Below are 55,567 nucleotides of genomic sequence, written 5' to 3'. Positions count from 1 at the left end.
TACTGAACAAATTATCTAGAATCTGTAAGATTTGCCCCTTTTCCACCCTTCGCGACAACTTGGATTTTGCCGTTTTCCTGAGCACAACCTCGATGTTGTGCCGCTGACATTTTGAAGAATGAAACTCAACAAGCATCTCAGCAATAGAATAGATATCATGATCAGCCTTTCTCTGGCGGCCTGGTATACTTAGCTCATCGAGAATGCGCACTCGTTTTTCCAGTGTTTTGAGCTGTGCCTCAACAACATCCAAAGAAACTTTTCCAGATGACACGCTGCGCAAAGTATCTTGAGTAACGCGAGTTAACTCATGAGCAATGAATTCAATCATCAACCCTACACCAGCGAGATGCATGAACTGATCAAGTTCCTCTTCAAAGCTGGTAATTCTGACCTTTGCTCTTTCCCAAGCCTCACTGACTTCCTCCAAGTGATGCATCACCACCTCAAGGCTCTTGGCTTCCTGAGGAACTCGCCCCTTAATTTCCTTTAGGCTTGCAATGGCTTTCTGCTTTGAGCCGGTAATCTTTTCTTCGACAGCAGCTACGACTTCTTCTACCGGAGGATTACTCTCTCGCTCGACGAGCTCCAAAAAAGGTCGACAAACACAAAGAATCACATAACGCAGCAAGCGAATCAGAGCTTCTTTATCGTAGGAATCACGAAAACCCTCACGATTCGTTTGATCATAAAGCTTTGGATTATCAATTGAAGAAATCCGTAAATAACCGACCATCTGCGCCCGATTAAGCTTGTAGGCAGAGGCAGCAAGAGCGTTACGATCTAAATCCAACCAGTCATCAGAACGCTCGCCATAGGGATAGACTCGATAGCCATCCCGATAAACAAGAAATCCGCCACCCCACTGCTTCAAAAAAGGCTTGATGGAACGATTATATAGATCGTTATGGTCGCGCATTATCTTGCCACGGTTAAACCAATGGAATTCCATCTCCCATGGCCCCAGATCCCTCAAAGCCTTAGCAACGACCTCTCCATCGATCAATTGCAACTTCTTCTTCTTGGTTGTGGCCTCTTCCCTGACCGTAGCTCGTAGATGATCTCCCGAAATATGATCAGTACGTTCCCGAGCATATCTCTTATAATTCACATTGACTAAAAGCTGTGGATTACCTTTTTCATCATAATCAAATCTTGCTCTACAAATTGCGTCAGCTACCGACAGCGGCTCCTGATCGAGATGAGGAATTTTTCGAGGCTTACCTTGAAACCTAAGAGCAATGAATTTATTTGCCAAAACTGACTTAAAGGGATCCGCAAGTTTTGCAAGATCGTTATTTATGATTCCATCTACTTTTTCAGAAGACCAATCACTTTGAAGGTCGCTAATAAAAATAGAAGTGCCACTCTCACCCTCTTCTTCTTCTGAGCACCACTGCTGATAAGGCTCAAAATCTAATTCAGCTGCATCTAAGTTAGGATCTAGGAACGCAGGGCGCCAATCTAGCTGCAACCAGTTCCAAGATTTCTCCCCACTGACTTTAGACTTAACGTTGATCAAATGACCGAGACGCATCGCAGACAGACGCCCAATTCCCTTCTCCCCCAAGGGGATCTTTGGGGGCTGCTTCTGGCCACCTTTGAGATCGGCTTGATCCACTTGCTGAATCAATGCATTCTTCTCTAGTAACCTCCCCGGGGTTCCTACTGTGAGGTAACAAGAATTAAGTGCCTTCAGAGACATTCCTGCCCCCTGATCGCGAATAACGATAGTACCGCCTTCGCAAAAGGCTGCTCTCAGGTTATGCAAAGCTTCCACAGCGCTTGACGGCACTCCGTATGCACAAATAAAACGAGACTTTACTTCCTCACAAGCATCGTTTTCAATACAGCTCTCTACGAGAGTGTTAAACTTACCCACATCAAAACCACTATCATTTTCCTCATTATTAATGAGGTAACTCAAGGATTCCTCTAATTGGCTATATGCGGAGTACTGCAGGGCTATATTAATGTCGATTTCGACACGCTTCGAGCCCGCGTCTAAAGCGTTCTTCACCAACTCGTAAATAGCAACCGCATCAGAACTGATTAGCTCGGCTCCAAGCTCCAGCAGAACTCTAGCTTTAAAATTGATAGCCATATCAAATCCCTAAACATGAGGCTCGGTATAACTCACAGCTGGCAGACCAAGCATCCTTGATCATCGTCGTCATCCAGTACTTCCGTCCCTTCATGCTCCGAAAATACAGCAATCAACGTTGAGTTATCTTTCCGCTGCGCTTGCCTTTCAACTCTCAATGCATGATCACGTTTGATTTGCGCCATGCGCTCGGGGCGCTCGAGCTCTGCTAGGCTTTCCCCCTGACTCCAGGTGAAGAAATTACCGGTCTTCTCAAACGGTACCTCGTACTCCTTGGCCTTCTCATAGAGATCAGGATGTGTCTCCTTCAAACGCACCCACTCAATTTTTTGCTGATAGAAGCAAAAAAAGCAGCCTGAGCGCGTACGCCCCCACTTGGTATAGGGGGGCATCCCTACACCGGATGTCCGGAGAATTTCTTCAATATCTCGCAGAATCAGGCCGTCCTCTTGAAAGGGATAGACAGCCTTGATGTTGGTCTTGTGGCTGATATAGCCCGAGCGATTCTCGTCTGCACGTAGACCTACGTAGTTCACCACCGGCTGATCACCGCAATAATCCTCAAACGGCTTCAGCTTCAGCATCTTGGTACACCAACGACGGTGGTTTGAAGGAATCATTCCTCCGTACATGGTGTACCAATGATCGAATCCCAGATCCGCATTGAGGCGATGCAGAGGCTTGCCGAGGTAATTTTCCAAGCGCTGCAGATAATCATAGGTTTCCGGCAACTCTTTACCCGTATCGCTGAAGATGTACTCCATCTCGGGCACACGATCACGCATGTAAATAGCCAATGCAGCACTGTCCTTTCCTCCCGAGAGGCTGAGGATGTGCCTAACCTGCGGTTCGTTGCTCATTAGTAAGCTCTTTCTCGTCGTTCGCATTAGAGCCTTGCTGCACTTGCAACAGAGCTTGGGCAAGGGCGGATGCCACTTTATCCAGATTGCCACCTGCCTGTTTGGTCAGGTCACGGAGCAGATCATCTGCTACTTGCTTCGTCTCTTGATCGGAAGTCAGCAGCATTGCAGCCTCTTCGCCACTTGGTAGCGTCAGGGTAACGCCCACAAAACGCTGCGCTTGGCGCTCAAAATCGCCTCGGGACATCGCCACACGCAGCCAACGTTTGTAGCGTCCACAGAGGTCTTGCACTCTGTTCGCAAATTGGGGGGCCTGAGCGTCTGTCCAGATATCCAAGGGCCGCTGCGCGACCACACTTGCGATCGAGTCCAACCACTTGTCATCGGTAAGCGTGATATCAGCACAGCGCATGATGAACGCTTTCAGATCCGCATCTGCTAGGGAGCGGGCCGCATCGGCACACTCTTCCTGCAATTGCGTACGCAAGGTTTTGAGAGGCCCAGTAATAGCAAATGCCTGGGCCATGGAAAGGCTGACCTCATCTTGGAGGCGTCTAAATGCCAAGCCTAGCTCGGTCAGCGACTCTGTCAGAGAGGTGACAAAATCAACTCCCTCCTTACCTTTCCCACCGGTTATCACACGCGGAATATCTTGAGCGAGCAGAGCGACTGGATCAGTGGCCCGCTTAATCACATCCCTGAGCGCCTTGGTCCTACTCGACAGGCGTAGCGTTTCCTGCGAGTACTGGGGCAACTGCATGTACCAGCGAATTAGCCCCCGGGTCACGTCAAGATACGAAGCGTCCAGGGCGACTTGCACACCCACAGCGCCGAGTGCTGTTGAGTAGTCTTGGATCAGCGCCTTGCGCTCGACTGCAGCAAATCGCCTGAATGTGAACGTTTGAGGGCTTCGGAACATCCGCTGCATGTGATCAGAGGTCAGCTCCAAAACCAGACTGCCGCGTTCAAAGATCGCGCAGAACTCTCTGTTTAGCAGCAGATAGACCACACACCATATAGATGCAGGACCGTTGCGTACGCCTAAGGGCGGCTGAGCAAGCCTACTGATTACCTCAGCAAAGCTGACAGGCTTGTCCGTTTTGAGCAGGGCATCAAGCTCTAGCCAAACCTTTCTAACCCCAGCGTCAGAATCCTCGTCAGGAGCGGCTAAAGACCAACGGGCACCTGTCTTCCTATGCAGTCTTGTGGACTGCAAGAGCGAGACATACAGCAGGCGCTCAGGCGGGAAGTCAGTAATCCCAAGCAGCTCCTCGCTGCCGTTTTTATCAAGCAATTCAAACAAACGCTGTCGAGCGGCCGTGATTGCCGACGAGGGTTTGTCCTTATTGATCAGCTCGTTGTTGATCGTGGGAGCTGCCTTGAACACGGTATCGAAAAGCCAAGACGCGGCTTGACTGAGGTTCATCGACTCACTGCCCTGGATTTCTTTCCCCAGATACCAGTAAGTCATCGCCGAAGCGTCCTTCGCTTGGCGGTTCAGCAGAGCAAGAACGAGGCGAGAAACCTCCTCTCTCGATTTGGCTAACTGCGTTTCCACATGACGTTCAGTCCAAGGATCAAGGAAGCGACTCTTCACCTGGTCATGCACCATGACCCAGCGCGAGTATTCCACCAGCGCACTGCGCTCTCGAGCCCCCACGTGCACTATTGCCGTAAGAGTCAAAATGTCCGCTGCCGCACCAACGACCGTGCTTGCCGATGCGATCTGATCAGAAGATGCTGAATCCACAAACATCAACCCGATGCAACCATCGTGCTGACCATAGTTACCGATGGCCTGGTTGACCGTGTCTGGGGTACCAGCTATTACCCTCACTGAACGGAGAGTACCGGTCTGCTGATAGTGGCGACTTGCGATAACACTACGCTCAGCCAACGCGTAAGATATCCCGCTGAACATCAGCTCATCATCGGATCGCTTCTTAGTCTCTTGGTAAAGCGCTTCGATATTGATCGCCTGACTCACGGCAAAGACATAGTCTTTGGTGGCCTGCCTGCTTTGCAGAATGGTTCTGCGCTCAAGGTCGGCCAAGGCGTCGGCTATCTGCTCGAATTCCGTGCCCTCCTTCATCAGTGCAAAGCCCAAGGTTTCAGGCGACGCAACGATATGTAGAGATGGAGCAACCAGTTCGATAACTGCGATCGTCTTGAGCAGCTCAATCTGAAGAACCGTCAAATCCGCATCACTGCGCTCGATTACCGAGCGGGCATACTCCCAACGGCGCTCGGCCTCCAGATCTCGGAAACGTAACCCGATGCCTGTAGTGAGGTAGTCAAATAGCTCCTGAAGCCCATACCAAGCGCCGGCGTGGATCGGCGAACGTCCTGCATAATCACGCAGGGCACCTATTTCGTGCCCACGCATGAATGCATGGAAAGAACGCTCGCTCTGGCCAAAGCCTTTGGATATTACGGCCAAGGCCGCCAAGGCCGCCGGGTGCAGAGGATAAAGAGCCTCTGCCCGAGCGAACAAATCAATTTCCGCTGATTGACGGAAAAACTTAAAGCCAACGCTGAGTTGATAGATCTCTCGAGCCTTTTGTTGAATCCCAACAGACTCTGTAATGGTTGGAGCAGCACCAAGCGCATGCATTGCGAAATGAGCGTAACGCTCAACCGGCTCATCGAAAGGCACATCGTCAAAGCGAGCTGATACCTTGTGCCACTCGTCCGAGAGACTCCTGCCAACACCTTTTGCATAAGCATCAAAATGCTGATGCAGCATGGTCAGAACCAGCAAGCCATCATCGGTAGGATGAGAGGCCGCCTCTGCGATCTGCTGAAGCGACATCAAATCGCCTGCTTCGGGGTGTAGTGCTGCATGCTCGACGAACTTTCCAAGCTCGTCGATCAGTAGCAACACCCCACTGTGGCCAGCGGATCGAGTTACCGCAATGAAATCACTCAACAGGCTGCCTGCTGCGGCATTGAGCGGGAGATCGCGATAAGTTTGGCTTTTCAGATCCAGCTGGCGCTTCAGCTCTTTCGCGGGCCGGCTGCTCGGTAGGTATTCCAGCGCATCAATCACCGATTGAGCCAGGGCGTCGCCAAGCGAAGAGCGCGAGCCCGTAATGGCCAGCGCAAAGCGGTTCTGTTCTTGTGGGAACAAACCCGCTGCCTCAAGAGAAGCCGACTCGAGCTGCTTATAAATGGCCCTTGAGCTTTCCTTGCCCTCCAGTAAACGAGCCAGCAGCAAGCCCAACGCAGACTTACCGCTGCCGTACGGACCGATCACCTTCCAGGCGCGCTGTGCACTCCCAGCCCTCAGTGCTCCACCAATCTGTCGAAGCACGGTCAGCACAGCCGGAGTAATGAGATAGCTGTCCAAAGACTCAGGGGAACGCAGGTCTCGCCCAAGGGAGATCGAGCGCAGGAACTTCGAGTCTAACTCGAGGTGATTTATCAAAAACTCAGACATTCAATTCTTCCCCAGCTACCCACAAGCATCCAGCCCACTCGGGCACTAGCGCAGGCTCAAGAACCACTTGCTGAGTATCAGCAGTGTCAACAAAACGCAGAACGTTAGGAAATTCCTGCTCCGCCCCTTCCAGGAGCGCACGCACCTGAAATTCATCTAGGCGAAACACAACACCTGGACTGAATTCTCCGTAAGTAAGATCGGTCAGGTTGCGGGTAATGGCGCGATGACGAGCATAGAAATCCACGACTGCAAACAGGAAAATTCGAGGCGATAGGCCTAAAGGAGCATTCCTGCCAACCAAATACACGGTCTTCCCGTCGTCGGCAGTCATCTGCTCGAAGAGATCTAGATCCTGCAGCGGGCACCAGGATGTATCGTCTGAAGCGGACTCTTCGCGCTTATAAGAATGCAGGAAAATGCTGGCATGCTGCTCCAGCGTCGTGGCTGCGAGCTTTTTGCCGAGCCTATCTGCACGATCAACCAAGCCCGCAATAAGCGCCCTACGATCAAAGCGCGAGTAGGTGCTCTGGCCGAAGACTAGGTTCCAAACGGCAACGTCGGCATGCGTCGTGATCCACCAATGCAGGAGCCAAAGCGATTCGGGTTGTTCAAGGAAGTGATCCCATCCGCCATCGTTGGAAAGCAGGAGCTGCCCCAAAGGGCCAGATTGCGAGCCTCCCCCCTCCCGGGCCTCGATGATTCCGAAAGCCTCTCCCCAAAATTGCGCCGACTTCACCATGTTACGGCCGATGCCCAAGGTGATGGTTGCTTGGGCATCGTCCTTTAGCGCAAACGGATCACTAGCTACGGCATTGTGCAGCTTAGGTAGCCAGCCGTAGCGACACACGAAAGACTCGTGCCCCGAAAAACGCTCCTCTCGGCGCTGTACTGCAGCCATCACTCATTCCTCCCTGATACAAGCTTGCCTTGACCAGAGGAAACACCCCTCTGGACGGCTGGCTCGATGATGATACGTTTGGTTGCAGCATCGAAGTAGATATCGACTTGGTCACCCTCGCCAAGCCCGGCATTCCTAAGCAACTGCTCGCTGAGGGCTACCCGCCCAAGCTTCTGAATTCTGCGAGTATCAAACAAGACCTTCATCCGACGTTCTCCAAGCCTAGGTTTAGGCCCCAGTGATACTTATAGGATACTTGACCTGCCAAGACATAGCAGCACCTGCGCCACCTCTGGACCAAGCCCTACACACCGCGCACCAACAGCAAAGCTGAACGCTTCATCCAGACCAGCCTGCGAGAGTGGTCGTACGCACACAGCTACGAAAGCTCCGAGCAACGCGCCGCTCACCTACTGCCGTGGCTTCATCACTACAACTGGCACAGATCGCACGCCAGCCTTGGCTACAACCCACCCATCAGCCGCGCACCACTTCCACTGAACAACGTACTGGGTTTACACAAGCCGACCACTGGGAATATTTCGATACGGCCTCCGCTGATTTAAACGCCAAAGATGACTGAGAGATGCCCTATAAAGGCCAACCTCTGTCTCGCCGAGACGCCGGACCGCTCGCAAGGGGCTCCGCAGCAACCTACTTATCACACGTAAGATCAGGACACGGGTTTAAGCTCAAGTGGCTTCAGCAAATCGCCCGTCAGGATTTCGTAGATGCAGAACGCTTCTGGATCCCGAGAGGTGTCCGCCTTAATCTCCGCCAGCTTTTTCACAATGTTCGCCGCCTGTACCTCACCGACCTCCAGGTCCTCGATGAGGGCATATTCGAGCGCCACCTCCCCATCAAATTCACAGGCAAGCTGGACAGCGATTTCAAAAAGCATCATATGTGGCTGCAGCGTGATTTCCTCACTGACAGCCTCCCACGGCCAATCATCAAGCGACCTTATAAGGTGGCTATAGATATCCGCCAACTCACCAAGCAACGCAATCGATTGAGGATAGCTAGCGCTATACCAAGGTCTGTGGGCCTCTAGGAAATAGGTTATTCCGTTGCAGGTGATCTGGAGCGGGTCCTTTAGGTGCAGGCCTGAGTTGTGCACCGTGTTCCTGCAGGCGCCTAGAAACCTGATGATGTCCTTATCGTGGTTGATGTCACGCCCGTACCTCTGCTTGTCGACCATTTTGTAGAGCGCATTGATCTTGTCCGGGAAGGAGCGGTAAGGGCCGCGCACATTCAGGATTCCGTTCAAACGCTTAGACCTCTCCTCGTCCGACTTCGCCTCGCCATAGCGCTCAAGCAGCTTGACGACCTTGTCCCTTCGGCCCTGTTCATACGCGGCTTCCAACTTTTCGGCGTAGCCGTCGTACAGCTTCGTTATCCAGTGTTCGAAGCAGGAAAACGCCGAGACCGTGAAATCCAGCATCAGGCTCCCAACCATCCCATTGATACGATCCGAGAAAAGCGCTCTGATATCGGACAGCGTCGCTTCGAAATCCTCATGCACCAGGGCGACAGGCTTGCCATCGACCTGTACGCCAGGGGTCAGATGCCTTTCCTCAAGCATCTCTACCAGCAGCTCGCCACAAAGGTGCCTCGCTGCGGTATTGGACAACTCCTCATTCATCATGAAGACAATCGGCAGGTCACACACATCCCTGAGGTTCGCATAATAATTACGTAGCTCAATGAACGGCAGGCGGTTCTTGTTGATCTGGTAAATCCCGCGCAGTGTGTGCTTTTCCAAGAGAATGGCCTTGTTCTTCAAGGCCATGAAAGCAGCGATTATCTTTTTATGATTTTCATCGAAGGTGCTCATCCGAACTCCCTGTTCTGAGTTGTTTATCGTTGAAGCGCTGCGCTGACCAGTCGCCCAGTGAGCAGACAAGCATTGTGACATCACTGTAAGCGTACGCCCAACTCACCTTGCGTGACTCAGACTGGCACCCCACGAAGTGCCATTATTTGGGACGAGGCAAGGTGCCTGCACCTCCACGATGGAACATCGCTCCGCGAGTTTTCACCCTACGCCGGGTGTTCCGGGCACCTACGCAGAGCATGAAAGACTTGTCCACGGCAAGCCTTCTTCATTGGCGTTGCCATAATGTAGGCGGCGCAGCAGTGGCGCGGGCATTGATCAGCCTGCCACTGGCTGCGCCAATGATTCGGACATCCCCGCGCGGCCATCCCATGACCGAAACGATCCTGCCAGAACAGGACTGCGACCAGAGTGAATATGTCGACCTTTCCATAGGGTGGGCCGCTGTCAGAAGAGGCGCGGTCGTCGCCTTTATCCCCATGCGCAACTTCCAGGACGTGCAAACAAAAAGGGGACAGATTTTATTTAAATACCCCCTTTACCCGCCTCTAAAACCTTCACACACGCAAACGCGCTGGAAGCCGGGCGGCCGATAGCTTTATCACCGGAGCTGCGCATTTTGACATGGAGGTTTGGGCCACCCGTTCTGCGTGCTGCGCGCGGTTTACAGGTTCAGCAGCGGCGCCGGAATATCCAGGGCCTTTGCGATCCGCTCGCGCGTCGCCTTGCGCGGGCGCTCGGCGGTTTCCTGCTGCGCGTAGGCGGACTGCGAGATACCGAGGCGCTCGGCCACCTCGACCTGGGTCAGCCCCAGATGCCGGCGCCAGGCGGCGATGGCGGTCATGCCGTCCTTGACCATGTAGCCCACGACCTCGTTGGGTACCAGATCCTCGACAGGGTGGCTGGCGATGTACTCGGCGTAAGGCACCACGACAAAGGCGGGACGGCCGTCCGCTCCATGGATGATCTGCACGTTAGTCGGTGTGTTCATCGCGCTTCCTGACCTCTTCGATGCTGACGATTTTCACGCCGCCGTCCCAGTCAAACAGGATGCGGTAGTTGCCTACCCGGAGCCTGTAGCCGTACTGGTGATGGGCGAGCGCCTTGACGTTGGGCATGTGAGCGAGGGCTTAGTGCGGGCATGGCCCCGCCTCCCAAACAGCGCGCATCCCCGAAGCAAGGCGCCTGCACCTCCACGGTGGAAATCGCTTCGTGAGTTTTCCACCCTACGCCGGGTGATGTTCCGGATCGCGGCCTTGTCTACCGGACGGGCTGGCCGGCAGCGCTTCTTTTCAGATCTTCACGCAGGCAAACAGTGCATTCCCGGAGCGTTGGTCCCACGGCACGATCTTTTCGTAATCGTGCTCCAGCACATGCACCTCGAAGTACGGCTGCAGCAGCGCCTGCAGTTCGGCGAAGTTCACCGCGACCATCGGGTGTTCGTCGTGCCAGACCTGGGTTTCTTCCGCGACCGTCCGGGCGATGCGCAGCTTGAGTGACTGCCGCTCGCCCGCGCCGCCGTAGTGCCAGCCGGAGCTGAAGTGGAACTGGCCGTCCGCGTGCTCGGCGCTGTGCGAGACGAACAGTGCGTTGTCGATGCGGTCCTTGTCGACGGCGTTGAAGCAGAACACCCCGCCCTCTTCCAGCGCGGCGTGCGCGCTGGCGATGCAGGCCTGGAGCCGCTCGATGCCCCCGCTGTAGTGGATGGAATAGAGGAAGCAGGTGATCAGGTCGACCGGCTCGCTCACCGTGAAGCCGCACATGTCCTGCAGGGAGAACTGCGCTTCCGGGCAGCGCTCGGTCGCGCGGTCCAGCATGGGCTGGTTGATGTCGAGGCCGCTGCTGCGGTAGCCGGCATCGAGGAAATGCCGCACATGCGGGCCGGTGCCGCAGGCCAGGTCCAGGTGCCGGTTGCCCGCATTGCCGAACAAGTGCTGTAGCCGGTGCACGCCGTGGCTCTGCGCCTGATAGTCGATATCGGCGCACATGAGGTCGTAGTAACCGGACAGGTCGGTGTAGAGGGCGTTGCCGGGCATGGTGGGGCTGCTCGCCAAAAATGGCCGGGCATCATACCGGCCTGAGCCCTCGCGCGCCTCAAGCGGGGCGTGCCGAACAGCCGAAACAGCAGGCTGAGCCACTGGACCTTCCCGTGATCGACCTGTGCGAGCCCGTCCACCGGGCGCCCCCTAGCGATGCCGAAAGAGGAAGGCTTCTACCAGGGATTCACCAGGCAGTAACGGATCAACACCTGTTCGACGCTTTGCGTTTGCCGCAAAACCAGCTCGACTGCGATGGCCTTGTCCGCTGCGAAGACTTCGTAGAAGACCCGATAGCCGTGAGTGTTGAATTCACGATACTGAAGTATGCCCAGCTCGCTGGCCTGCTGGCTGGACGGGTAGGCCAAAGGCGCATCCGCCAGGCCTGGAGGTGATGGTGTCGACCAGCGCGACGATCTGATTGAGAGCGGCTTCTGTGCCCAAGTACACGGCCAGGTGGTGAACCTGATCTTCGATGCTTTGCGATGCGGTTTCGGTGAAGCGAACGCTGAATGTGCTCACTCGTTCGCGTCGCCATCCTGGACGAATCGGCCCGCCAGACGAGCCTTCAGTTCCTCTGCGGAAGAGTGCTTGCCCTGGGCATATTCGCGGGAACCCATAGCCAGCAATTTCACCAACGCGACCGTCTCGTCACGACGATTTCGCTCGGCATAGGACTCCACCACGTACGCCGGCACGCCATTGCGGGTGACCACCATCGGCTCGTCGAGCTGCAGGTCGGCCGCGTGTTTCTTCAGGTAGCTGATCGTTTCAACGCGCATTAAAGAACTCCTCTTTGCACTACCACCCCATGTCAGCGGGTAGCCAGCGATGCGTTGCGCAGCACTTAGGCCAATTTCAGACCAAATTTAGTTCGCCGTAATGGGTGTCCACCTAGTCCGCTTCCTTACGGCGCGCCAAACAGCGCCGTCCAGTAGATCCCCGCATCGCTCTTGTCGTCCCGCGCATAGGCCGCGCCCATTTCGCGGAACTGTGGGTTCATCAGGTTGGCGCAGTGTTCGGGGCTGGCCAGCCAGCCGTCGAGCACCTGCTGGGCGCTGATGTGCGCGGCGGCGAGGTTTTCGCCAATCAGGCTGGCGCTGTAGCCGGCCAGTTCGGCGCGGTCGCCGGGGATGCGGCCTTCCTTGTCGCGGTGGGCGAAGAAGTTGCCGCTGGCCATGGCGCGGCTGTGGGTTTCGGAAGCATTGGCCAGGGCGTCGTTCCAGCTCAGCGGTTCGGTGGCCGGCTGGGCCTGTTTGCCGCACATGCGCGCCTGTCCACGCGCGGCGTTGATCAGTTCCAGCAGGCGCCGGCCTTCCTGTTGCCAGTCGCCGAGTTGGGCCTGCTGTTGCGGTCGCGCCAGCACGATGCGCCACTGCTGCTGGTGCTGACTGACGCCGATGTCCAGGTACTGCGGATCGAGCAGCACGCGGCAGAAGCTTTCCCGCAGCGCCTTCATCGCCGCCTTGGCGTCCGGCGGTCCACTGAGGCGGATGGCTTCGGCGCTTTGCAGCGGGTAGGCGTTGCGCTCCACTGAGGCCTCCCAATCCTCGTCGGGACTGACCAGCCGCGCATCGGCCCTGAGCGGGGGCAGCGCCGTGGCGGGGGCGTCGGCGCAGCCGTTCACCTCGCCACGGTAATCATTGATGGCCTGGAGCAGTTGCTGCGTTTCATCGGCCGCCACGTTGGCGGCGAACAGCAGGGCCAGCAGCGGAGCAAAGGCAAGCATCGGGGCGCGGGCGGGCATGGCAATCTCCTTTTGCGGATGCAGTTGTGATCCGGCAAAGGGCGCGGGGTTTCCGGTGGAGTTGGTTGCCCCGCCAACCGCTCGGGCGATCCGGCTTGCCTTTTGTGATTTATAAATCACTATTAGCGCATGCTTGAGATCCAACAAACGGAAACGTACAGGGCGTGGGAACGCCGACTCAGGGACAGCCGGGCACGAGCCGCCATCGCGGCACGGATCTTCCGCCTAGCCAACGGCCTTGCGGGTGACGTTTCGCCTGTTGGCGGTGGCGTCAGCGAGCTTCGGATTCACTACGGCCCCGGGTATCGGATCTATTTCCAGCAGCGCGGCAACGAGCTGGTAATCCTGTTATGCGGAGGCGACAAAGCCTCCCAGCAACACGACATCGAGACAGCGAAGCGCCTTGCACTGGCGTGGAGAACGCAGCCATGACCGAACAACTGTATGCCTACGATCCTGCCGAAGCGCTGGACAGCCCCGAAGCCATCGCGATTTTCGTCGCGGATGCGATGGAAACGGGGGACGCCGCCTATATCGCCAAGGCGCTGGGCATCGTCGCCAAGGCGCGCGGGATGAGCGAACTGGCCAAGGAAACGGGGCTGGCCCGCGAGCAGCTTTACAAGTCACTCAGCGAGGGCGGCAACCCGACGCTCAAAACCTTTCTCGCGGTTGTGCGCGCGCTCGGGCTTGAGCCAACCGTGAGGCTTCGGTAGCACGCCAGTGGCCAGCCTCCTTCACAGGAATCTGTCTTGCAGGCCGGAGCCTACACGCAGTTGCCGGCACAGCCCCCACGCGCGCAGGCCGGCGCTTCGGGATTCTTCAGCACGCGGCTGTTGACCACCCCGGCAGCGCTCATCAGTTTGGTGACCGGGGCGTTGTCGGGGATCGCGGCGTCGTCGGGCAGCGAGCAGCAGGCGGCGCGCAGGTCGCCCCAGGTCTTCGGGCTGAGCGCCATCGGGTGGTGGACTTCGTAGACCTGGCCGTTGGCTTCGCAGCGGTAGTCGTAGGTGGGCATGGAGGCTCTCCGGTGTTGCGGGTGGCGCTACTTTAGCGCTCCGGCTGGCGTTGCACAGCTCCCCCCGGAGGTAGCTACGTAAAGCGCCAATCTCGCGGACAAGTCGACCGTGGGAGCGAATTCATTCGCGAGCTTCTGGTGGCCCGCACCGAGCCGACATCCCCCCACGCCTCCGCGCATCCCTGGCGGGATCGGTACAATGGCGCGCCGCGTCAGCCCGGAGCCTTCGCATGTTCACCCTCGCCCACCTGGACACCCCGCCGCCCGAGTCCCTGAAAGCCCAGGTGCTGCAGATGGTGGTGGATTACCTGAGCGACATCAGCCCGGTGTCGCTGACGCCGAGCAATCCGCTGTATCAGCTCTATCAGTACGTGGTGGGCTTCGAGGTGCATCGCTATCTGGAGCGCATGGACGGCGCGCAGCCGGGCCAGCCGAAACTGATGCTGGCGCTGGACGACGAGGACCCGGCGCGGGTGCTGGGTTTTGCGCTGTACCTGCCCTACGTGGACGATCCGCAGGCCTGCGCGCTGCTGTATCTGGCGGTGCTGGCCAGTCATCGCCAGCACGGCATCGGCAGTGCGCTGGTCGCGGAGATGATCGCCCGTTATCCCCACGCCCAGGTGGCGTGCGTGGCCGGCAAGGCGCCGTTTTTCGAGGCGCTGGGTTTCCAGGCGATTGCCGCCCACGGCCCGCAGGTGGTGCTGAACACCCGCCGCGAAGCCAGTCACGGCACGCTGGCGGTGCAGGATCTGGAGCCGATCTTCCAGTCCACCGAGGTACGGCAGATCTACAGCTACCTGCTCAAGCAGCATGGCCGCGACGCCATGGGCGACGCCGAACGCAAACGCGACCGCCTGCTGGATCAGCTGGCGCGCCAGGCGCAGGCGCATGTGGAGGAACGGCGGGCAACACGCTTGCATTGATGCCCGCCGCGCGGCGTGGGTGGGGCGGACAGCGCCTGGCTGACCGCCGCCGGTGCACGCCTATCGAACCCCGCTTAGAAGCGGTAGTTCAGTCCCAGGTTGTAGCCGGAGACGTCTTCATGCATCCGCTGGTATTCGACGGTCAGCGCCAGCGAATCACCCAGCCTCAGCTCGCCACCGGCACCCAGCGTGGTTCCGGTTTCTTCGGCCGAGCCGCTGAGCGTGTACAGCGGCCAGCCCAAGCTCTGCCCGTGGAAGTCGACTGACAGGCTGTTCACACCGGCCATGCCGTAGAACGAGAAGGCGTCGGTGACCGGCACCCGGCCCTTGAGCACGACGGCCCAATAACTCTTGACTTCGTACGTCACCAGCACGCCCGAGTCGTACTGCTCGTCATCCCCGGCGTTGATGCCGTAGCGGCCTTCGACGCTCAGGTTGGGCGCGATCTCGACCCCCGCGTGGAAGGTCGTGATGGGCAGCGTGTAGTCGGCCGTGCCCCCGTCCAGCGTCATGTGCGAGTAGCCCACGCCTACATACACGCGCGGCGTTTCATCGGCTTGGGCAATGCCACAGGCCAGCACAAATGCACCGGCAGTCATTAAGCCCAAGGTCTTGATTGCGTTCATCATTTCTCCATAACAGGCAAGTACTTCCTCAGTGATGGCATTGTGACTTCATGGCTGTTTTGTGCTCAATGCCGGCCTGCCGTCCGGGCCCAGCGCTGTGACACAGTTCACGGGAAATGGCGCAACTGCCTGCAACGGTGTGTGATGCGAAAGCCTGCGGCCCGGCGGGCGTATACTCGCCGCCTCATTTCAAGCCGGGGGTCGGTATGGCGGTCGATCTGGCACGTACCTTTCTGGAGATCGTGCGCTGCGGCAGTTTCGTGGGCGCGGCGGAACGTCTGCACCTGACCCAGGCGGCGGTGACGGCGCGCGTGCAGACGCTGGAAAGCCAGCTCGACTGCAGCCTGTTCGTGCGCAATCGTTCCGGTGCGCGGCTGACGCCCGATGGCGAGGCCTTCGTGGAGTTCGCCAGCCGCATGGTGCAGGCCTGGGACGAGGCGCAGCAGGTGTTGCCGCTGCCGGCCGAACGCGCCGAAACGCTGCACCTGGGCGGCGAGCCGAGCCTGTGCGCTCCGTTGATGCTCAAGTGGGTCTGCGCGCTGCGCCAGGCGCTGCCGGGGCTGGAGGTGCATAGCCGCAGTGGCGCCGGAGCGAGCCTGGTGCGCGAGCTGGAGGACGGCAGGCTGGATGCCGTCCTGGTCTACCAGCCGCTGTACGGGCCGGGCCTGCAGAGCGAATTGCTGATGGAGGAAAAGCTCATCCAGGTACGCAACCCGCGACAACCGGCGCCCTACGTGTATGTGGACTGGGGCGATGAGTTCCGTCGCCGGCACGACGCGGCCCTGCATGACCTCGCGCATCCGTCGCTGAGCTTCGACCTCGGCCCGCTGGCCCTGCAGTTCCTGCTGGAAGCCGGCGGCAGCGGCTATTTTCGCAGCCGCGTGGTGCAGGGCTACCTGGAGAGCGGCGTGCTCGAACGGGTTCCGCTGGCGCCGGAGTTCACCTACCCGGTCTACCTGATCTACGCCCGCGAGCGCTGCTCGGTAACCGTTGCCCGCGCCATCGACTGCGTGCGGGACGTTGTCGGCGAGTCGGGCGACTGGTCGCCGCTGCTCTGAACAAAAACGCGCCGCATGCGGCGCGAAGGGGAGCGTCCGTCCCTGGACGCGGAGGAAACTCAGGCCTCCAGATGGAAAGGTCGCGGGTCTTCGAACGGCACCTCGACCACGCGCTCGCAGCGCAAGCCGGTTTCCTGTTCCAGTTGTCGCGCCGCCGGCGGATCGTCGGCGAAGGGCTGCAGGGCGGCCTGGCGCAGGTCGGCGTCGGGGGTGCGCAGCACGGCCAGGCACAGCCCGCCGACCAGCACGGAAAGAAGCACGAAGATCATCAGGCACGAGCCTCCAGGGCAAGGGGTAACGGGTTCACCTGACCGGCGCGCACGGTGCGCCAGCTGTTCCAGACCATCAGCAACATGCCGCTGGCGAAGATGGCGCCGCCGAACAGGCGGATCATCAGGCCGGGGTGGCTGGCTTCCAGCGCCTCGACAAACGAATAGGTCAGCGTGCCGTCCTGGTTCACCGCGCGCCACATCAGACCCTGGGTGATGCCGTTCACCCACATCGAGGCGATGTACAGCACGGTGCCAATGGTCGCCAGCCAGAAGTGCGCGCTGATCAGCCGGCTGCTGTACATGCGCTCGCGCCCCCACAGGCGGGGAATCATGTGGTAGAGCGTGCCGATGCTGATCATCGCGACCCAGCCGAGGGCGCCGGCGTGCACGTGGCCGACGGTCCAGTCGGTGTAGTGGGAGAGCGAGTTGACCGTCTTCACCGCCATCATCGGGCCTTCGAAGGTGGACATGCCGTAGAACGCCAGCGATACCACCAGGAAGCGCAGGATCGGGTCGTCGCGCAGTTTATGCCAGGCCCCGGAGAGGGTCATCATGCCGTTGATCATGCCGCCCCAGCTGGGTGCCAGCAGAATCACCGACATCACCATGCCGAGGGTCTGCGCCCAATCGGGCAGCGCGGTGTAGTGCAGGTGATGCGGACCGGCCCAGATGTAAAGCGAAATGATCGCCCAGAAGTGCACGATGGACAGCCGGTAGGAGTAGATCGGCCGCTCGGCCTGCTTGGGCACGAAGTAATACATCATGCCGAGGAAGCCCACCGAGAGGATGAAGCCGACCACACTGTGGCCGTACCACCACTGGATCATTGCGTCGGTAGCGCCGGAATACACCGGGTAGGACTTCAGCCAGCTCACCGGGGTGGCGATGTGGTTGACGATGTGCACCATGGCGGTCACCACGATGAAGGCGCCGTAGAACCAGTTGCCCACGTAGATGTGACTGACGGTGCGCCGGGCGATGGTGCCGAAGAACAGATAGGCGTAGGCGATCCACACCAGCGTGATCCACAGGGCGATCGGCCATTCCATCTCGGCGTATTCCTTGGAGGTGGTGTAGCCGAGCGGATAGCTGATCAGCATGGCCACAATGGCCGCCTGCCAGCCCCAGAACACGAAGCGGGCCAGGCCGTCCGAGACCAGCCGCGCCCGGCTGGTACGTTGCACCACGTAGAAGGAGGTGGCGAACAACGCGCCGCCGCCGAAGGCAAAGATCACCAGGTTGGTGTGGATGGGCCGGATGCGTCCGAAGCTGGTCCAGGGCAGGCCGAGGTTAAGCTCCGGCCAGACCAGCTGGGCCGCGATGACCACGCCCATGGCCATGCCCACCACCCCCCAGAACAGGGTCATCAGGGTGAATTGACGTACGACGGCGTAGTTGTAGGAAGGGGAAGGAAAGGAATCGTCTGCGGGGATCATTACCGGGAGTCCTATGCACGCTGGGAAGCCTGTCAGCACGACTCGTCGGGCCGGCTCTGCGGCCGGTACCCCTGGTCAGACACGCCCATGCGGCAGCGCAGGCCTTCTGACTGACAGGCCTGGCTAGTGTGTCGATCCGGTTAAATCAAAACAAACTAATAATATTTGAATATCAATTTACTAATTTCTATTTATAACCCAGACACCGCCATCCTAGCCGCTCGCGGCGGCTGCGCCCCATGATCAGAATCAAGCACCGCGACCTCAGCGAGCCAGCCTTCCCTGCGTCACCGGCCGGCCGGTACTAAGCGCAGCGGCCTCATTCCATCAGCATGTCGACCATGATCGCGTTGGTGTACACCAGGCTGCCGTCGCTGGCGCGGTGGCCGACCAGGTGGAACTGGCCGCGCTGGTCGTCCTCGCGCAGGTAGACACGCAGGCGGCAGTCCGACAACGGCCCGCATTCGGGGGGCGTGACCAACTGGAAGGACGCCATGTCCACGTCCACCCAGGCTTCCGGTTCGCCGCTGTTCTGCAGGCGCTCTTCGGCCTGCTCCAGGTTGAGGTGGTCGTTCTCGCTGATATGGAAACTCATCTGCCCCATCGGCTCGGACTTGTCGGTGGGACTCTTCTTGCACCAGCTTTCGATGTCGAACCTGCTCATGGCCAGTTTCCCCTCCGGGAGTACGGTTCTCTTGAACATAGCCCGGCTTGCGCTCAGCGCTCGCTACCCCTGCTAGGGTTTCAGCATTCCCGCACCGGAGATCCGCCATGAAGACCGCCTTGTTGCCGCTCTTGTTCGTCTCCTCCATCGGTCTGGCCCACGCCGAGGTCAAGGTTGAACGCATCGACTACCAGATCGACGGCCAGCCCTATCAGGGCCTGCTGGTCTACGACGATTCGGTGACCACCCCACGCCCCGGGCTGCTGATGGTGCCCAACTGGCTGGGCGCCACCGAGCGCGCCGCCGAGAAGGCCGCGCGCGCCGCCAGCGACAAGTACGTGGTGTTCGTCGCCGATCTCTATGGCAAGGAGGTGCGCCCCAGTGGCCCGGAGGAGGCGGGCAAGGTGGCCGGCGCGCTGCGTGGCGATCGCCCGCTGATGCGCAAGCGGGCCCAGGCTTCGCTGGACGCGCTGCTCAAGCACACCGACAAGGTGAATACGCAACAGGTGGGCGCCATCGGCTTCTGCTTCGGCGGTGGAGCGATCCTCGAGCTGGCGCGCAGCGGCGCGCCGCTCAAGGCCTTCGTGTCCTTCCATGGCAACCTCGACACGCCCAATCCCGCCGACAACGGCAACATCCAGGGCAGCGTGCTGGTGTTGCACGGCGCCGACGACCCGGCGGTGCCCAAGCAGCAGGTGGATGAGTTCGTCGCGTCCATGCAGAAGACCGACGTGGACTGGCAACTGGTCAGCTACGGCAATGCCGTGCACTCCTTCACCGACCCCTACGCCAACGTGCCGGGGCGCAACGAGTACCACCCGCTGGTGGCCGAGCGGGCGTTCCAGGCCATGAACAACCTGCTGGATGAGGCGTTTGCCCGGTAGCCTCGTAGCCCCGCCGTGAGGGTGCAACCCCGAAAGCTCGCGAATGAATTCACTCCCACGGGCTCGGGGTGGCGCCGCCCCTACAGGTTCTGTGCCGGAGTATCGGGCAGCGTCCGCCCCGTGACCATTTGCCGCTACAATGGCGCCCCTTTCGTTTTCGCCCCCGAAGCCTGATCGCCATGTCCCTGCCCAAGCACCACCTCGAATTGCTCAGCCCCGCCCGCGACGTGAACATCGCCCGCGAGGCGATCCTGCACGGGGCGGACGCCGTGTACATCGGCGGGCCGAGCTTCGGAGCCCGGCACAATGCCGAGAACAGCGTCGAGGAGATCGCCCGGCTGGTGGAGTTCGCCCACCTGTTCCATGCGCGGGTGTTCGTCACCCTCAACACCATCCTGCACGACGACGAGCTGGAGCCGGCCCGCGCGCTGATCCACCAGCTGTACGACGCCGGCGTGGACGCGCTGATCATCCAGGACATGGGCATCATGGAGCTGGACATTCCACCGATCGAGATCCACGCCAGCACCCAGTGCGACATCCGCACCCTGGAGAAGGCGCGCTTCCTCGGCGACGCCGGTTTCAGCCAGCTGGTGCTGGCCCGAGAGCTGAACCTCACGGAAATCCGCGCCATCCACGCGGCGGTGGACACCACCCTGGAGTTCTTCATCCATGGCGCGCTGTGCGTGGCCTTCTCGGGCCAGTGCTACATCTCCCATGCGCAGACGGGCCGCAGCGCCAACCGCGGCGACTGCTCCCAGGCCTGCCGCCTGCCCTACACCCTGAAGGACGACCAGGGCCGCGTGGTGGCCTACGACAAGCACCTGCTGTCGATGAAGGACAACAACCAGAGCGCCAACCTGCGCGCGCTGGTCGAGGCCGGCGTGCGCTCCTTCAAGATCGAAGGTCGCTACAAGGACATGGGCTACGTGAAGAACATCACCGCCTATTACCGCCAGCGCCTGGACGACATCCTCCTCGAACGCCCGGACCTGGAACGCGCCTCCCGCGGCCGCACCGAGCACTTCTTCGTGCCGGACCCGGACAAGACCTTCCACCGCGGCAGCACCGACTACTTCGTCAACGACCGCAAGGAAGACATCGGCGCCTTCGACTCGCCGACCTTCACCGGCCTGCCGGTGGGCGAAGTGCTCAAGGTCGGCAAGCAGGACTTCGTGGCCGTGACCCACGAGCCGCTGTCCAACGGCGACGGGCTGAACGTGCTGGTCAAGCGCGAGGTGGTGGGTTTCCGCGCCAGCGTGGTGGAGCTGCAACAGCAGTTCGAAGAATACGGCGCGCCGCGCTGGCAGTACCGCGTGGAGCCCAACGAGCTACCGGCGGCCCTGCGCCAGCTGCGCCCCCACCATCCGCTGAGCCGCAACCTGGACCACAACTGGCAGCAGGCGCTGCAGAAGAGCTCCGCCGAGCGGCGCATCGGCCTGTCGTGGAAAGCCGAACTGGGCGAGCAGCGCCTGACGCTGACCGCCACCAGCGAGGACGGCGTGCGCGTCAGCCAGACCCTGGAAGGCCCGTTCAGCGCGGCCAACAAGCCGGAGCAGGCGCTGGAGCAGCTGCGCGACCTGCTCGGCCAGCTGGGCACCACGATCTACCACGCCGACGCCGTGGAGATCGATGCGCCCTTCGTGCCCTTCGTGCCCGCCTCGCAGCTCAAGGGCCTGCGCCGTGACACCGTGGAGGCACTGACCGCCGCGCGCGTGCTGGAGCATCCGCGCGGCTTCCGCAAGCCGGTGGCCGTGCCGCCGCCGGTGTACCCGGAATCGCACCTGACCTTCCTGGCCAACGTCTACAACGACAAGGCCCGTGCCTTCTACAAGCGTTTCGGCGTGGAGCTGATCGACGCGGCCTACGAGGCCCACGAGGAAACCGGCGAGGTGCCGGTGATGATCACCAAGCACTGCCTGCGCTTCTCCTTCAACCTGTGCCCGAAACAGGCCAAGGGCGTGACCGGCGTACGCACCAAGGTGGCGCCGATGCAGCTGGTGCACGGCGACGAGGTGCTGACCCTGAAGTTCGACTGCAAGCCGTGCGAAATGCACGTGATCGGCAAGATCAAGGGCCACATCCTCAACCTGCCGCAGCCGGGCAGCGCGGCCAGCCAGGTGGTGGCCTCCATCACGCCGGAAGACCTGCTCAAGACCATCCGCAGCAAGCCGGGACGCTGAAGCAGGGCGCCCGGCGGCGGCCCGGGGTTCCGGCGCCGTTATGGCTGCCGGTTCGGTGCGCAAACGGTGGTCAATGCTTGCGCATTGACCACCCTACGGTTATCCCGCCTGCGCCGGGGTCATGGGCGGGGCGATGCGCAGCATCGCTACCGCGCAGATGAGTAGCCCGCAGAGGGCCAGCAGGCCGCCGACCCAACCGATGCTTTCCAACCCAACCTGGCGGGTGACCAGGCTGCCCAGCAGCGCGCCGGCGCCGATGCCCACGTTGTACAGCCCGGAGAACAGCGACATGGCCACGTCGGTGGCATCCGAGGCGAATTTCAGCACGCGCGACTGCAGCGCCAGGGTGAAGCACAGGATGGCGATGCCCCAGAAGAAGCACAGCGCACCCAGCGGGCCGAAGCTCTGCGACAACGGCTCGAGCAGCAGCAGGCACAGCGCCAGGGCGCCGATGGCGCCGAGCAGAAACGGTCGCGAGTAGCGCGGACTGTAGCGGCTGAACAGCGCCGAGCCCACCAGCCCGGCGCCGCCGAACAGCAGCAGCAACAGGGTGATCTGGTTGCCGATGAAGCCGCCGACCTCGCGGGCGAACGGCTCGATATAGCTGTAGGCGGTGAACTGCGCGGTCACCACCAGCACGGTGAGCACGTACACCACCACCAGCGCCGGGCGCTGGAAGATCACCGGCAGGCTCTTCAGCGAACCGGCGTTCTGGCTCGGCAGCAGCGGCAGCGTGCGCGCCAGGATGATCGCCGTGAGCAGCGCCAGCCCGGCAATCCCCAGGAAGGTCACGCGCCAGCCCAACCACTCGCCCACCATGCGACCGAGCGGAATGCCCAACACCATGGCCAGCGTGGTGCCGGTGGCCAGCAGGCCCAGCGCCTGCGCCTCGCGGCCGGCCGGCGCCACGCGCAGGGCGAGCGACGCGGTGATCGACCAGAACAGCGCATGGGCAAAGGCAATGCCGATGCGGCTGGCCACCAGCGCCGCGTAGCTCCAGGCCACGCTCGACAGCAGGTGGCTGAGGACGAACAGCCCGAACACGCCCATCAGCAGGCGGCGCCGCTCCATATGCCGGGTCAGCAGCATCAGGGGCAACGAGGCCAGCGCCACCAGCCAGGCATAGATGGTCAGCATCAGGCCGACGCGCTCGGGCGGCAGGCCGAAACTGGCGCCGATGTCGGTGAGCAGCGCCACGGGCACGAATTCGGTGGTGTTGAAAATGAAGGCGGCCAGGGCCAGCGCGGCCACAGACAGCCAACGACCCGGCTGGGCGGTATGCGACGTTGTCATGGAGAGGAAAACCAGGCGTCGGAGGACGGAACGCCAACAGGAGCGGGAGGGAAGGCGCGCATTCTAGAACTCGGCCAGGCCGCCGCCAACCACCCCCGCCGGCGTGGACGACGCGCGGCGATGCGAGCGCCTCTCAGGCACGCATCGATATCAGCCAATGCGCCGAAATGACGCGGCGATCATTGACCTGGGTCAGTTTCCGAAAATGCGACAAACGGCTTAATCCACATTATCAACGAGGATTAGCCGTATGGACGCATCGAAGCGTCGTTTCTTTTCCGCCGGTCTTTCCGTACCCGGCGCGCGACCGCCCTGGGCCGTGGCCGAGTCGCTGTTCTCAGAGCGCTGCGACCGCTGTGACGCCTGCATCCGCGCCTGTGGCCCCGGGATACTCAAGGCGGGCAGCGGCGGGTTTCCCGTCATCGATTTTTCCACTACCGGCTGCACCCTTTGCGGCGACTGCGTTCAGGCCTGCACGCGCGGTGCGCTGGGCGACGACGCCCGCGAGCCCTTTATCTGGCGCGCTCATATCGACCCGGCCTGCCTGACCCAACGGGGGGTGGAGTGCCGGCTGTGTGCCGAACGCTGCGAGGCCGACGCGATCCGTTTCCGGCCCCGCCTGGGCGGCATTGCCCGACCCGAGCTGGACACCGACCGCTGCAACGGCTGCGGGCAGTGCATCGCGACCTGCCCGGTCGACGCCATCACCACCCAATCGAAGAAGGAGGCCGCATGAGAATCGTGAGCCTGGTGCTGCGGGTCATGCCCGAGCAGATCCCCACCGCCCGCGCCGGCCTTGAACAGATTCCCGGCGTGCAGGTGCACGCCGAGGATTTCGACGCCGGACGCATGATCGTCACGGTGGAGGACGGCGCGGACTACTCCGTCGCCGACTCGATCATCGCGGCCCACAAGGTGCCGCAAGTGCTGTCCGCAACCCTGGCTTACGAATTCAACGGGGAACACGCCGAGGCGTTCGATCCGGCGCTAACAACCCTGCAACCGGCAACGGGAGTCCAACCATGTCATTGAACAGACGCGATTTCATCAAGGCCAATGCTGTCGCCGCCGCTGCCGCAACCGCAGGGATGGCCGTGCCCACCACGGTGCTGTCCGCCGAACAGGCCGGTACGCGCAACGCCGTGCGCTGGGACAAGGCGCCCTGCCGCTTCTGCGGCACCGGCTGCTCGGTGCTGGTCGGCGTGCAGAACGACAAGGTGGTGGCCACCCAGGGCGACCCGGATGCGCCGGTCAACCGTGGCCTGAACTGCATCAAGGGCTACTTCCTGTCCAAGATCATGTACGGCGCCGACCGCGTGCAGACGCCGCTGCTGCGCAAGAAGAACGGCGTGTACGACAAGGACGGCGAGTTCACCCCGGTGAGCTGGGAGGAAGCGCTGGACACCATGGCGGCCAAGTGGAAGGCAGCCATCAAGCAGCACGGCCCGGACTCGGTGGCCATGTTCGGTTCCGGCCAGTGGACCATCTGGGAAGGCTACGCGGCCTCCAAGCTGCACAAGGCCGGCCTGCGCACCAACAACATCGACCCCAACGCCCGCCACTGCATGGCCTCAGCGGTGGTCGGCTTCATGCGCACCTTCGGCATCGACGAGCCGATGGGCTGCTATGACGACATCGAGCAGGCCGACGCCTTCGTGCTCTGGGGCTCGAACATGGCCGAGATGCACCCGGTGCTCTGGAGCCGCATCACCGACCGCCGCCTGACCCACAAGCCCTGCGAAGTGCACGTGCTCTCCACCTTCGAGCACCGCAGCTTCGAGCTGGCCGACAACGGCATGGTCTTCGAGCCGCAGACCGACCTGGCCATCCTCAACTACATCTGCAACTACATCATCCAGAACGACAAGGTGAACCAGGCGTTCGTGGCGAAGCACGTGAACTTCCGCCAGGGCGTCACCGACATCGGCTACGGCCTGCGCGCCAACGACCCGCGCGAACAGGCCGCCACCCAGAACGGCTACAACGGCAAGGGCGACCCGAACGCCCACACGCCGATCTCCTTCGAGGAGTTCGCCAAGTTCGTCGAACCCTACACCCTGGAGTACACCGCCAAGCTGTCCAAGGTGCCGGCCGACAAGCTCAAGCGCATGGCCGAGCTGTACGCCGACCCGGACAAGAAGGTCGTCTCGTTCTGGACCATGGGCTTCAACCAGCACACCCGGGGCACCTGGGTGAACAACATGATCTACAACGTGCACCTGCTGCTCGGGAAGATCTCCGAGCCGGGCAACGGGCCGTTCTCGCTCACCGGCCAGCCGTCGGCGTGCGGCACCGCCCGCGAGGTGGGCACCTTCGCCCACCGCCTGCCGGCGGACATGGTGGTCACCAACCCGGCGCACCGCGCGCTGACCGAGAAGCTGTGGGACCTGCCCGAAGGCACCATCCCGGCCAAGGTCGGCCTGCACGCCGTGGCGCAGAGCCGTGCACTCAAGGACGGCACGCTGAAGTGCTACTGGACCTCGACCACCAACAACATGCAGGCCGGTCCGAACATCAACCACGAAATCCTGCCGGGCTGGCGCAACCCGGAAGCCTTCGTGGTGGTGTCCGACCCCTACCCGACCGTGTCGGCGCTGTCCGCCGACCTGATCCTGCCCACCGCCATGTGGGTGGAGAAGGAAGGCGCCTACGGCAACGCCGAGCGCCGCACCCAGTTCTGGCGCCAGCAGGTCAAGGCGCCGGGCGAGTCGCGCTCGGACCTGTGGCAGTACCTGGAATTCGCCAAGCGCTTCAAGGTGGAGGAAGTCTGGCCTGAAGAGCTGCTGGCCAAGCAGCCGGAGCACCGGGGCAAGACCCTGTACGACATCCTGTTCGCCAACAAGATGACCACCCGCTTCGACCTCAAGGACCTCAAGCGCGTCAACGAACACGCCATCAAGGACTACATGAACGACGAGTCGAAGCACTTCGGCTTCTACGTGCAGAAGGGTCTGTTCGAGGAATACGCCCAGTTCGGTCGCGGCCATGCCCACGACCTGGCGGACTTCGACGTCTACCACCGCGCCCGCGGCCTGCGCTGGCCGGTGGTGGATGGCAAGGAAACCCTGTGGCGCTTCCGCGAAGGCTACGACGTGTACGTGCCCGCCGGCGAAGGCGTGCGCTTCTACGGCCACAAGGACGGCAAGGCGAACATCTTCGCCCTGCCCTACCAGCCGCCGCATGAATCGCCGGACGCCGAGTTCGACCTGTGGCTGTCCACCGGCCGCATCCTCGAGCACTGGCACACCGGCTCCATGACCCGCCGCGTACCCGAGCTGCACAAGGCGGCGCCCGAGGCGGTGCTCTACATCCACCCGGACGACGCCAAGGCCCGTGGCCTGCAGCGCGGCATGCAGGCACGCATCGTATCGCGGCGCGGCGAGGTGGTGGCCAGCGTGGAAACCCGTGGCCGCAACAAGCCGCCGCGCGGCCTGGTGTACATGCCGTTCTTCGATGAGGGCCGGCTGGTGAACAAGCTGCTGCTGGACGCCACCTGCCCGCTCTCGAAGGAAACGGACTTCAAGAAATGCGCCGTCAAGGTGCTCAAGGCCTGAGGTGAACGGGGCGCCACGGCGCCCCCGGACCCCGAGTCGCTGTCATGACCGACAAACCAGACATGCCCGCCAACAGCCGTCGCCGTTTCCTGCAGCAGTCCGCCGCAGCGATCGGTGGCGCCTGTGTGCTGGGGTTGGGCGTAGGACTGTACGGCAACCAGGCCAACGCCCTGGCGCCGACCGCGCTGCGTCCGCCGGGCGCGCTGGCGGAGGAGGACTTCCTCGCCGCCTGCGTGCGCTGCGGCCTGTGCGTGCGCGCCTGTCCCTACGACACGCTCAAGCTCGCCACGCTCGGCGAACCCGTGCCCACCGGCACGCCGTTCTTCACCGCCCGTGACGTGCCCTGCGAGATGTGCGAGGACATTCCCTGCGTGCCGGCCTGCCCGACGGGCGCACTGGATCATGCGCTCACCGATATCAACGAGGCGCGCATGGGCCTGGCGGTGCTGATCGATCAGGAGCAATGCCTCAACTACCTGGGGCTGCGTTGCGACGTCTGTTACCGGGTCTGCCCGGTGATCGACGAGGCCATCACCCTGGAGCGCTACCACAACCCGCGTTCGGACCGCCACGCGCTGCTGTTGCCCACCGTGCATTCGGAGCATTGCACCGGCTGCGGCAAGTGCGAGCAGGCCTGTGTGCTGCCCGACGCCTCGGCCATCAAGGTGCTGCCGCGCCCGCTGGCCCAGGCCAAGGCCGCCGACCATTACCGCAAGGGCTGGGAGGAGAAGGACAAGGCCGGCGGTTCGCTGATCGGTGACCAGATCCAGTTGCCGGTACGCGGGCTCGATACGGGAGAAGCGCCATGAGTTCGCCCAGGAGCGTAGCCGGGCGCAAGCCGACCGCCGCCGCCCGGGAAACCAAGGGCTGGCTCGGCGCCAACCGCTTCCTGCTGTTGCGCCGCGCTTCGCAGCTGGGTTTCCTGGGGTTGTTCCTGATCGGTCCGATCAGCCTGTGGCTGGCCCGCAATGGCCGTCTGGAACAGGCCTGGTGGCCGGTCAAGGGCAACCTGGCGTCGAGCGTCACGCTCGACACCCTGCCGCTGACCGATCCCTACATGCTGCTGCAAGGCCTGCTGGCCGGGCATCTGCCGGAGACGGCGGCGCTCACCGGCGCGCTGATCGTGCTGCTGTTCTACGGGCTGATCGGCGGGCGTCTGTATTGCGCCTGGTTCTGCCCGATCAACCCGGTAACCGACGCCGCCGGCTGGCTGCGTCGCACGCTGAAGATCAAGACCTCGCCAACACCGCCGGAAAGCCTGCGGCGCTGGCTGCTACTGGCCACTCTGCTGGTGTCGTTGATTACCGGCGGCATCGCCTGGGAATGGGTGAACCCCATTTCCATGCTGCACCGCGCGCTGATCTTCGGCGCCGGCGCGGCCTGGGGCGTGGTGGCCGCCGTGTTTCTCTACGACCTGCTGTTTGCCGCACGTGGCTGGTGTGGCCACGTCTGCCCGGTCGGTGCGTTCTACGGGCTGCTGGGCAAGTTCGCCCTGCTGCGCGTGGCGGCGCCCCGCCGCCGGGCCTGCGACGACTGCATGGATTGCTTCAAGGTCTGCCCCGAACCCCAGGTCATCCGTCCCGCCCTCAAGGCGGCCGGACAAGACCATCCCCTCATTCTTTCTTCCGACTGCACCACCTGCGGCCGTTGTGTCGATGTGTGCAGCCAGGATGTGTTCCGCCTGACGACGCGTTTCAACAGGAGCGAATCATGAAAACTGCCATCCAGAAAGCCGTGGGCATCGCTGCGCTCGTGCTGGCCCTCCCGTTCTCGGCCAGCGCCGAGGGCGTGAAGAGCCTGCGCGAAACCGCTGTCGGCGGCGCGGAACATCCGGCCGAGAACTACCGCGAGATCCGTGACGCCGGCGGCCTGCTGCCACGTGATTTCGTGCAGCAGCCGCCGCTGGTCCCGCATAGCGTGACCAACTACCAGGTGACCCTCAATTACAACAAGTGCATGGACTGCCACTCCTGGAGCCGCGCTCAGGCCACTGGCGCCACCAAGGTGTCTCTGACCCACTTTCGCGACCGCGAAGGCCAGGAGCTTTCGAGCGTCAGCCCACGCCGCTACTTCTGCCTGCAGTGCCACGTGCCGCAGACCGATGCCAAGCAGCTGGTGGACAACGTATTCAGCCCGGCCCCGGGCCTGTAAGGACTCGTCATGAACAAGATCAAGAAAGTGTGGGCCTGGGCGATCGGGCTGGTATTCAGCGCCGTCGGCCTGGCCTTCGTGCTGGGCATCATTTTCTGGGGTGGCTTCAACACCGCCATGGAATGGACCAACACCGAGACGTTCTGCATCTCCTGCCACGAGATGGAAGTGAACGTGTACCAGGAATACCGCAACACCATTCACTACAACAACCGCACCGGGGTGCGCGCGGTCTGCTCGGACTGCCACGTGCCCAAGGAGTGGTGGCCGAAGATGGTGCGCAAGTTCTATGCCTCCAACGAACTGCTGCACAAGATGCTGGGCAGCATCGACACCCCGGAAAAGTTCGAGGCCAAGCGCGCGGTCATGGCACAGCGTGAATGGGCGCGCATGAAGCGCAACGATTCGCAGGAATGCCGCAACTGCCACGACTTCAGCTATTTCGACTATGCCGAACAGGCCGGCCGTTCCTCGAACGCACACCAGAAGGGCTTCGCCGAGGGTCAGACCTGTATCGACTGTCACAAGGGCATTGCCCACAAGCTGCCAGCCATCGACCAGGGGTTTGGCGATACGCTTCCCGGCGCGCTGCCCGCAGACGTGCTGCACCCCGTCTCGACCCGCTGAATCCGAGTTCCGGGGCGCGTCTGCGCCCCATTTTCAGAGCATCTTTCGTAGCCGGAACCCCCTGTGGCGCAACGCCCCGCCAACGCGGCATCAACGTCGCGCTTTTTCTGAAAAGCGGGTCTTTGCGCCGATTCGGCAACCCTGTACTCTCGCTTGCTGCCACATAGCCATTACCCGTTGACGGATCAATCAGGCGCGCGTGTCGCTGCCCTTTGTCGGCCGTCCGGGCTGTGGGCGGACCCCGGCAATGCCGGGCCAGGACCGATGGCGGCCCCTTTTGCAAGGTCGACGCCTCGGATATTCAAGGATAACGACGCATGACGACCCCCGCAGACACCGTCCCGAAAACCATCATCAAGATCTTCCCCGAGACGATCGACAGCTTTTCCCGCAATCCTGCGGACCTGCCGACCCCGAGCGACTCGCCGAATGTCTACAAGCGTTTCTGGAAATGGCTGTGGTTCCCCTTGTTGCTGCTGAGCGTGCCGGCGTTTCTGCTCGGCCAGCCCGAAGCCGGCATTGCCTGTCTGGCGCTGGGGGTGCTGGCAGGGGTGCTGGCCCTGATGCCCGCCAAGCGGCGCGTCGAACCCCGCGCGGAACTCGACGCCTTCTTCGACGAGGACGGCCTGCACCTGCCCGCCGAGGTCGCCTCCCGCGTCGATAGGTTCATCCCCTATGCGGAGATGACGCGCATCCTGACCCTGGACCTGCCCGCGCAGGCCGGCAAGACCGTGGTCTGGTGGCGCCAGTACCAGATCCATACCCGTCGGCCGGTGGAGAATCCCCACGTGGAGATCAACACCCTGCGCTCGCTGGACTCGGTGGTCTCGGTGCTGAATCGCCTCAAGCGCCTGCCGGCGACCCGCCATATCGATATTCCCGCCCCCACCGAGATGGCCCCCCCGGCCGGTGCCAAGAGCGGCAAGGAAATGCGCTTGCGCTGAACAGCCCCGGGCTGCCGGGTCCTCGCCCGACAGCCCGCCAACGGTGAACTAGCCTGCCTGTAGCAACCCGCAGGTGAGGAACACGTCATGTTCACGGTCAAGCGCAGCGGTGAGAACCGCGTCGACCTGGAGATCCACGGCAAGCTCGACAGCGACGCCATGGCCCAGTTGCTCGACCATCTGCTCAATGCCTCCACCGGCCTGCACAAGGGCCGTTTGCTCTACCGCCTGGAAGCCTTCGATCTGCCGACCCTCGGCGCCTTCGCCGTCGAGCTGGCGCGCCTGCCGCAACTGTTCCGGCTGATCCAGCGCTTCGAGCGCTGCGCCGTGCTGACCGACACCGCCTGGCTGCGCCACGCCAGCGAGGTGGAGGGCGCGCTGATCCCCGGCCTGCAGGTTCGCGCCTTTCGCACCGACCAGGAACCGCAAGCCGAAGACTGGCTCAACGAAGCCTGAGCCGCGCCACCCTCTATCGATCAGCCCGCCGACCAGTGAATGCCCGCCCGAATCCGCGGTCGCATCAGAACCACCACCAGCGGAGGATCCACCCATGGGCCTGTTCGATCTGATCAAGGAAAAACTCGGCATCGGCCGCGACGCACATGCCACGGAGCGCCCGGCGGGCGCCCCGCCACCCGGGACCACCACCGCCGCGGGCGGCACCACGGTCGATTCCGGCGTGGTGCCGCCGAGCCCAACAGCAGCACCGGGCGCCACGGCGGCACCGGTCAGCCAGGTCGATGTGGCCGCCAAGCTGGAGAGCATGGCCGCCACGCATTCGGAGCAGCTGAACTGGCGCACCTCGATTGTCGACCTGCTCAAGCTGCTCGGCCTGAACAGCAGCCTGGAAGCCCGCAAGGAGCTGGCCACTGAGCTGGGTTGCCCGCCGGACAAGATGGCGGACTCGGCGCAGATGAACATGTGGCTGCACAAGGAGGTCATGAAGCGCCTGGCCGAGCACGGCGGCACCATTCCTCCGGAACTGCTGTGACCCGAACGGGGCTGCGCAGGGCAGCCCCGTTTCCGTTCAGGCCGCAGAGGCGAACAGCTCGCGGCTCTGGTCGAGATGCTGGTCGACCAGCCACTTGCCGTGGGCCAGGGATACCTGTTCGGCCTTGTCCCGGTCGGACAGGAAGGCGCGTTCGTGGGGCAGCGGGAACCGGCGACTGCTGCGCCCGTCGGGCGCGGTGATGCGGCAGCCGGCCGCCCAGGGCAACGGGCTGCCCTCGTACTCGATCACGTCGGCGACGATGGTGTGGTTGCGGTAGGTGCAATGCAGACGTTGCATGACCAGGCCCTCGCGGATACCCATTGGTGTTGAGGGAGGCTGGCCCAGCCTGCGGGTCCCTGCAAGACGTTCCGACGAAAGCGGCCAGCCCGACGCCGGGCTGGCCGCTTCATCCCTTTACAGGCGGAAGCCGGTCACCAGCTCGTTCAGGCGCACCGCCAGACGCGCCAGTTCGTGACTGGCGGCGCTGGTCTGGTTGGCGCCGGCGGAGGTCTGCATGGCCAGGTCGCGGATGTTGACCAGGTTGTGGTCCACCTCGCGAGCCACCTGGGCCTGCTCTTCCGAAGCGCTGGCGATGATCAGGTTGCGCTCGGTGATATGGCCGATCGACTCGGTGATCTGGCGCAGCGCTTCGCCGGCGGCATGGGCGATTTCCAGCGTGCTCTGCGCGCGCTGGTTGCTGGTCTGCATCGCGCTCATGGCCTGGTCGGTGCTCTGCTGCACCGCCTGGATCATCTGCTCGATTTCCTGGGTGGACTGCTGAGTACGATGCGCCAGGGCACGCACCTCATCGGCCACCACGGCAAAGCCGCGCCCCGCCTCACCGGCCCGGGCCGCTTCGATGGCGGCGTTGAGCGCCAGCAGGTTGGTCTGTTCGGCGATGGCGCGAATCACGTCCAGCACGGTACTGATGCTGCGCACCTGGCCCGCCAGGTTGTCGACTTCCTGGGCGCTGCTGCCGGCCTCGCGGGTCATCTGGTTGATGGATTCGATAGTGCGCTCCACCTGGTTGCGACCTTCCCGCGCGGTGCGGTCGGAGGCCTGGGAGGCTTCCGAGGTAGCCGTGGCGTTGCGGGCCACTTCATCCACGGCGGTGGTCATCTCGTTGACCGCGGTGGCCGCCTGCTCGATTTCCTGGTTCTGCTGCTGCAGCACGCGGCTGGAGTTCTCGGTGACGGTATTCAGCTCTTCGGCAGCCGAGGACAGCTGGTTCGAGGAATCCACGATGCGCTGCAGGGTATCCCGCAGGTTCTGCTGCATGCGTTCCAGGGCGGCCAGCAGCTGGGCCGGCTCGTCCCGGCCTTCCACACGAATGGCGTGGGTAAGGTCGCCGTTGGCCACCACTTCGGCCATGCGTACCGCTTCGGAGAGCGGCGCGACAATGCTGCGGGTCAGCACGCTGGCCAGCACGATGGTCAGCAGCGCGGCGAGCGCCATGAACACCAGCACGCCGATATCGGCCAGTTCGTATTGCTCATGGGCCTTCTGGGCGAAATCGCCGGCAATCTGCCCCTTGATCTCGATGAGCCGGTTCAACTGCTTACCCAGCTCGATGGACAGACGGTTGTAGTCGCCGCCCAGCAGGGCGCGCATCGGCTCCAGCTCGCCCCGGGCGGAAGCGTCCACGAGGCTCCTGTGGATGTTCACGTAGTCCTGCATGGCCTGGCGCACCAGGCGGAACTGCTCGCGCTCTGCCTCGCTGACCACCAACTTCTCGTAATCGTTCACCGCCTTGGCGAGATCGTTGGCGATCTCGTCCGCGCGGATCAGACTGGCCTTGAGTTTGTCGGGCTCGCGGTCCACATAGAGACGAAACGACATGATGCGCAGGCGCAGCATCTGCTCGCCGATCCAGCCCAGGGCGCGATAGCTGGGCAGCGTGTTGTCCTGCATGGTGAGCGTGGCGCCGCGAATCACCTGCATCTGGCTCTTGGCGAACACGCCGAGCAGCACGACCAGCAGGGCCACGATGGAAAAACTGACGATGGCCCGATGGCCAACCTTGAATCGCCTGAGAAACATGGGGGGAATCCCTTTTCCGCTGAAGGTTTGTTCTTTTTTTGCGTGTCTGTCAGTGGGCAGCGGCCCCACGAGCCCGCCTGCCGCTGATCATCTAATCGGCAACGGAGCGGCATTCATTAGGAAAAAGATAATAAAATGGCGCCAGCATTCCGCCTATCCGAACGCCGGCGACGGCAAGATCGAACGCGTTGCGGCCTGATTGAAGGAACGGAATCGAAGGGGAGCCGATGGGCCGGAAAGCCCATCGGCGGGCGGTGGGGGAAGGTCAGGCCTTGTCGATGCCTTTCTTCAGGGTGTCCTTGACGTCGCCCTTGACCTGCTGGGCTTCGCCCTTGCGCTCCTGGATCTTGCCTTCCTGGCGCATGCCCTGGTTGCCGGTGGCTTCACCGACGCCCTGCTTGACCTTGCCTGCCGCTTCGTTGGCCATACCGCGGGCCTTGTCGCCTGCACTGCTCATGGCAAATCTCCCTCACTGATGGGTTCAGTGCAGTGGAGTGGCGGGTCGGGGAAAGGTTTCATCCACCCGGCAAAGGGCGGGACAGAGGCTCGTGGAACATTAATCGCTGCAGAGCTGGCTCTATGCCAGCCCTGCAGCGGCGACCACCGCACTCAGGGCTTGTGCGGTCGCGCCAGGAACTCGTGGGATTGCATTTCCAGCAGACGGCTCAGGGTGCGCTGGAATTCGAATTCCAGGCGGCCGCCGGCGTACAGGTCCTTGAGTTCCACTTCGGCGGAGAGGATCAGCTTGACGTTGCGGTCGTAGAACTCGTCCACCAGGTTGATGAAGCGCCGCGCCATATCGTCCTTCATGGCATCCATGCGTTCGACGTTGGCCACCAGCACCGCTTCGAAGATCTTGCCCAGCTCGATGTAGTCGTTCTGACTGCGCGGGCCGTCGCACAGCTCGCGGAATTCGAACCAGGCGATGTCGTTGGCCACCTTGCGGGCGCGGATGATGCGGTTCTCGATCATCAGCGGCTCGTTTTCACGCACCGTGCAATTCTCGGTGAGCAGGCTCTTGAAACTGCGCTCCAGACTCAGCTCGGCCTCGGCGTCCAGCGGCCAGTGGTACAGCTCGGCCTGCTCCAGGGCGCGCAGACGGTAGTCGATGCCGCTGTCGACGTTGACGATCTCGGTGTGCTGCTTGAGCAGGGCGATGGCCGGCAGGAAACGGGCGCGCTGCAGGCCGTCCTTGTACAGGCCGTCCGGCACGATGTTGGAGGTGGCCACCAGCGACACGCCGTTCTTGAACAGCTCGTCCAGCAGGGTGGCGAGGATCATGGCGTCGGTGATGTCCGACACGAAGAATTCGTCGAAGCAGATCACCCGGGCCTCGCCAGCGAAGCGCTTGGCGATGATCGGCAGCGGGTTCTTCTCGCCCTTGAGGGTCTTCAGTTCCTCGTGCACGCGCTTCATGAAGCGGTGGAAGTGCGTGCGCATCTTCTGTTCGAACGGCAGCGCGTCGAAGAAGGTATCCACCAGGTAAGTCTTGCCGCGACCCACGCCACCCCAGAAGTAGATGCCCTTGATCGGGCCCTGCGCCTTCTTGCCGAACAGCTTGCCGAGCAGGCCGCTCGATTGCTGCTGTGCGGCCACCAGGTCGTCGTACAGGCGCTGCAGGTGACGCACGGCGTTTTCCTGGGCGGCGTCGTGGAAAAAGTCGGGGCGTTGCAGATCGGCCTGATAGCGCTGGAGTGGAGTCATGGCAGCGTCGGGGTTGGTGGAGGGGGCCGACACTTTAACGGCGCCCTCGGTGCTTGGCAATTTGCTCAGATCGTTCAAGGCAGCTCTTTCCTCAGGTCATGAAAAGTGGCGACCGGCGCGTGCCCGCAGGAGCGAATTCATTCGCGAGCTCTTTTCCAGGCCATCCCAAAGCTCGCGGACAAGTCCGCTACCACCCCCAGCGGCTCTGCGCCGAACCAACAACGAAGTCAGCTTTCGGCGGCCAGCCCGGCGATGGCGTCGCGCACCCGCAGCATGGCCGCGTCGAGGGCCTCGGGATCGGCGAAGCTCGGGCTGTCGGCGATGCACTCGTCGTCCAGCCACAGGGTGAACTGGGTGCCCTCGTCCTCGCGCAGCTCCAGCGCATCCGGCCCCTGGGCGATCAGCCGCTGGCTGACCTGACCGGTTCTCTTCGGGTCGCTGAACGGCCGCGACAGCAGCAATTCCTCGCCGTCGGCGGCCAGGAAGCGGAAGCGGAAGCTGCCATCCGGCTCGCGGAAGCTGACGAAGCGTGCGGTCTTGGCGGCCTTCTTCTTGCTGGCGCCGGCGACCTGCACCTGCTCGCGGAAGGAGCGCAGGCCCACCGCCTCGCGCAGCTCGGCCAGGAACGGAGTGGCGATGCGCCGCGCCCTGGCGGCGCCGGCCAGTAGGATGTCCTCCAGGTCGGCCGGCTTGGCGATCAGCGCATGGTAGCGTTCGCGCGCTTCGCCCAGCTCGTTGTCGAGCAACTCGAACAGGCGCTGCTTGGCCTCGCCCCAGCCCAGCCCGGCCAGCAGGTCGGCACGGAAGGCGGCCTGCTGTTCGGCGCTGGCAAAAGCCTGGTAGAGGGTGAACAGGTGGGCGTTGTCCGGGTCCTTGGGCTCGCCCGGCAGCTTCGAGTCGGTAACGATGCGGGCGATTGCGTCCTTGAGCTGCTTGGCGCTGCCGAACAGCGGGATGGTGTTGTCGTAGCTCTTGGACATCTTGCGACCGTCCAGGCCCGGCAGGGTCGCCACCTCTTCCTCGATGACCGCCTCGGGCAGGGTAAACAGCTCGCGGCCCTGGCCGAACAGGTGGTTGAAGCGCTGGCCGATGTCACGGGCCATTTCCACGTGCTGGATCTGGTCACGGCCGACCGGCACCTTGTGGGCATTGAACATCAGGATGTCGGCGGCCATCAGCACCGGGTAGCTGAACAGGCCCATGGTCACACCGGCATCCGGGTCTTCACCGACCTCGACGTTCTTGTCCACCGCCGCCTTGTAGGCGTGGGCACGGTTGAGCAGGCCCTTGCCGGCCACGCAGGTGAGCAGCCAGGTCAGCTCGGGAATCTCGGGGATGTCCGACTGGCGATAGAAGGTCGCCTTGTTGGTATCCAGGCCGCAGGCCAGCCAGGTGGCGGCGATTTCCAGACGCGAGCGCTGGATGCGCGCCGGGTCGTCGCACTTGATCAGCGCGTGGTAGTCGGCCAGGAAGTAGAAGGAGTCCGCATCAGCGGCGCGGCTGGCGACGATGGCCGGGCGGATAGCGCCGGCGTAGTTGCCCAGGTGCGGGGTGCCGGTGGTGGTGATGCCGGTAAGGATGCGCGTGGTCATGTGTCAAATCCGTCGAACGTGTGGCAGGCGGCTCAGAGGCGCTCGCTGACCAGCTCTTTGAGGTCGGTCAGCCTGCCATGGAAGAAGTGGCCGCATTCTGCCACTTTCAGCAGCTCATGGGGACGCGCCAGGGCTTCGGACCAGGCGTAGACCGCTTCGGGCGGCACCACCTCGTCGTCCTCGGGCTGGATCAGGGTCAGCGTGCCGGTCTGCGGCAACGGCACGTTCTCGTCCAGGCGCATCACCGCCGGGGCGACCATGAAGATGTGCTCCAGCTGCTGACCACGCGCCTCCAGACGCCCGCCCAGTGCGGCGGCGACGAAGCCGCCGAAGGAGAAACCGAGCAGGCTCAGCGGCAGCTCGGGATGCTGGGCGCGCAGCCAGTCGCAGGCCGCCTCGGCATCATCCACCTCGCCCATGTGCATGTCATGGCTGCCGGCGCTGGCGCCCACGCCCCGGTAGTTGAAGCGCAAGGTGCTGTAGCCGGCGTCGCGGGCGGTGCGCTGCAGGGTGGAGACCACCTTGTTGAGCATGGTGCCGCCCTTGACCGGGTTGGGATGACAGATCAGCGCCAGGCCGCGCGCGTCGGGCACTGGCAGGTAGAGGGCTTCGAGCGCGCCGCTGGGGCCGTCGAGCTGCAGAGGGGTTTCGCGGGTGAGCAAGGCAGGAACTCCGTGACCCGGTTGGGGGTCGACTCGTCTTGGTTCAGGTCCGGGCGGTGCACGCACCACCGGAGAACGGCGCGCCGCCGGACAGACGGCCGCGCCACCAGTAATTCCCGGCGTTTCGTAGCATTGTACGGTGCGGCATTCGGGGGCAGACTGGGGTCGCTAACGTAAAACAAACCCGCAGATAGAGGAAGGACTCGTGGAACAGTCGCTCATGGTCTGGTTGGTGCCGGCCATTGCCCTGCTTGTCGGGGTCGTCATCGGTTTTCTGATTTCCCGCCTGGCACCTGGTGCCGCGCCGAGCCGCACCCAGAGTCAGCTCGACGAACTGCAGGAGCGTTTTGAAACCTACCAGAGTGAAGTGGTCACTCATTTCAATACCACGGCCGCCCTGGTGCGCAAGCTCACCCAGAGCTACCAGGATGTGCAGGAACACCTCACCGAGGGCATCGATCGCCTGGCGCTGGACGAAGTGACACGCCAACGTCTGTTGTCAGCCCTGCACGACCAGCAGAAGCGCGAGCGTCTGCAGGCTCCGGAATCCGACCTGCTCGACTCCCAGGCGCCCAAGGACTACGCCCCCAAGCCGGCTGGCGCACCAGGCACCCTGGACGAACACTACGGGCTTAAACATCCCTGAGCCCCAAAAGAAACCGGAACCCTAGGGTTCCGGTTTTCGTTTCAGAGCAGGGTTCAGAAGTTGTAACCCAAACCCAGGCTGTAGAAGAGCGTGCCGTCATCGTAGGTATCTTCGGCCTCGCTGCCGCTGTCGAACAGGAACTGGTACTCGACCATACCGGTGATGAAGGTACTGTCGTTGACCCAGTGTTTGAGGCCGATTTCCGGGCCGGCCATGAAGGTGTCGTCGACATTGTCGCCATAAATGCCGCCAAGGCTGGCGCCAATGAACGGCCGAGTGTTGCCGGTGCCGAAGTGGTAGTCGTAGAACACCCGCGTCGCACCCTGGAACTTGGTGCTTTCTCCCTCGGTATCGAAGATACCGACGAACTGGCGGATCCCCCACAGGGAGGAATCATTCAGGTATTGCCCCCAACTGCCCTGGACGTTCAGCAGAGTGGAATCGAAATCCTTGTCGCTGCTGCCGGCGCCACTGAGCGTGATTTCCTGGGTTCCCGCCGTCGGCGCGGCCAGAACGGCAACCGGCAACAGCGCGGCGGCCAATACGGACAAGCTCATAAATCTTTTCATGGGTAAGCCTCTTCATGGGAACACACATGGAGCGTTCGCTCATGAAAAACGACCCACCGGGGCATTAACAGTTCCCTGTCCGCGACCACCGAACCGTTCTACAACAGCATGCGCACCATCTCCACCACCGAGCTCACCTGCAATTTGTCCATGATGCGGGCCCGGTGATTTTCCACCGTCCGTACGCTGATCGACGCCAGCTCGGAGATTTCCCGACTGGATTTGCCCTGCACCACCCACTCGGCGATGCGCCGCTCCTGCGCGGTGAGCAAGCCCAACCGCTGCTCGCGCGCGCGTCGGGCCTGGCCGGCCTGATGCAGCTCGGCGCACCGCGCCAGCGCGGCACGCACCCGCGCCAGCAACTGCCGGCCGTCCACGGGCTTTTCCACATAGTCGAAGGCCCCCCGGCGCATGGCTTCCACGGCGGTGGCCACGTCGGCGTGCCCGGTGATGAAGATCAACGGCGTTTCGACACCGCGCGCCAGCAGCTCGGCCTGCAGTTCCAGCCCGCCCAGTTCGGGCATGCGCAGGTCGGAGAGAATGCACTCGCAGTCGCCCGCCGCCACATAGGACGACAGGAAGGCGCGCGAGGACGAGAAACGGCGAACCTTCAGGCCGGCTGCGCCTAACAGCTCGGCATGCAGGTCGAGGATGAGTTCGTCGTCGTCGATCAGATAGACGCAGGACATCGAACAGCCCTTCGGGCAATTGAGGCGCGCATTCTATCGTCAAATACCCCCGCCTGTTTATTGACCTGGGGCTACAATCGCAGCCCCTTCAGGAGTCCACTGCCATGTCCGAACCCGTCCGTCTGTCCAAACGCCTCGTTGAACTGCTCGGCTGCTCGCGTCGCGAAGCCGAGCTGTACATCGAGGGCGGCTGGGTCACCGTCGCTGGCGAGGTGGTGGAACAGCCGCAGTTCAAGGTGACCGACGAGCCCATCGTGCTGCTGCCCGGCGCCGAGGCCGAGGATGTGCCGCCGGCCACCCTGCTGCTGCACAAGCCAGCCGGTTGCAGCGTGGAGCAGGCCCTGGCGCTGCTGACCCGCGAGAATCGCTGGGCCGAGGATGACCCTACTCTGCGCGCCGTGCACAAGCATCTGGTACGCCAGCAGCCGGTCGGTCTGCTGGAGCGCGAGGCCAGCGGCCTGCTGGTATTCACCCAGAGCTGGGGCGTGACCCGTCACCTGACCAACCGCCACAAGCCGCTGGAAGAGGAATACGTTGCCGAGGTCAAGGGCACGCTCGTCGACGGCGGTCTGGACAAGCTCAAGCGCGGCATCCGCCAGGGCGAACACACCCTTCCGGTGTGCAAGGCCAGCTGGCAGAACGAAACCCACCTGCGCCTGGCCCTGAAGGCGCCCCAGCCGGGCGACATCCGCACATTGTGCAGGCTGGTGGGCCTGCAGTTGGTCAGCCTGCGGCGCATCCGCCTTGGCACCGTGAGCATGGCCAAGCTGCCGCAGGGGCAATGGCGCTACCTGAAGCCGAACGAGCGTTTCTAGGCTTTCGGCGTCGGGTGGTCAACGCCCTTTTTTGGCCACCACGCACCGGCGACGGCGCGCCCGTCACGCGCGCCAATCTGTGCGCCGCTTCGCAAATCAGCCAGCGCCGATCCACACTGATCCGGTTCCTCGACTATCACCAAGCAGGGTGCCCACCCTGCGGACGACGGACCCGTACATGACCCGATGGATTCTCCTTAGCGCCGCCCTGGCGCTGGGCGGCTGTGCCGCCAAGCCCTGCGAGCCGCTCGTGCTCGACAGCCACGCCCAGCGCCTGCTGCAGGAAAACGACCTGATGCAGGCCCGCCTGCTGGTCACCTCAGGCCCCCAGAGCAGCCTGGAACTGGCCGATGCCCTGCTGGCGCGCATCGCCGACCAGGACCCCCGTGGCGAAGTGGCGCTCTACCAGGCGGTGTCGCTGATCCGCCAGCGCGCGGCGCTGGAGCGCATCCTGCCGTTGCTCGAACGCTCCGCCGAACGCCGCCATCCGCACGCGCTGGCGCTGCTCTACAAGATCTACAGCGAGCCCTTCCTGGCGCCGCAGGCCGACCGCGCCCACGCCCTGCGCTACCGGGAGGCTTATGCCGGGCTGGACGTGGCCAAGGGTGGCTACCCCTCGTTTCCCCGCGCGCTGATGGTGGTCGATCAGCTGGTCAACCCGCCGGCCCACGTGCGCGGCCAGTGAGCCATTCATCACGCACCAGCGCCTGACCCAAGCGCTCCCGCTCGCCTTCGTCCGGCACATCGCGGAACTCGACCTTGCCGGCAATCCGCGTCGCCACCGGCACACCGTCGCGATACAGCAGGCGGTTGCCCGGCAGCGCCGGCACTTTCTCGCCGGGCAGCAGGATGCCGGCCAGGTTCAGCGGATCGCTGCCGCTGACGCGGATCAGCTCACCGGCCGCCGGCCGGCGCCTCACCTCGCGCAACAGGCCGACCGCCTCGGGCAGGGCGAACTGTTCGCCACTGATGCCGGTGACGAAACGCCCGCCACGGATTTCCCCGCGCGCCTCCAGGCGGTGATAGACGCGTAGCAGCTCCCGCCACGGCGGCAGCCAGTCGGCCTCGCGCTCCAGCAGGCGCCAGAACACCACACCGTAGCGGCGCAGCAGCACGCGGGCGATGTGTTCCAGGGGGTCGGGCTCACCCTCTCCCCCGGCCAAGGGCTGGCGCCTGCCAGCCCTTGCAGCAGCGCCTTCCTCAGCCGGGCGACGCAGCAAGGCCCAGCGCCCGGCACCGGCCATGCCGCCCATCAGAGCGCCGCCGCGCGCCCGCCGTCCCGTGCGGGTCGGGCGCTTGCCGACCGGCGTCAGCAGCGCGCGCAGGCCGGCGAAGCCGTCGGCATTCAGCAGGCCCAGGGCGACCAGCTCGCCCAAGGCATCCTCCAGCTCGCTACGCAGCAGGTGGGCGTCCTCCAGCAGTTCGTCGAAGAACAGCGCGCCCTGGCGTTCCAGCACGTCCAGCACCCGCCGGGCGCGCGGCGACGGCTGCGCCTCGGCAGTGCCGGCCAGGGACATCCACAGCGCCAGCCGGCGCCGCGGCAACAGCACGATCGGCGTGCCGCGCACCGGCCCGGCGCCGGCCGTCTGCCGCCCGGCCAGGCGAGCCCAGACCATCCGACCGGAGCGGCACAGCGCATCCAGCCAGGCGCTGTCGTAGCGTTTGAGGCGCGCCGGCAGCAGCTCGCCTTCCCAGGCGGCGGCCGCCGCCTGATAGCCCTCCAGCTGCTCGAGCACGGCCGCCACGGCGTCCGCCCCTTCGCCACGGGTCGCCGGGGCAAGCCGTTGCCAGTCGAACAGGAAGCGCAGGAAATCGCGGCGCTCCACCGGCTCGATCTCCCGGCGCAGACGCTTGACCGTGTAGCGATGGATGCGCGCCAGCAGGTGCCGCTCGCACCACTCTTCCTCGCGGCTGCCAGGGGTGAAGCGCCCACGCAGCACATAGCCCTCGCGCTCCAGCGCGGCCAGCGCCTGCGCCACCGCACTGGCCGGCTGCGCCAGGGCGCGGGCGATGCGCGGCAACGGCAGCGGGCCAGCGCCCGACAGGCGCGCGCGCACCACATCCACCCGCACGGCGTCCTCGTCGCCGACTTCTGCGAACGCGGCGGGAATCGTCAGCCTCGGCGCGTATTCGGCGTTGGGATACAGCACGCGAAACTGCGCCAGGCGCTCCAGCGGCAGCCACAGGCCTTCACCTACCGCAACGCTCATGCGCGTCGCCCGCCCGCGGGCGGCCAGCGCCTCCAGCAGCGCCGGCCACTGCGGATCGCTGCGGCTTTCCGCATCGGTCAGGCAGGCCAGGGCCATCAGCGCCTCGTGCAGCTCGTCGGCGGTGCGCGCCTGCGGCCAGGCTTCCTCGGCCACGGCGAGAATGGCCTCGGCATCCAGCTGGCCCAAGTCGTCGGTGGACTGCGGGTCGCTCCAGCGCCGCGCCAGCACCGCCTGCGTGCGCCGCTCCTCCAGCGGCGCGTCGTCGAGAAAGGCGTAGGGCCGCGCGCTGAGCACCTCGGCGGCCAGGGGCGAGGGCTCCGGCAGGTCGCGCTGCAGCAGACGCACCTCGCCGGCCTCCATGCGGCGCAGCAGGGCCAGCCAGCCTTCGCTGTCCATAGCTTCGTGCAGGCAGTCCTCCAGGGTCTGCGCCACCAGCGGATGGTCGGGAATCTCGCGCTCGCCGACGATGTTTTCCAGGCAGGCCACCTGATCGGGGAATACCGTGGCCAGCAGATCTTCGCTGCGCATGCGCTGAATCTGCGGCGCCACCTTGCGCCCGCCGCTCATGCGCGGCAGGGCCAAGGCGACCCCGGCCACCCAGCGCCAGCGCACGCCGAACAGCGGCGCGTCGAGCAGCGCCTGGATCAGCACCTGCTCGGCGCTCGCCGCACGCAGGTAGCGCCAGACCTCGTCGAGGGGAAAGCTGTGGCTGGTGGACAGCGAGAGGATGATGGCGTCCTCGGTGGCCGCCGCCTGCAGCTCGAAGTTGAACGTGCGGCAGAAGCGCTTGCGCAGTGCCAGCCCCCAAGCGCGGTTGATGCGACTGCCAAACGGCGAATGGATGATCAGCTGCGTGCCGCCGGATTCGTCGAAGAAGCGCTCCATCACCAGACAGTGCTGCGTGGGCAGCGCGCCCAGCGCGGACTGGGCGCGGGCCAGGTAGTCGACGATCTGCTCGGCGGCGGCCAGCGGCAGGCCGAGCTCGTCGGTGAGCCAGGCGATGGCCGGCGCCAGGCGGTCGGGTGCGTACCTCTCCACCAATGGCGCCCCACCAACGCCTGCGGCGGCCAACGCTGCGTTTTTGACCGCCCTACCGGGCTGCACGCCCTGCGTAGGGTGGACAACGTTTTCCTTGTCCACCGAGGGCGCCCCGCCGAGGGCATTGGGGATCAGCCGCCGCTCCACCTCCCCGCGCAAGCGCCCCACGGCGGCGGACAGCGCGTCGCTGCGCCCCGGCGCCTCGCCGAGCCAGAAGGGAATGTTCGGTGGCTGGCCATGGGCGTCCTCCACGCGCACCCGCCCGGGTTCGATGCGCAGGATGCGGTAGGACTGGTTGCCGAGCTGGAACACGTCGCCGGCCAGGCTTTCCACCGCGAAGTCCTCGTTCACCGTGCCGATGTTCAGCGCCTGGGGTTCGAGCAGCACCGCGTAATCGGCAGTCTCCGGAATGGTGCCGCCGCTGGTCAGCGCGGTCAGTTGCGCGCCGCGCCGGCCGCGCAGGGTGCCGGTCACCGCGTCACGGTGCAGGTAGGCGCGGTGCGCGCCGTGCCGGCGCGTATAGCCCTCGGCAAGCATGCGCAGCAGCGCCTGATAGTGCGCTTCATCCAGGTCGGCATAGGGCTCGGCGCGGCGGATCAGCGCCAGCAGCGCGTCCTCGCGCCATTCCTGGCAGGCCACCTCGGCGACGATCTGCTGGGCCAGCACGTCCAGCGGCGCGCGCGGGATATGCAGTTGATCCAGCTCGCCACGCCGCACGGCATCGAGTAGCGCGGCACATTCGATCAGCTCGTCCCGGGAGGTGGGAAAGATCCGTCCGCTCGAAACCCCGCCTACCTGGTGACCGGCGCGACCGATGCGCTGCAGGAAGGCGCCGATGGAACGCGGCGAGCCGATCTGGCAGACCCGCTCCACGTCGCCGATGTCGATGCCCAGCTCCAGCGAGGCGGTGGCCACCAGCACGCGCAGCTCGCCCGCCTTCAGCCGCCGCTCGGCCTGCAGGCGCTGCTCCTTGGCGAGACTGCCGTGGTGGGCAGCCACCGCCGCCTCGCCGAGGCGCTCGGACAGGTGCCGGGCCACCCGCTCGGCCAGCCGCCGGGTGTTGACGAACACCAGCGTGGTGCGCCGCTCGCGGACCAGCTCGGCCAGCCGGTCGTAGACCAGTTCCCAGGCCTCGTTGCTCATCACCGCCTCGAGCGGCACAGGCGGTACTTCCAGGGCCAGGTCCAGGGCACGCTGGTGGCCAATGTCGACGACCGTGCAATCCTGCCCGCCGGTGAGAAAGCGCGCCACCGCCGACAGCGGCTTCTGCGTGGCGGACAGGCCGATGCGCACCAGCGGCCAGGCGCACAGCGCCTGCAGGCGCTCCAGGCTCAAGGCCAGATGGCTGCCGCGCTTGTTACCGGCCACCGCGTGGATTTCGTCGACGATCACGCTGCGCGCGCCGGCGAGCATGGCCCGTCCGGAAGGCGAGCCGAGCAGCACATACAGCGATTCGGGCGTGGTCACCAGGATGTGCGGCGCGCGCTTGCGCAGCGCCGCGCGCTCGGCCTGCGGCGTGTCGCCGGTGCGCACCGCCGTGCGGATCTCCACCGGCGGCAGGCCCAGGCGCTGCAGTTCCTCGGCGATGCCGGCCAGCGGCACCTCGAGGTTGAGGTGGATGTCGTTGGACAGCGCCTTGAGCGGCGAGACGTAGACCACCTGGGTGGTCTCGCCAAGCGACCCGGCGAGCCCTTGGCGCAGAAGGTCGTCCAGCGCGGCGAGAAAGGCGGTGAGCGTCTTGCCCGAACCGGTGGGCGCCGCCACCAGGGTGGAGCGCCCGGCGCGAATGCTCGGCCAGGCCGCGGTCTGCGCCGGGGTCGGCGCGGCGAAGGCGCGCCGGAACCAGCCCTGCACGGCGGGGTGGAAGGCGGCCAGCGGGTCATGGTCGGCGGCGCGGTTCATGCCGGCACTATGGAACGGGCAGGGAAAGCACTCAAGCGTTGGCGGTCGGCGAGCCAACGAAGAGACCTTCAAAGCCAACGGAGCGCCCGGCAGGAGCATTTTCATGCAGCAAGGCGTTGACACGGGGCATTTCGCCCGAAGGCCCACGATGGCACTATGCCGCGAGCTTGAAACGCTTGAGTTAGAGGGCCGCGGGTCTCGATCACGTCCGACGCGTGTGCGCCTACCGATCCCAACGAAATTCCCAGAGAAAACCGATGTACACAACGCTAGTGAAGTATCTGAGCCCGCTTGCCCTTCTGCTGGCCTGTTTCGCCCCCGTCGCCCAGGCGGCGCCGCTGGACATCCAGATCCTCAGCGCCACCATCCGCGACCAGAAAATCGAAGGCGCCTCGCTGATCCTGCAGAAGAACGGCGAGCAGTCGGTGACGGCAGTGACCAACGCCCGCGGCGAGTCCACCCTGAACCCGGCGTTCGACGCCAGCGACAGCCTGCTGATCGTCAAGAAGCCCGGCTATTCCGACCTGGTGGTCAAGTGCCCCTGTGACGGCATGACCTACGCGATCAGCCCGGTGATGCAAAACCTCGACGGCATGCGCATCGTCCTCAACTGGGGCCGCTATCCCGAAGACCTGGATTCCCACCTGCTGTTCCCCGGCAACCACGTCTATTTCAGCAACATGCGCGGCCGCGATGCCCTGCTGGATGTCGACGACACCACCAGCTACGGCCCGGAGACCATCACCATCGAGCGCAAGCACGACGGCTCGCGCTACGTCTATGCGGTGCACAACTTCAGCGACCGCGCGCGGATGAACAGCAACCGGCTGTCCGAGAGCAACGCCAAGGTGTTCGTCTATGTCGGCCAAACGCTGATCAAGACCTACTACGTACCGCGCAACCAGGTGGGCAACCTGTGGACCGTGTTTGCGGTCACCGAGTCGGGCGACATCGAGGATTTCAATACCCTCAAGAACGTCTCCAGCCTGGAGCGGCTGAGCACCTCGGAGTTCGGCAATGTGGTGGGCACCCTGGTCAGCCGGCGCACCGACTACGGCGCCGACCGGCTGCAGCGCGCCAAAGGGCTGAATCGCCAGGGCGAGCAGGCCTACCACGCTGGCCAGTACGACGAAGCGATCCGTCTCTACCGGGCAGCCATCGACGAGGATGCCAATTACGGCCAGGCCTACAGCAACCTGGGCCTGGCCTTCCAGAAGGCCAACCGCGTGGCCGAGGCCCTGTGGGCCAACCGCAAGGCCATCGCCCTGGCCAGCGGCGCCTCGGCGCCCACCGTGCGCGCCAGCTCGCACTACAACAACGGCCGCATCTACGAGACTGCCGGGCAATGGTCCGACGCGCTGCGCGAGTACCGCTACGCCCGCGACCAGAAGGCCAATGCGGTCTATGACCGGGCCATCGAGCGCATGCTGCAGAACGGCGCGCGCTGATGGCGCGGCGCGCGGCCTGGCCCCTCGGCCTGGCCATCGCCCTGCTGGCTGGACTGGCCTGGGCCGGCAGCGCCGCCCAGGCGGCCGGCCCGGCCGACGTCGCCACGCTCGACCTGCGCACCTGGGTCGAGCCGCTGGACACGCCGGCCGGCTTCGACCGCGCCTCGCGCGCCGCCCTGCTGGTCTACGCCAGCACGATGCACGGCCTGCCGCCACGCGACGAGGCCCAGCTGCTGGCGCACCTGCGCATCAAGCGCCTGAATCGGGCCTCGCTCGATCAGTGGCTGGAAGCGGAGCGGGCGCGCGCCTGGCGCAACTACCAGTTGGCCAGCGCCGACTGCCGGGCCGGCGACTGGAGCTGCGTCGGCCCGCTCGACGACTTCGCCACGCTCGGAGAGGCGGCGCAGAACGCGCTGGCCGGGCTCGGCGGCGGGCTGGCCACCTGGCATAGCCAGTTGACGGCGTTCAGCCAGGCCTACCTGACGGAACAGATGCGCCTCGCCGCGCTGTTCCCCACGGTCAGCAGCGAAATCGCCACCTTCGGCCGCCACGAGTGGTCCGGCGACGAACTGGACGACCGCCAGTTCTTCCTGACCTTCGATGACGGGCCCGGCGCCCACACTGAAGCCACGCGAGCCATGCTGGCGCGGCACGGCCGCAACGCGACCTTCTTCGTGCTCGGCGAGAACTTGCAAGCGCGTCTGAGCAGAGACGGCGGCGAGGCGCTGGATCGCCTGTATGCCGGCCAGTGCGTGGCCTCCCATGGCTGGGAGCATCGCTCGCACGCCCGCTGGGACGGCTGGCAGGACTCGGTCCTCACCAGCCGCGCGCTGCTGCACAGCACGCTGCCAGATTCCACGCTCCTGCCGCTGTTCCGCCCGCCGTATGGCCAGCGCACGGCGGACAGCGGCACCTTTTTCACGGCCCAGGGCATCCAAGTGGCGCTGTGGAACCTCGATTCCCAGGACTGGCAGCGCGCGCTCGACGCCGAGGCCATCGGCCAGCGCATGCTGGGGCTGATGCTGATAAAACGCCGTGGCGTGCTGCTGTTTCATGACGTGCATGGCAAGGCAAGCGCTGCCCTGCCCGGGGTATTCGCCGCACTCGGCGACGCCGTATCCTGGCCGGATTGCCGCGAGCTGGCGGCCCGGCACTGAGCGCTGCTCCGGTCGCTGCGCTCGCCATTTACCGTATGCGGCCTAACCTGATCAGCTCCATGTACCGATAGGAGAATCAGACATGACCTATGTCGATGGCTTCGTGGCGGCCGTGCCGACCGCCAACCGGGAGCAATACCAGCACCACGCACAGATCGCCGCGCAGGTGTTCAAGGAGCATGGAGCGCTCAAGGTGGTCGAGTGCTGGGGCGACGATGTACCGGAGGGCAAGCTGACGTCCTTTCCGATGGCCGTGCAGCGCACGCCGGAGGAAACGGTGGTGTTTTCCTGGATTCTCTGGCCGTCGAAGAGCGTGCGCGATGCCGCCCACCAGAAGGTGATGAGCGATCCACGCCTGGCTCCGGAAACCAATCCGATGCCCTATGACGGCAAGCGCCTGATCTTCGGCGGTTTCGAGATGATCCTCGATCAGTAGCCCTTGAAGTCGATCAGGTAGTCACGCACCTTCTCGGCCACCAGCCGCGCACCCTTCTCGTTGAGGTGGATGCGGTCATCACGCAGCGAGCGGGGCACGATGCCGTGCCGGTAGTCCGCGACATCGCCGGGGTCCCGGGGGTCGTAGCTTTCCACCAGCAGTTGCCAGATATCCAGGAAGTTGTTCGGGAAGGCCTCGCGCAACCCGTCGCGGATGGCGACGAAGTCCGCGTAGTGTCGGCCGCCGATGTATTCATGGGCGAAATCGGCATTCGGCGGCGGCATGACCAGGAAGCGCTTGTGCAGGGGCTTGAGGAACTCGACCATGGCGCGCACGTCGGAAATGACCTGCTGCGGTTCGTCGTAGTTGTTGCGCCCCGCCCAGATCACGGCGATCTCGTGGTCGGTGTCGCCGATATCCATCAGAAACGGCAAGGCGACCGGCGCGTCCACGGCATCCCCCGCCTGGGCACGGGTGAAGGTGTAGGCCGTGTCGGAGTGGCGACGCAGCACGCCGCGCACGCCGCCCAGCGTGCCTTCGAGCTGCTGCCGGCCGTACTGGGTCATGGGCACCACGGTGAACTCCGCGACGTCCACCGTGCCGCTGCTGGGTATCTTGCCGCCGGTCAGCTTCACGTAGGTCGGCCGGCCTCCCTGGCGGGCGGCGATCTGCGCGCTGGTGTTGCCGCCCACGCCACGGTTGGTGACCGTGCGCCCGGTCAGCTTGGCCAGGAAGTGCGGGTAGCTGGAGGTGGTCAGCGAGTCCCCCCAGCAGACGATGGAGGGCAGGCCATGCAGCCACTTCACGTCCGTTCCAGGGGCCTGGACGGCGTCTCCACGCACGCTCAGCGCCCAGACAAGCAGTGTCAGGCCGGCCAGTGTTCGCATGGCATTTCTCCCTGTGGTGGCATCGTCCTTGGCGGTCGGCCGAATGCACGACCGTGGCAGGGTCTAGACGCGATTCGACCGTCTGTCAAAAAGCCGCTCGCTTCTCAGCCGCCGTCTGCTTGACTGGGCTGCGGACCTGGGAAAGGGCCCGTGTGCTCGACGGTGGTCGGGCGCTCTATCGAAAGGGATTTCCGCATGACATCTGCTCACACGGCCTCGGCCGACAAGCTGGACAGCATCCAGCTGCTGCGCGCGATCGCGGCGACCGCCGTGGTCGTCTACCACATACCGCTGTTCCGGGAAGGCGCCTGGGGCGTGGACATCTTCTTCGTCATCAGCGGCTTCATCATGGCCCTGGTCACCGAGAGGTCGACGCGTCATTTCTTCGCCAAGCGCGTCATCCGGGTGGTGCCGCTCTACTGGCTGGGGACCTTCGGGGTCTTCGGCGTTGCCCTGCTGCTGCCCGACCTGCTGGACAACACCACGGCCGATGTCGCCGGGCTGCTCAAGTCGCTGCTGTTCATTCCCTACCTGAAGGGCGATAGCGTGCAGCCCCTGTTGTTCCTGGGCTGGACGCTGAACTTCGAGATGTTCTTCTACGCGGTGTTCGCCCTGGCCATGGCGATCAGCCACCGGCATCGCCTGCTGATCGCCTCGGGCCTGCTGCTGGGCCTGGTGCTGCTGGGCGCGCTGGTGCGCTTCGAGTCGGTGGTGCTGGCGTTCTACACCAATGAAATCCTGCTGGAGTTCGTGCTGGGCATGGGTTGCTACGCCTTCTACAGGCACACCGCCGCCTGGCGGACAGCGGGGATTGCGCGCCAGACCCGCACGGCACTCATCGTCATGGGTGTGGCCTGCATCGTCTGCCTGCCCTTCAGCGGTCTGCTCCATCCCTGGCTGGGGCGCAGCGGCAGCTGGGGCATTCCCGCCGCGCTGGCCTTCCTGGCGCTGGTGCATGGCCTGGCAGGTCGCCAACTGCCCCCGCGGGTGGTGCTGATCGGCGACGCCAGTTTTTCGCTGTACCTGTTTCACCCCTACGTGATGAAGGTGTTCAACAAGGTCTTCCACGTCTTCGACGCGCCGGGGCCGCTGGCCTTCGTGATGGCGCCACTGACCATCGGCCTGTGCCTGCTGGTAGCGGTCGGCATCTACCGGTTCGTGGAACAACCGATGACCGACTGGCTGCGCAGCAAGTTGTTGACGCCCCGTTCGCACGCCATCGGCGCGCCGCTGCCGGGACGTTGAAGGGCGCCCGAAGACGCCCCTCGCCCCACCTCAGACCAGCGGCTCGCCGACATGCAGGAGCTTCATGCTGTTGGTGCCGCCAATGGTGTGGTAGGTGTCGCCCTTGGTCAGGATCACCCAATCACCGCGTTCCACCACGCCGCGCTTCAGCAGCTCGTCCACCGCCGCCTGGCTGACCTTGTCCAGGGCGTGCTCGGCCATGTCGAACGGCACGGTTTCCACGCCGCGGAACAGCGCCACGCGCGCCTGGGTCTCGCGGTGACGGGTGAAGGCGTAGATCGGCACCGAAGACCGGATGCGCGACATGATCAGCGGCGTGAAGCCGCTCTCGGTGAGGCTGATGATGGCCTTCACGCCCGGAAAGTGGTTGGCGGTATACATGGCCGCCAGGGCGATGCTTTCGTCGCAACGGCCGAACTTCTGCCCCAGGCGGTGGCTGGACTTCTGGCTGGTGGGATGCTTTTCCGCACCCAGGCAGATACGCGCCATGGCCTTCACCGCCTCCACCGGGTAATCGCCGGCGGCGCTTTCCGCCGAGAGCATCACCGCGTCGGTGTAGTCCAGCACGGCGTTGGCCACGTCGGATACCTCCGCACGGGTCGGCATCGGGCTGTGGATCATGGACTCCATCATCTGCGTGGCGGTGATGACCGCCTTGTTGTAGCGACGGGCGTGCAGAATGATCTTCTTCTGGATGCCGACCAGCTCGGCGTCGCCGATCTCCACACCCAGGTCGCCACGGGCCACCATCACGGCATCGGAGGCGCGGATCAGGCCGTCCAGCGCTTCATCGTCGGCCACCGCCTCGGCGCGTTCGATCTTGGCCACCAGCCAGGCCTTGCTACCCGCCTCGTCGCGCAGGCGGCGCGCCAGTTCCATGTCGGCGGCGTCGCGCGGGAAGGACACCGCCAGGTAGTCCAGCTCCATTTCCGCAGCCAGCTTGATGTCGGCCTTGTCCTTGGCGGTCAACGCCGGCGCCGTCAGACCGCCGCCGCGGCGGTTGATGCCCTTGTGGTCGGACAGCGGGCCGCCGATCAGCACGGTGCACAGCAGTTCGTCGGCGGTGGTGGCGTCGACGCGCATCACCACGCGGCCGTCATCCAGCAGCAGCTCGTCACCGACGCCGCAGTCCTTGATCAGGTCCGGGTAGTCGATGCCGACCACCTCCTGGTTGCCGGCGTCGCGCGGATGGGTGACGGAAAAGCGGAAGCTATCGCCTTCCTTCAGCTCGATGCGCTTGTTGGCGAACTTGGCGATACGGATCTTCGGCCCCTGCAGGTCGCCGAGCAGCGCCACGAAGCGGCCATGCTTGGCGGCCAGCTCGCGCACCAGGCGGGCGCGGGCCTTGTGCTCGTCCGGCGAACCGTGGGAGAAGTTCAGCCGGGCCACGTTGAGCCCGGCGAGGATCAGCTGCTCGAGTACTTCGGGACTGCTGCTGGCCGGGCCCAGGGTGGCGACGATCTTTGTGCGACGGGACGACATGCGGGGGACTCCTTGATTCGGTCTGCCCCGAGGCTACTACGCCCGTCGCCTGTAGTCATGTTTGGTCGGAACTACCGAATCCCTGCGGCTTGACCACCAGCAGATCGCAGCGCACGGCCTCGAGGATGCGCTCGGCGGTATTGCCGATCAGCGCGTTGTCCAGGTGGCCCCGGGCAATCGCCCCCATCAGCAGCAGATCGATGTCCTGCTCCTCGACAAAACGCGGCACGGCCTGCTCGGCGAAGCCCTCGACCAGGTGCCCCTGCCCTTCCGCGCCGGGATAACCGGCCAGCAGGCGGTCGAAGGCCTGGCGGTGCTGCTCGCCGTACTTGCGGCAGTAACTGTCGTAATCGGCCACCAGTTCGGCATCGAACACCATGGTGCGCGGCAGTGGTGCGTAGGCGTGCACGTAGCTGGCCTGCAGCTGAAGCGACTCCGCCAGCTCACGGGAAATGGCCAGCAACTGGTGATCCAGGGCGGCGGGCTTGTCGGCTGAATGCAGCGGATCGACGGCGGCGCAGAGGCGCTTGGGTTGCCACTCGCGCGCGCCGGTCAGCCACAGCGGGCAGGGGCACTTGCGGATCAGCTGCCAACTGTTGCTGGTGAACAACAGGCGCTGCAGCAGGCTGTGCTGATAGGCGTTGCGGAACAGAATGTCGGGCTTGAGCTCGTCCACACGGGCCAGAATCATCTTGTACAAGGGCCGTCCCCAGCGCGTTTCGCAGGTAACCGTCAGGCCCTCGGCGCGGAGCGGCTCGGCCAGCTGCTCCAGCGAGGCGCGCCGCTGCTCGAGCAGACCATCACGCGCGTGCTGCAGGCGCGGTCCGTCCAGCAGACCACCTTCGAGTGCGGACTGATGCTCGCAGAGCAGCAGTTCCAGTGCCGCCCCGTTGCGGCGGGCGACCCAGGCAGCACGCTGCAGGGCGGGCTGGGCTTCCTGGGTGGGGTCGATGACGACCAGCAGTTGGCGGATCTTCATTGCGGCTCCTTGAAGGTTGGCTGTGGAGCCATTGCAGCACAGTTCGCCGCCACCGGCTTGACTTGCATCAGGCCGCCGGGCTGTTCAGCACCCGGTCCAGGTGGCGGGCCGCCTTGTCGGCCAGTTCGCCGTTCGGGTATTGCACCAGCAGGCGGCGCAGATAGTTGATGGCCTTGTCGCGGTCGGCGCGGGGGTTGTCCGCCGCCATGTACATCAACCCCAGCTGGTAGAGCGCCTTTTCCTTGATCGAGGCGGCCACGCCCGGATCGCGCAGGGCCAGCAGATACAGCTCCTCGGCTTCGGCCACGCGGTTCTTGAGCACCGCTCGGCGCGACAGCAGGGTCATATCCTGATCCAGGCTGGGCTTGTTGAGATCCAGATCGGCCCCGGGCTTCCAGTCAGCCAGCAGCTCGCGGGCATTCTTCTGCAGCGGCTCGTCGACCCGGCCGCGCAGCGCCATCAACCGTTCGGCGGCGCGCTCGGCGGCGCGGGTGGCGGGGAATTCATCGAGCACGCGATTGAGGTAAAGCTGTGCGGTGGCATCGTCGCGCTGGTCGTTGTAGCGGCTCATGTAGATGAGGCCGATCTGGTAGAGGGCGATGGCGCGCACCTCGTCGCTCAGGCCGCGGTCCCGGTAACCCGAGAGGTAGAGCTGCTCGGCCTGCGGACTGTGGGCGTCGCGGATGGCCAGGGCGCTGTAGGTCAACAGGTCGCCCTCCTCTTCCACCGCCGCGGCCATGCGCTTGCTCTTCAGGGTCTTGTACTCGACCACTTCGTGGGTGGCCACATGGGCCACGAACAGCGGAGTGGTCGGCGAGCAGCCTGCGAGAAACAGCAGCAGGAGTAGAGCGGAAGACAGGCGGCGCATGGGCATTCCTTGGCAGATGCGTAGGCGCCTGAGTCTAGCAATGCCGCTCGTCGGGCGGGCGGGCGCGGACCTCACACCCAACGGAGGTTGTGGGCAAAAAGCCGCGCGATTCGATTGAAGAAATCGGGGGTACTGTCGATATGATGGCAAAGCAAAGGAGATACCCTCATGAAACTCCCCCTCATCCTGCTGGCGGCGAGCCTGGCCGTCGCCGGTTGCAGCACCCGCGCCAACCTGGACAAGCACCTGAACTCCGCCTATCGCGCCTACGACGATGGCAACTGCGAGAAAGTGATGCTGGAGCTGTCGCTGGCCGAGCGCGCCAGCCGTTCGCGCGTCTACATGCAGCCGGAGATTTCCATGCTGCGCGGTCAGTGCCTGGAGCGGCAGAGCCTGTTCGTGGACGCCACCCAGACCTACCTGTTCATCATCAATCGCTTCCCGTTGAGCGAATACTCCTACCGCGCCAAGGCCCGCCTGGAAACCCTGCGCCAGCTCGGCCACTTCGATCCGGAGAAAACCGTCGGCGCCCGCTGATTGACGACAAATGTCGCACCCCGGCGCCTGCACTGGAGATCGACGCCGATAGCGGCTAATCTCCGCTCCTTGAATACACCTTGAATCCATGCGGAAGGGGCCTGCACTGCTGGCCCATTCCTCGCAGGGTCGCGGTTCGGTGTTCCTGGTAACTGGAGGTACGAGTGCCCGAGTTGGAGAAGTCGAGCCAAGCGCGTGTCAGCCACGACCAGGCTGTGCCCGGCGTCGGGCGTCGGCGCATTCAGCGCCAGCAATTGCCCTATTACCTCAAGGTCTACAACCGGATCACCGACAAGCCGCTGGGCTACCTCGGCAACCTGTCGTGCGAGGGGCTGATGCTGATCAGCCAGTGGCCGCTGCTGGTCGGCGCGCGCTTCGACATGCGCCTGAAGATTCCCGGCGCCGAGGGCGTCTGGCGACCCATCGACTTCCACGCCACCTGCCAGTGGACCCGAGAAGACGTCACCCCGGGCAGCTACGACTCCGGCTTCCATCTCGAGTCGCCACCGGCGGAGTTTCTCGAGCTGGTTGAAGCCCTGCGCGACTACTTCGCCTTCACCGGCCATAAGCCCGCTCACTGAAAAAAGCCTCTAAACTCGCGGCCTCGCAACAGGAGGCCACCGTGACCCCGAGCATTTTCTGGTACGACTACGAAACCACCGGGACCGATCCGCGCCGCGATCGCCCGCTGCAGGTCGCCGGCCTGCGCACGGATGAAGCGCTCAACATCATTGGCGAACCGGTCAACCTCTACTGCCGTCCGGCCGACGACATCCTTCCTCACCCGGCCGCCTGCCTGATCACCGGCATCCACCCGCGGACCCTGCTCGACCAGGGCCAGGACGAAGCCGAATTCTTCACCCGCCTGCACGCCGAGCTGGCGCGCCCCGGCACCTGCGGCGCCGGCTACAACTCGCTGCGCTTCGACGACGAGTTCACCCGCTACGGGCTGTATCGCAACTTCTTCGACCCCTATGCCCGCGAATGGCAGGGCGGCAATAGCCGCTGGGACCTGATCGACCTGGTGCGCGCCGCCTATGCGCTGCGTCCGGAAGGCATTGTCTGGCCGCAACAGGACGGCCGTGTCAGCCTGCGCCTGGAGCTGCTCACCCAGGC

General features: G+C 64.0%; 55 protein-coding genes and 3 pseudogenes (2 of these 58 cut by a window edge). 27 read left to right on the top strand and 31 right to left on the bottom strand.

All coding sequences use genetic code 11. From position 1 onward, the window contains the following. The 5 genes in view from SF06_RS17880 to SF06_RS01905 are tightly spaced (at most 32 nt apart) and all read right to left on the bottom strand, a layout consistent with a single transcriptional unit that may run on beyond the window. Positions 1-2,104, bottom strand: partial view of an ATP-binding protein gene (locus SF06_RS17880; RefSeq protein WP_076380799.1) — the 5' portion only. The gene continues 293 nt to the left of window position 1, outside the view; 2,104 of the gene's 2,397 nt are visible here — the first part of the coding sequence; it begins with the start codon at positions 2,102-2,104; its stop codon lies beyond the left edge, outside the window. A 32-nt stretch (positions 2,105-2,136) separates the two neighbouring features. Then, positions 2,137-2,964, bottom strand: a complete 828-nt coding sequence (locus tag SF06_RS01920; protein ID WP_039559643.1) for a phosphoadenosine phosphosulfate reductase family protein — start codon at positions 2,962-2,964, stop codon at positions 2,137-2,139. Continuing rightward, on the bottom strand, positions 2,942-6,403 hold the full coding sequence (locus tag SF06_RS01915; RefSeq protein WP_039559642.1) for a hypothetical protein: 3,462 nt from the start codon (positions 6,401-6,403) through the stop codon (positions 2,942-2,944). The genes SF06_RS01920 and SF06_RS01915 overlap by 23 nt, the downstream gene beginning before the upstream one ends. Further along, entirely contained in the window at positions 6,396-7,304 is a 909-nt protein-coding gene (locus SF06_RS01910) for a DUF4007 family protein (RefSeq protein ID WP_039559639.1), read from the bottom strand. Before SF06_RS01910 ends, SF06_RS01915 begins: the two co-directional genes overlap by 8 nt. Next, positions 7,304-7,510 (bottom strand): hypothetical protein, encoded by a 207-nt coding sequence (locus SF06_RS01905; protein ID WP_039559638.1) that lies wholly within the window; start codon positions 7,508-7,510, stop codon positions 7,304-7,306. The genes SF06_RS01910 and SF06_RS01905 overlap by 1 nt, the downstream gene beginning before the upstream one ends. 75 nt (positions 7,511-7,585) lie before the next feature. Between SF06_RS01905 and SF06_RS17875 the strand changes: the two are divergent. After that, positions 7,586-7,870 (top strand): annotated as a pseudogene (locus SF06_RS17875) (integrase core domain-containing protein); the annotation flags it as partial. Between the two features lie 107 nt (positions 7,871-7,977). On the opposite strand, the gene SF06_RS01900 reads toward SF06_RS17875, so the two are convergent. The 7 genes and pseudogenes from SF06_RS01900 to SF06_RS01870 all read right to left on the bottom strand — a co-directional run bounded on the left by SF06_RS01900 (position 7,978) and on the right by SF06_RS01870 (position 12,924). Next, the gene (locus SF06_RS01900; protein WP_039559635.1) at positions 7,978-9,141 is read right to left on the bottom strand and encodes a hypothetical protein; all 1,164 of its coding nucleotides are present in this window, start codon (positions 9,139-9,141) and stop codon (positions 7,978-7,980) included. Positions 9,142-9,805: 664 nt separating this feature from the next. After that, on the bottom strand, positions 9,806-10,132 hold the full coding sequence (locus SF06_RS01895; RefSeq protein ID WP_039559633.1) for a helix-turn-helix domain-containing protein: 327 nt from the start codon (positions 10,130-10,132) through the stop codon (positions 9,806-9,808). Next, a pseudogene (locus tag SF06_RS17790) lies at positions 10,116-10,271 on the bottom strand (type II toxin-antitoxin system RelE family toxin); the annotation flags it as partial. The gene SF06_RS01895 and the pseudogene SF06_RS17790, both read right to left, overlap by 17 nt. Before the next feature lie 162 nt (positions 10,272-10,433). Beyond that, on the bottom strand, positions 10,434-11,177 hold the full coding sequence (locus tag SF06_RS01885) for a class I SAM-dependent DNA methyltransferase (RefSeq protein ID WP_039559632.1): 744 nt from the start codon (positions 11,175-11,177) through the stop codon (positions 10,434-10,436). 176 nt (positions 11,178-11,353) lie between these two features. After that, positions 11,354-11,699, bottom strand: a pseudogene (locus tag SF06_RS01880) (type II toxin-antitoxin system RelE/ParE family toxin). Further along, positions 11,696-11,959, bottom strand: coding sequence for a type II toxin-antitoxin system Phd/YefM family antitoxin (locus tag SF06_RS01875; protein ID WP_039559630.1), 264 nt, complete (start codon positions 11,957-11,959; stop codon positions 11,696-11,698). The pseudogene SF06_RS01880 and the gene SF06_RS01875 overlap by 4 nt, the downstream one beginning before the upstream one ends. Positions 11,960-12,084: 125 nt before the next feature. Next, positions 12,085-12,924, bottom strand: coding sequence for a CAP domain-containing protein (locus tag SF06_RS01870; RefSeq protein ID WP_039559628.1), 840 nt, complete (start codon positions 12,922-12,924; stop codon positions 12,085-12,087). A 129-nt stretch (positions 12,925-13,053) separates the two neighbouring features. Between SF06_RS01870 and SF06_RS01865 the strand changes: the two genes are divergently transcribed. Together SF06_RS01865 and SF06_RS01860 are read left to right on the top strand one after the other, a co-directional pair. Further along, the gene (locus SF06_RS01865) at positions 13,054-13,356 is read left to right on the top strand and encodes a type II toxin-antitoxin system RelE/ParE family toxin (RefSeq protein ID WP_039559626.1); all 303 of its coding nucleotides are present in this window, start codon (positions 13,054-13,056) and stop codon (positions 13,354-13,356) included. Further along, positions 13,353-13,637, top strand: a complete 285-nt coding sequence (locus SF06_RS01860; RefSeq protein ID WP_039559622.1) for an addiction module antidote protein — start codon at positions 13,353-13,355, stop codon at positions 13,635-13,637. The genes SF06_RS01865 and SF06_RS01860 overlap by 4 nt, the downstream gene beginning before the upstream one ends. A gap of 50 nt (positions 13,638-13,687) precedes the next feature. Here SF06_RS01860 and SF06_RS01855 read toward each other — a convergent pair whose 3' ends face one another. Continuing rightward, positions 13,688-13,939, bottom strand: coding sequence for an FmdB family zinc ribbon protein (locus SF06_RS01855; RefSeq protein ID WP_039559621.1), 252 nt, complete (start codon positions 13,937-13,939; stop codon positions 13,688-13,690). Positions 13,940-14,169: 230 nt separating this feature from the next. Between SF06_RS01855 and SF06_RS01850 the strand changes: the two genes are divergently transcribed. Then, the gene (locus tag SF06_RS01850) at positions 14,170-14,862 is read left to right on the top strand and encodes a GNAT family N-acetyltransferase (protein WP_039559620.1); all 693 of its coding nucleotides are present in this window, start codon (positions 14,170-14,172) and stop codon (positions 14,860-14,862) included. A gap of 74 nt (positions 14,863-14,936) precedes the next feature. Here the strand turns inward: SF06_RS01850 and SF06_RS01845 are convergent, their stop codons facing one another. Next, on the bottom strand, positions 14,937-15,488 hold the full coding sequence (locus SF06_RS01845) for a porin family protein (protein WP_039559618.1): 552 nt from the start codon (positions 15,486-15,488) through the stop codon (positions 14,937-14,939). A gap of 206 nt (positions 15,489-15,694) precedes the next feature. Between SF06_RS01845 and SF06_RS01840 the strand changes: the two genes are divergently transcribed. Further along, positions 15,695-16,546 carry a LysR family transcriptional regulator gene (locus tag SF06_RS01840; RefSeq protein WP_027591521.1) on the top strand — a complete coding sequence of 284 codons (852 nt, stop codon included), beginning with the start codon at positions 15,695-15,697 and terminating at the stop codon, positions 16,544-16,546. 59 nt (positions 16,547-16,605) lie between these two features. Here the strand turns inward: SF06_RS01840 and SF06_RS01835 are convergent, their stop codons facing one another. The 3 genes from SF06_RS01835 to SF06_RS01825 form a co-directional block, all read right to left on the bottom strand. Beyond that, on the bottom strand, positions 16,606-16,815 hold the full coding sequence (locus SF06_RS01835; RefSeq protein ID WP_037009630.1) for a hypothetical protein: 210 nt from the start codon (positions 16,813-16,815) through the stop codon (positions 16,606-16,608). After that, positions 16,815-18,254: a cytochrome-c oxidase, cbb3-type subunit I gene (ccoN, locus tag SF06_RS01830; RefSeq protein WP_051587509.1), complete on the bottom strand. Its 1,440-nt coding sequence runs from the start codon at positions 18,252-18,254 to the stop codon at positions 16,815-16,817. The genes SF06_RS01835 and ccoN overlap by 1 nt, the downstream gene beginning before the upstream one ends. Before the next feature lie 319 nt (positions 18,255-18,573). Further along, the gene (locus SF06_RS01825; RefSeq protein ID WP_039559616.1) at positions 18,574-18,918 is read right to left on the bottom strand and encodes a hypothetical protein; all 345 of its coding nucleotides are present in this window, start codon (positions 18,916-18,918) and stop codon (positions 18,574-18,576) included. A gap of 107 nt (positions 18,919-19,025) precedes the next feature. Here SF06_RS01825 and SF06_RS01820 point away from each other — a divergent pair, with 107 nt between their 5' ends. Beyond that, a complete protein-coding gene (locus tag SF06_RS01820; protein WP_027591517.1) occupies positions 19,026-19,802 on the top strand; it encodes a dienelactone hydrolase family protein in 777 nt (258 codons plus the stop codon). Between the two features lie 179 nt (positions 19,803-19,981). Continuing rightward, positions 19,982-21,985: a peptidase U32 family protein gene (locus SF06_RS01815; RefSeq protein WP_039559613.1), complete on the top strand. Its 2,004-nt coding sequence runs from the start codon at positions 19,982-19,984 to the stop codon at positions 21,983-21,985. Positions 21,986-22,084: 99 nt separating this feature from the next. On the opposite strand, the gene SF06_RS01810 is transcribed toward SF06_RS01815, so the two are convergent. Further along, positions 22,085-23,278 (bottom strand): sugar transporter, encoded by a 1,194-nt coding sequence (locus SF06_RS01810; RefSeq protein ID WP_039559611.1) that lies wholly within the window; start codon positions 23,276-23,278, stop codon positions 22,085-22,087. 250 nt (positions 23,279-23,528) lie between these two features. Between SF06_RS01810 and napF the strand changes: the two genes are divergently transcribed. The 10 genes from napF to SF06_RS01760 all read left to right on the top strand — a co-directional run bounded on the left by napF (position 23,529) and on the right by SF06_RS01760 (position 31,545). Next, positions 23,529-24,014, top strand: coding sequence for a ferredoxin-type protein NapF (gene napF, locus SF06_RS01805; protein WP_039559610.1), 486 nt, complete (start codon positions 23,529-23,531; stop codon positions 24,012-24,014). Then, positions 24,011-24,310 (top strand): chaperone NapD, encoded by a 300-nt coding sequence (locus tag SF06_RS01800; protein ID WP_051587296.1) that lies wholly within the window; start codon positions 24,011-24,013, stop codon positions 24,308-24,310. The genes napF and SF06_RS01800 overlap by 4 nt, the downstream gene beginning before the upstream one ends. Then, the gene (gene napA / locus SF06_RS01795; RefSeq protein WP_039559608.1) at positions 24,301-26,832 is read left to right on the top strand and encodes a nitrate reductase catalytic subunit NapA; all 2,532 of its coding nucleotides are present in this window, start codon (positions 24,301-24,303) and stop codon (positions 26,830-26,832) included. Before SF06_RS01800 ends, napA begins: the two co-directional genes overlap by 10 nt. Before the next feature lie 44 nt (positions 26,833-26,876). Continuing rightward, entirely contained in the window at positions 26,877-27,641 is a 765-nt protein-coding gene (gene napG / locus SF06_RS01790; protein WP_037008298.1) for a ferredoxin-type protein NapG, read from the top strand. Beyond that, a complete protein-coding gene (gene napH, locus SF06_RS01785; protein ID WP_027588812.1) occupies positions 27,638-28,546 on the top strand; it encodes a quinol dehydrogenase ferredoxin subunit NapH in 909 nt (302 codons plus the stop codon). Before napG ends, napH begins: the two co-directional genes overlap by 4 nt. Beyond that, on the top strand, positions 28,543-28,983 hold the full coding sequence (locus SF06_RS01780) for a nitrate reductase cytochrome c-type subunit (protein WP_027588811.1): 441 nt from the start codon (positions 28,543-28,545) through the stop codon (positions 28,981-28,983). Before napH ends, SF06_RS01780 begins: the two co-directional genes overlap by 4 nt. 18 nt (positions 28,984-29,001) lie before the next feature. Beyond that, positions 29,002-29,610, top strand: a complete 609-nt coding sequence (locus SF06_RS01775; RefSeq protein ID WP_407681079.1) for a NapC/NirT family cytochrome c — start codon at positions 29,002-29,004, stop codon at positions 29,608-29,610. Between the two features lie 317 nt (positions 29,611-29,927). After that, on the top strand, positions 29,928-30,554 hold the full coding sequence (locus SF06_RS01770; RefSeq protein WP_027588809.1) for a hypothetical protein: 627 nt from the start codon (positions 29,928-29,930) through the stop codon (positions 30,552-30,554). 87 nt (positions 30,555-30,641) lie between these two features. Further along, positions 30,642-31,010 (top strand): SpoIIAA family protein, encoded by a 369-nt coding sequence (locus SF06_RS01765; RefSeq protein ID WP_039559605.1) that lies wholly within the window; start codon positions 30,642-30,644, stop codon positions 31,008-31,010. A 94-nt stretch (positions 31,011-31,104) separates the two neighbouring features. Beyond that, complete coding sequence (locus SF06_RS01760; RefSeq protein WP_039559603.1) at positions 31,105-31,545, top strand: DUF3597 domain-containing protein; 441 nt, start codon at positions 31,105-31,107, stop codon at positions 31,543-31,545. Between the two features lie 36 nt (positions 31,546-31,581). On the opposite strand, the gene SF06_RS01755 is transcribed toward SF06_RS01760, so the two are convergent. The 6 genes from SF06_RS01755 to SF06_RS01730 form a co-directional block, all read right to left on the bottom strand. Continuing rightward, positions 31,582-31,842, bottom strand: a complete 261-nt coding sequence (locus tag SF06_RS01755) for a hypothetical protein (protein ID WP_027588806.1) — start codon at positions 31,840-31,842, stop codon at positions 31,582-31,584. Positions 31,843-31,959: 117 nt separating this feature from the next. After that, on the bottom strand, positions 31,960-33,585 hold the full coding sequence (locus tag SF06_RS01750; protein WP_039559602.1) for a methyl-accepting chemotaxis protein: 1,626 nt from the start codon (positions 33,583-33,585) through the stop codon (positions 31,960-31,962). Positions 33,586-33,850: 265 nt separating this feature from the next. Next, positions 33,851-34,042 carry a CsbD family protein gene (locus tag SF06_RS01745; RefSeq protein ID WP_027588804.1) on the bottom strand — a complete coding sequence of 64 codons (192 nt, stop codon included), beginning with the start codon at positions 34,040-34,042 and terminating at the stop codon, positions 33,851-33,853. Positions 34,043-34,194: 152 nt separating this feature from the next. After that, positions 34,195-35,289 (bottom strand): cell division protein ZapE, encoded by a 1,095-nt coding sequence (zapE, locus tag SF06_RS01740; protein WP_027588803.1) that lies wholly within the window; start codon positions 35,287-35,289, stop codon positions 34,195-34,197. Between the two features lie 227 nt (positions 35,290-35,516). Then, on the bottom strand, positions 35,517-36,881 hold the full coding sequence (locus SF06_RS01735; protein ID WP_039559599.1) for a tryptophan--tRNA ligase: 1,365 nt from the start codon (positions 36,879-36,881) through the stop codon (positions 35,517-35,519). A gap of 32 nt (positions 36,882-36,913) precedes the next feature. Further along, positions 36,914-37,543: an alpha/beta hydrolase gene (locus SF06_RS01730; protein ID WP_039559597.1), complete on the bottom strand. Its 630-nt coding sequence runs from the start codon at positions 37,541-37,543 to the stop codon at positions 36,914-36,916. Between the two features lie 205 nt (positions 37,544-37,748). Here SF06_RS01730 and SF06_RS01725 point away from each other — a divergent pair, with 205 nt between their 5' ends. Then, positions 37,749-38,189, top strand: a complete 441-nt coding sequence (locus SF06_RS01725) for a Z-ring associated ZapG family protein (protein WP_027588800.1) — start codon at positions 37,749-37,751, stop codon at positions 38,187-38,189. Positions 38,190-38,242: 53 nt separating this feature from the next. Here SF06_RS01725 and SF06_RS01720 read toward each other — a convergent pair whose 3' ends face one another. Beyond that, the gene (locus SF06_RS01720) at positions 38,243-38,758 is read right to left on the bottom strand and encodes a hypothetical protein (RefSeq protein WP_027588799.1); all 516 of its coding nucleotides are present in this window, start codon (positions 38,756-38,758) and stop codon (positions 38,243-38,245) included. Positions 38,759-38,856: 98 nt separating this feature from the next. Next, positions 38,857-39,447: a response regulator transcription factor gene (locus SF06_RS01715; RefSeq protein ID WP_027588798.1), complete on the bottom strand. Its 591-nt coding sequence runs from the start codon at positions 39,445-39,447 to the stop codon at positions 38,857-38,859. Positions 39,448-39,551: 104 nt separating this feature from the next. Here SF06_RS01715 and SF06_RS01710 point away from each other — a divergent pair, with 104 nt between their 5' ends. Continuing rightward, the gene (locus tag SF06_RS01710) at positions 39,552-40,262 is read left to right on the top strand and encodes an RNA pseudouridine synthase (protein WP_027588797.1); all 711 of its coding nucleotides are present in this window, start codon (positions 39,552-39,554) and stop codon (positions 40,260-40,262) included. Between the two features lie 178 nt (positions 40,263-40,440). After that, complete coding sequence (locus tag SF06_RS01705; protein WP_039559593.1) at positions 40,441-40,947, top strand: hypothetical protein; 507 nt, start codon at positions 40,441-40,443, stop codon at positions 40,945-40,947. Here the strand turns inward: SF06_RS01705 and SF06_RS01700 are convergent. Then, complete coding sequence (locus SF06_RS01700) at positions 40,916-45,412, bottom strand: DEAD/DEAH box helicase (RefSeq protein WP_065365658.1); 4,497 nt, start codon at positions 45,410-45,412, stop codon at positions 40,916-40,918. The genes SF06_RS01705 and SF06_RS01700 overlap by 32 nt on opposite strands. 257 nt (positions 45,413-45,669) lie before the next feature. Here SF06_RS01700 and SF06_RS01695 point away from each other — a divergent pair, with 257 nt between their 5' ends. The 3 genes from SF06_RS01695 (at position 45,670) to SF06_RS01685 (ending at position 48,453) form a co-directional block, all read left to right on the top strand. Further along, a complete protein-coding gene (locus SF06_RS01695) occupies positions 45,670-46,860 on the top strand; it encodes a YfaP family protein (RefSeq protein ID WP_039559592.1) in 1,191 nt (396 codons plus the stop codon). Then, positions 46,860-48,017 (top strand): polysaccharide deacetylase family protein, encoded by a 1,158-nt coding sequence (locus SF06_RS01690; RefSeq protein ID WP_052199676.1) that lies wholly within the window; start codon positions 46,860-46,862, stop codon positions 48,015-48,017. Before SF06_RS01695 ends, SF06_RS01690 begins: the two co-directional genes overlap by 1 nt. Before the next feature lie 82 nt (positions 48,018-48,099). Continuing rightward, positions 48,100-48,453, top strand: coding sequence for a DUF1428 domain-containing protein (locus tag SF06_RS01685; protein ID WP_039559590.1), 354 nt, complete (start codon positions 48,100-48,102; stop codon positions 48,451-48,453). Here the strand turns inward: SF06_RS01685 and SF06_RS01680 are convergent. Then, entirely contained in the window at positions 48,447-49,340 is an 894-nt protein-coding gene (locus SF06_RS01680) for an SGNH/GDSL hydrolase family protein (protein WP_139181999.1), read from the bottom strand. The genes SF06_RS01685 and SF06_RS01680 overlap by 7 nt on opposite strands. Before the next feature lie 195 nt (positions 49,341-49,535). On the opposite strand from SF06_RS01680, the gene SF06_RS01675 reads away from it, so the two are divergent. Beyond that, positions 49,536-50,585 carry an acyltransferase family protein gene (locus SF06_RS01675; RefSeq protein ID WP_052199675.1) on the top strand — a complete coding sequence of 350 codons (1,050 nt, stop codon included), beginning with the start codon at positions 49,536-49,538 and terminating at the stop codon, positions 50,583-50,585. 30 nt (positions 50,586-50,615) lie between these two features. Here SF06_RS01675 and pyk read toward each other — a convergent pair whose 3' ends face one another. From pyk to SF06_RS01660, 3 genes are all read right to left on the bottom strand, one after another. Further along, positions 50,616-52,067: a pyruvate kinase gene (gene pyk / locus SF06_RS01670; RefSeq protein WP_039559587.1), complete on the bottom strand. Its 1,452-nt coding sequence runs from the start codon at positions 52,065-52,067 to the stop codon at positions 50,616-50,618. 55 nt (positions 52,068-52,122) lie between these two features. Beyond that, positions 52,123-53,046, bottom strand: a complete 924-nt coding sequence (locus SF06_RS01665) for a universal stress protein (protein WP_039559585.1) — start codon at positions 53,044-53,046, stop codon at positions 52,123-52,125. Between the two features lie 67 nt (positions 53,047-53,113). Continuing rightward, entirely contained in the window at positions 53,114-53,920 is an 807-nt protein-coding gene (locus tag SF06_RS01660; protein WP_027588770.1) for a tetratricopeptide repeat protein, read from the bottom strand. Positions 53,921-54,082: 162 nt separating this feature from the next. Between SF06_RS01660 and SF06_RS01655 the strand changes: the two genes are divergently transcribed. The 3 genes from SF06_RS01655 to sbcB all read left to right on the top strand — a co-directional run. Further along, positions 54,083-54,451, top strand: a complete 369-nt coding sequence (locus tag SF06_RS01655) for a hypothetical protein (protein ID WP_027588771.1) — start codon at positions 54,083-54,085, stop codon at positions 54,449-54,451. A gap of 173 nt (positions 54,452-54,624) precedes the next feature. Next, on the top strand, positions 54,625-55,032 hold the full coding sequence (locus SF06_RS01650) for a PilZ domain-containing protein (protein ID WP_407681078.1): 408 nt from the start codon (positions 54,625-54,627) through the stop codon (positions 55,030-55,032). A 41-nt stretch (positions 55,033-55,073) separates the two neighbouring features. Then, positions 55,074-55,567: the 5' portion of an exodeoxyribonuclease I gene (gene sbcB / locus SF06_RS01645; RefSeq protein WP_039559583.1), read on the top strand. Its footprint extends 958 nt past the window's final position; 494 of the gene's 1,452 nt are visible here — the first part of the coding sequence; it begins with the start codon at positions 55,074-55,076; its stop codon lies off the right edge, out of view.

The organism is Pseudomonas flexibilis (assembly GCF_000802425.1).
Lineage (GTDB): Bacteria > Pseudomonadota > Gammaproteobacteria > Pseudomonadales > Pseudomonadaceae > Serpens > Serpens flexibilis.
The sequence above is the reverse complement of the archived record's forward strand: the minus strand, read 5'-3'. Positions and strand labels throughout refer to the sequence as shown.

Coding starts and splice junctions, on each gene's coding strand:
- SF06_RS01920 (WP_039559643.1), bottom strand. CDS start 2,964: ATGAGCAACGAACCGCAGGTTAGGCACATCCTCAGCCTCTCGGGAGGA.
- SF06_RS01915 (WP_039559642.1), bottom strand. CDS start 6,403: ATGTCTGAGTTTTTGATAAATCACCTCGAGTTAGACTCGAAGTTCCTG.
- SF06_RS01910 (WP_039559639.1), bottom strand. CDS start 7,304: ATGGCTGCAGTACAGCGCCGAGAGGAGCGTTTTTCGGGGCACGAGTCT.
- SF06_RS01905 (WP_039559638.1), bottom strand. CDS start 7,510: ATGAAGGTCTTGTTTGATACTCGCAGAATTCAGAAGCTTGGGCGGGTA.
- SF06_RS01900 (WP_039559635.1), bottom strand. CDS start 9,141: ATGAGCACCTTCGATGAAAATCATAAAAAGATAATCGCTGCTTTCATG.
- SF06_RS01895 (WP_039559633.1), bottom strand. CDS start 10,132: ATGAACACACCGACTAACGTGCAGATCATCCATGGAGCGGACGGCCGT.
- SF06_RS01885 (WP_039559632.1), bottom strand. CDS start 11,177: ATGCCCGGCAACGCCCTCTACACCGACCTGTCCGGTTACTACGACCTC.
- SF06_RS01875 (WP_039559630.1), bottom strand. CDS start 11,959: ATGCGCGTTGAAACGATCAGCTACCTGAAGAAACACGCGGCCGACCTG.
- SF06_RS01870 (WP_039559628.1), bottom strand. CDS start 12,924: ATGCCCGCCCGCGCCCCGATGCTTGCCTTTGCTCCGCTGCTGGCCCTG.
- SF06_RS01865 (WP_039559626.1), top strand. CDS start 13,054: ATGCTTGAGATCCAACAAACGGAAACGTACAGGGCGTGGGAACGCCGA.
- SF06_RS01860 (WP_039559622.1), top strand. CDS start 13,353: ATGACCGAACAACTGTATGCCTACGATCCTGCCGAAGCGCTGGACAGC.
- SF06_RS01855 (WP_039559621.1), bottom strand. CDS start 13,939: ATGCCCACCTACGACTACCGCTGCGAAGCCAACGGCCAGGTCTACGAA.
- SF06_RS01850 (WP_039559620.1), top strand. CDS start 14,170: ATGTTCACCCTCGCCCACCTGGACACCCCGCCGCCCGAGTCCCTGAAA.
- SF06_RS01845 (WP_039559618.1), bottom strand. CDS start 15,488: ATGAACGCAATCAAGACCTTGGGCTTAATGACTGCCGGTGCATTTGTG.
- SF06_RS01840 (WP_027591521.1), top strand. CDS start 15,695: ATGGCGGTCGATCTGGCACGTACCTTTCTGGAGATCGTGCGCTGCGGC.
- SF06_RS01835 (WP_037009630.1), bottom strand. CDS start 16,815: ATGATCTTCGTGCTTCTTTCCGTGCTGGTCGGCGGGCTGTGCCTGGCC.
- ccoN (WP_051587509.1), bottom strand. CDS start 18,254: ATGATCCCCGCAGACGATTCCTTTCCTTCCCCTTCCTACAACTACGCC.
- SF06_RS01825 (WP_039559616.1), bottom strand. CDS start 18,918: ATGAGCAGGTTCGACATCGAAAGCTGGTGCAAGAAGAGTCCCACCGAC.
- SF06_RS01820 (WP_027591517.1), top strand. CDS start 19,026: ATGAAGACCGCCTTGTTGCCGCTCTTGTTCGTCTCCTCCATCGGTCTG.
- SF06_RS01815 (WP_039559613.1), top strand. CDS start 19,982: ATGTCCCTGCCCAAGCACCACCTCGAATTGCTCAGCCCCGCCCGCGAC.
- SF06_RS01810 (WP_039559611.1), bottom strand. CDS start 23,278: ATGACAACGTCGCATACCGCCCAGCCGGGTCGTTGGCTGTCTGTGGCC.
- napF (WP_039559610.1), top strand. CDS start 23,529: ATGGACGCATCGAAGCGTCGTTTCTTTTCCGCCGGTCTTTCCGTACCC.
- SF06_RS01800 (WP_051587296.1), top strand. CDS start 24,011: ATGAGAATCGTGAGCCTGGTGCTGCGGGTCATGCCCGAGCAGATCCCC.
- napA (WP_039559608.1), top strand. CDS start 24,301: ATGTCATTGAACAGACGCGATTTCATCAAGGCCAATGCTGTCGCCGCC.
- napG (WP_037008298.1), top strand. CDS start 26,877: ATGACCGACAAACCAGACATGCCCGCCAACAGCCGTCGCCGTTTCCTG.
- napH (WP_027588812.1), top strand. CDS start 27,638: ATGAGTTCGCCCAGGAGCGTAGCCGGGCGCAAGCCGACCGCCGCCGCC.
- SF06_RS01780 (WP_027588811.1), top strand. CDS start 28,543: ATGAAAACTGCCATCCAGAAAGCCGTGGGCATCGCTGCGCTCGTGCTG.
- SF06_RS01770 (WP_027588809.1), top strand. CDS start 29,928: ATGACGACCCCCGCAGACACCGTCCCGAAAACCATCATCAAGATCTTC.
- SF06_RS01765 (WP_039559605.1), top strand. CDS start 30,642: ATGTTCACGGTCAAGCGCAGCGGTGAGAACCGCGTCGACCTGGAGATC.
- SF06_RS01760 (WP_039559603.1), top strand. CDS start 31,105: ATGGGCCTGTTCGATCTGATCAAGGAAAAACTCGGCATCGGCCGCGAC.
- SF06_RS01755 (WP_027588806.1), bottom strand. CDS start 31,842: ATGCAACGTCTGCATTGCACCTACCGCAACCACACCATCGTCGCCGAC.
- SF06_RS01750 (WP_039559602.1), bottom strand. CDS start 33,585: ATGTTTCTCAGGCGATTCAAGGTTGGCCATCGGGCCATCGTCAGTTTT.
- SF06_RS01745 (WP_027588804.1), bottom strand. CDS start 34,042: ATGAGCAGTGCAGGCGACAAGGCCCGCGGTATGGCCAACGAAGCGGCA.
- zapE (WP_027588803.1), bottom strand. CDS start 35,289: ATGACTCCACTCCAGCGCTATCAGGCCGATCTGCAACGCCCCGACTTT.
- SF06_RS01735 (WP_039559599.1), bottom strand. CDS start 36,881: ATGACCACGCGCATCCTTACCGGCATCACCACCACCGGCACCCCGCAC.
- SF06_RS01720 (WP_027588799.1), bottom strand. CDS start 38,758: ATGAAAAGATTTATGAGCTTGTCCGTATTGGCCGCCGCGCTGTTGCCG.
- SF06_RS01715 (WP_027588798.1), bottom strand. CDS start 39,447: ATGTCCTGCGTCTATCTGATCGACGACGACGAACTCATCCTCGACCTG.
- SF06_RS01710 (WP_027588797.1), top strand. CDS start 39,552: ATGTCCGAACCCGTCCGTCTGTCCAAACGCCTCGTTGAACTGCTCGGC.
- SF06_RS01705 (WP_039559593.1), top strand. CDS start 40,441: ATGACCCGATGGATTCTCCTTAGCGCCGCCCTGGCGCTGGGCGGCTGT.
- SF06_RS01700 (WP_065365658.1), bottom strand. CDS start 45,412: ATGAACCGCGCCGCCGACCATGACCCGCTGGCCGCCTTCCACCCCGCC.
- SF06_RS01695 (WP_039559592.1), top strand. CDS start 45,670: ATGTACACAACGCTAGTGAAGTATCTGAGCCCGCTTGCCCTTCTGCTG.
- SF06_RS01690 (WP_052199676.1), top strand. CDS start 46,860: ATGGCGCGGCGCGCGGCCTGGCCCCTCGGCCTGGCCATCGCCCTGCTG.
- SF06_RS01685 (WP_039559590.1), top strand. CDS start 48,100: ATGACCTATGTCGATGGCTTCGTGGCGGCCGTGCCGACCGCCAACCGG.
- SF06_RS01680 (WP_139181999.1), bottom strand. CDS start 49,340: ATGCGAACACTGGCCGGCCTGACACTGCTTGTCTGGGCGCTGAGCGTG.
- SF06_RS01675 (WP_052199675.1), top strand. CDS start 49,536: ATGACATCTGCTCACACGGCCTCGGCCGACAAGCTGGACAGCATCCAG.
- pyk (WP_039559587.1), bottom strand. CDS start 52,067: ATGTCGTCCCGTCGCACAAAGATCGTCGCCACCCTGGGCCCGGCCAGC.
- SF06_RS01665 (WP_039559585.1), bottom strand. CDS start 53,046: ATGAAGATCCGCCAACTGCTGGTCGTCATCGACCCCACCCAGGAAGCC.
- SF06_RS01660 (WP_027588770.1), bottom strand. CDS start 53,920: ATGCCCATGCGCCGCCTGTCTTCCGCTCTACTCCTGCTGCTGTTTCTC.
- SF06_RS01655 (WP_027588771.1), top strand. CDS start 54,083: ATGAAACTCCCCCTCATCCTGCTGGCGGCGAGCCTGGCCGTCGCCGGT.